50 protein-coding genes and 4 pseudogenes (2 of these 54 only partly in view) are annotated in these 55,931 nt (G+C 72.1%); 23 read left to right on the top strand and 31 right to left on the bottom strand.

All coding sequences use genetic code 11. The annotated features are described in order from the left end of the window. From ACIBVL_RS23580 to ACIBVL_RS23600, 5 genes and pseudogenes are all read right to left on the bottom strand, one after another. A protein-coding gene (locus ACIBVL_RS23580; protein WP_399099354.1) for an acyclic terpene utilization AtuA family protein crosses the window boundary here: on the bottom strand, positions 1-877 show its 5' portion. Its footprint begins 794 nt before the window's first position; only the first 877 of its 1,671 coding nucleotides appear in the window; its start codon is at positions 875-877; the stop codon falls past the left edge of the window. Next, the gene (locus ACIBVL_RS23585) at positions 874-1,668 is read right to left on the bottom strand and encodes a TIGR03084 family metal-binding protein (protein ID WP_399099356.1); all 795 of its coding nucleotides are present in this window, start codon (positions 1,666-1,668) and stop codon (positions 874-876) included. Before ACIBVL_RS23585 ends, ACIBVL_RS23580 begins: the two co-directional genes overlap by 4 nt. Before the next feature lie 156 nt (positions 1,669-1,824). Continuing rightward, positions 1,825-2,742, bottom strand: a complete 918-nt coding sequence (locus ACIBVL_RS23590; protein WP_399099358.1) for an EamA family transporter — start codon at positions 2,740-2,742, stop codon at positions 1,825-1,827. A 268-nt stretch (positions 2,743-3,010) separates the two neighbouring features. Next, a pseudogene (locus ACIBVL_RS23595) lies at positions 3,011-3,187 on the bottom strand (metallophosphoesterase); the annotation flags it as partial. Then, positions 3,184-6,054, bottom strand: a complete 2,871-nt coding sequence (locus ACIBVL_RS23600) for an FAD-binding and (Fe-S)-binding domain-containing protein (protein WP_399099360.1) — start codon at positions 6,052-6,054, stop codon at positions 3,184-3,186. The gene ACIBVL_RS23600 and the pseudogene ACIBVL_RS23595, both read right to left, overlap by 4 nt. A 91-nt stretch (positions 6,055-6,145) precedes the next feature. On the opposite strand from ACIBVL_RS23600, the gene serC reads away from it, so the two are divergent. After that, positions 6,146-7,264, top strand: a complete 1,119-nt coding sequence (gene serC / locus ACIBVL_RS23605; RefSeq protein ID WP_399099362.1) for a phosphoserine transaminase — start codon at positions 6,146-6,148, stop codon at positions 7,262-7,264. A 61-nt stretch (positions 7,265-7,325) separates the two neighbouring features. Here serC and ACIBVL_RS23610 read toward each other — a convergent pair whose 3' ends face one another. From ACIBVL_RS23610 to ACIBVL_RS23620, 3 genes are all read right to left on the bottom strand, one after another. Continuing rightward, the gene (locus ACIBVL_RS23610; protein WP_399099364.1) at positions 7,326-8,924 is read right to left on the bottom strand and encodes an alpha/beta hydrolase; all 1,599 of its coding nucleotides are present in this window, start codon (positions 8,922-8,924) and stop codon (positions 7,326-7,328) included. A gap of 171 nt (positions 8,925-9,095) precedes the next feature. Further along, positions 9,096-10,607: a cellulase family glycosylhydrolase gene (locus tag ACIBVL_RS23615; RefSeq protein ID WP_399099367.1), complete on the bottom strand. Its 1,512-nt coding sequence runs from the start codon at positions 10,605-10,607 to the stop codon at positions 9,096-9,098. Between the two features lie 129 nt (positions 10,608-10,736). Then, on the bottom strand, positions 10,737-11,738 hold the full coding sequence (locus ACIBVL_RS23620; RefSeq protein ID WP_399099369.1) for a WD40 repeat domain-containing protein: 1,002 nt from the start codon (positions 11,736-11,738) through the stop codon (positions 10,737-10,739). Between the two features lie 110 nt (positions 11,739-11,848). Here ACIBVL_RS23620 and ACIBVL_RS23625 point away from each other — a divergent pair, with 110 nt between their 5' ends. Then, positions 11,849-12,523 (top strand): GDSL-type esterase/lipase family protein, encoded by a 675-nt coding sequence (locus ACIBVL_RS23625; RefSeq protein WP_399099371.1) that lies wholly within the window; start codon positions 11,849-11,851, stop codon positions 12,521-12,523. A gap of 30 nt (positions 12,524-12,553) precedes the next feature. Here ACIBVL_RS23625 and ACIBVL_RS23630 read toward each other — a convergent pair. Continuing rightward, positions 12,554-12,795 (bottom strand): annotated as a pseudogene (locus ACIBVL_RS23630) (Uma2 family endonuclease); the annotation flags it as partial. A 152-nt stretch (positions 12,796-12,947) separates the two neighbouring features. On the opposite strand from ACIBVL_RS23630, the pseudogene ACIBVL_RS23635 reads away from it, so the two are divergent. Then, positions 12,948-13,097, top strand: a pseudogene (locus tag ACIBVL_RS23635) (aldo/keto reductase); the annotation flags it as partial. A 133-nt stretch (positions 13,098-13,230) separates the two neighbouring features. Here ACIBVL_RS23635 and ACIBVL_RS23640 read toward each other — a convergent pair. Both ACIBVL_RS23640 and ACIBVL_RS23645 read right to left on the bottom strand, forming a co-directional pair. Next, positions 13,231-14,223 (bottom strand): aldo/keto reductase, encoded by a 993-nt coding sequence (locus tag ACIBVL_RS23640; RefSeq protein ID WP_399099373.1) that lies wholly within the window; start codon positions 14,221-14,223, stop codon positions 13,231-13,233. 105 nt (positions 14,224-14,328) lie between these two features. Further along, positions 14,329-14,514 (bottom strand): helix-turn-helix domain-containing protein, encoded by a 186-nt coding sequence (locus ACIBVL_RS23645; RefSeq protein WP_399099375.1) that lies wholly within the window; start codon positions 14,512-14,514, stop codon positions 14,329-14,331. 37 nt (positions 14,515-14,551) lie between these two features. Here ACIBVL_RS23645 and ACIBVL_RS23650 point away from each other — a divergent pair. Further along, a pseudogene (locus ACIBVL_RS23650) lies at positions 14,552-15,073 on the top strand (aldo/keto reductase); the annotation flags it as partial. A gap of 154 nt (positions 15,074-15,227) precedes the next feature. Here the strand turns inward: ACIBVL_RS23650 and thpR are convergent. From thpR to ACIBVL_RS23665, 3 genes are read right to left on the bottom strand one after another with little or no spacing between them, the layout of a single operon-like run. Then, entirely contained in the window at positions 15,228-15,824 is a 597-nt protein-coding gene (gene thpR, locus ACIBVL_RS23655) for an RNA 2',3'-cyclic phosphodiesterase (protein ID WP_399099377.1), read from the bottom strand. 35 nt (positions 15,825-15,859) lie between these two features. Then, positions 15,860-17,218, bottom strand: a complete 1,359-nt coding sequence (locus ACIBVL_RS23660) for an MFS transporter (protein ID WP_399099380.1) — start codon at positions 17,216-17,218, stop codon at positions 15,860-15,862. Between the two features lie 33 nt (positions 17,219-17,251). Further along, on the bottom strand, positions 17,252-17,689 hold the full coding sequence (locus ACIBVL_RS23665; protein WP_055636008.1) for a MarR family winged helix-turn-helix transcriptional regulator: 438 nt from the start codon (positions 17,687-17,689) through the stop codon (positions 17,252-17,254). A 154-nt stretch (positions 17,690-17,843) separates the two neighbouring features. On the opposite strand from ACIBVL_RS23665, the gene ACIBVL_RS23670 reads away from it, so the two are divergent. Next, positions 17,844-18,026: a ribbon-helix-helix protein, CopG family gene (locus ACIBVL_RS23670; protein WP_399099382.1), complete on the top strand. Its 183-nt coding sequence runs from the start codon at positions 17,844-17,846 to the stop codon at positions 18,024-18,026. A gap of 10 nt (positions 18,027-18,036) precedes the next feature. On the opposite strand, the gene ACIBVL_RS23675 is transcribed toward ACIBVL_RS23670, so the two are convergent. After that, positions 18,037-19,488 (bottom strand): NCS2 family permease, encoded by a 1,452-nt coding sequence (locus tag ACIBVL_RS23675; RefSeq protein ID WP_399099384.1) that lies wholly within the window; start codon positions 19,486-19,488, stop codon positions 18,037-18,039. A gap of 117 nt (positions 19,489-19,605) precedes the next feature. Here ACIBVL_RS23675 and ACIBVL_RS23680 point away from each other — a divergent pair, with 117 nt between their 5' ends. Both ACIBVL_RS23680 and ACIBVL_RS23685 read left to right on the top strand, forming a co-directional pair. Then, positions 19,606-19,866: a DUF2530 domain-containing protein gene (locus ACIBVL_RS23680; RefSeq protein ID WP_399099386.1), complete on the top strand. Its 261-nt coding sequence runs from the start codon at positions 19,606-19,608 to the stop codon at positions 19,864-19,866. A gap of 118 nt (positions 19,867-19,984) precedes the next feature. Beyond that, positions 19,985-22,351 carry an HAD-IC family P-type ATPase gene (locus ACIBVL_RS23685; protein WP_399099388.1) on the top strand — a complete coding sequence of 789 codons (2,367 nt, stop codon included), beginning with the start codon at positions 19,985-19,987 and terminating at the stop codon, positions 22,349-22,351. Positions 22,352-22,362: 11 nt separating this feature from the next. Here the strand turns inward: ACIBVL_RS23685 and ACIBVL_RS23690 are convergent, their stop codons facing one another. The 3 genes from ACIBVL_RS23690 to ACIBVL_RS23700 form a co-directional block, all read right to left on the bottom strand. Next, on the bottom strand, positions 22,363-23,157 hold the full coding sequence (locus tag ACIBVL_RS23690; protein WP_399099390.1) for a hypothetical protein: 795 nt from the start codon (positions 23,155-23,157) through the stop codon (positions 22,363-22,365). Between the two features lie 135 nt (positions 23,158-23,292). After that, on the bottom strand, positions 23,293-24,105 hold the full coding sequence (locus ACIBVL_RS23695) for a hypothetical protein (RefSeq protein WP_399099392.1): 813 nt from the start codon (positions 24,103-24,105) through the stop codon (positions 23,293-23,295). Positions 24,106-24,139: 34 nt separating this feature from the next. Next, the gene (locus ACIBVL_RS23700; RefSeq protein ID WP_399099394.1) at positions 24,140-25,066 is read right to left on the bottom strand and encodes a hypothetical protein; all 927 of its coding nucleotides are present in this window, start codon (positions 25,064-25,066) and stop codon (positions 24,140-24,142) included. A 257-nt stretch (positions 25,067-25,323) separates the two neighbouring features. Here ACIBVL_RS23700 and ACIBVL_RS23705 point away from each other — a divergent pair, with 257 nt between their 5' ends. Continuing rightward, on the top strand, positions 25,324-25,680 hold the full coding sequence (locus ACIBVL_RS23705; protein WP_399099396.1) for a DUF6086 family protein: 357 nt from the start codon (positions 25,324-25,326) through the stop codon (positions 25,678-25,680). An 88-nt stretch (positions 25,681-25,768) separates the two neighbouring features. Here the strand turns inward: ACIBVL_RS23705 and ACIBVL_RS23710 are convergent, their stop codons facing one another. Together ACIBVL_RS23710 and ACIBVL_RS23715 are read right to left on the bottom strand one after the other, a co-directional pair. Continuing rightward, positions 25,769-28,897 carry a sacsin N-terminal ATP-binding-like domain-containing protein gene (locus ACIBVL_RS23710; protein WP_399099398.1) on the bottom strand — a complete coding sequence of 1,043 codons (3,129 nt, stop codon included), beginning with the start codon at positions 28,895-28,897 and terminating at the stop codon, positions 25,769-25,771. A gap of 72 nt (positions 28,898-28,969) precedes the next feature. Then, positions 28,970-29,935, bottom strand: coding sequence for a DUF3027 domain-containing protein (locus tag ACIBVL_RS23715; protein WP_399099400.1), 966 nt, complete (start codon positions 29,933-29,935; stop codon positions 28,970-28,972). Between the two features lie 310 nt (positions 29,936-30,245). Between ACIBVL_RS23715 and ACIBVL_RS23720 the strand changes: the two genes are divergently transcribed. From ACIBVL_RS23720 to ACIBVL_RS23735, 4 genes are all read left to right on the top strand, one after another. Further along, on the top strand, positions 30,246-31,670 hold the full coding sequence (locus ACIBVL_RS23720) for an MFS transporter (protein WP_399099402.1): 1,425 nt from the start codon (positions 30,246-30,248) through the stop codon (positions 31,668-31,670). Between the two features lie 62 nt (positions 31,671-31,732). Further along, on the top strand, positions 31,733-32,245 hold the full coding sequence (locus tag ACIBVL_RS23725; protein WP_399099404.1) for a DUF2771 domain-containing protein: 513 nt from the start codon (positions 31,733-31,735) through the stop codon (positions 32,243-32,245). A 23-nt stretch (positions 32,246-32,268) separates the two neighbouring features. Beyond that, on the top strand, positions 32,269-32,964 hold the full coding sequence (locus ACIBVL_RS23730) for a futalosine hydrolase (protein ID WP_399099406.1): 696 nt from the start codon (positions 32,269-32,271) through the stop codon (positions 32,962-32,964). Further along, a complete protein-coding gene (locus ACIBVL_RS23735; protein ID WP_399099408.1) occupies positions 32,954-33,805 on the top strand; it encodes a 1,4-dihydroxy-6-naphthoate synthase in 852 nt (283 codons plus the stop codon). Before ACIBVL_RS23730 ends, ACIBVL_RS23735 begins: the two co-directional genes overlap by 11 nt. Before the next feature lie 2 nt (positions 33,806-33,807). On the opposite strand, the gene ACIBVL_RS23740 is transcribed toward ACIBVL_RS23735, so the two are convergent. Continuing rightward, positions 33,808-34,191 (bottom strand): cold-shock protein, encoded by a 384-nt coding sequence (locus ACIBVL_RS23740; RefSeq protein WP_133911996.1) that lies wholly within the window; start codon positions 34,189-34,191, stop codon positions 33,808-33,810. A 191-nt stretch (positions 34,192-34,382) separates the two neighbouring features. Here ACIBVL_RS23740 and ACIBVL_RS23745 point away from each other — a divergent pair, with 191 nt between their 5' ends. After that, on the top strand, positions 34,383-34,634 hold the full coding sequence (locus tag ACIBVL_RS23745) for a hypothetical protein (protein WP_399099410.1): 252 nt from the start codon (positions 34,383-34,385) through the stop codon (positions 34,632-34,634). Here ACIBVL_RS23745 and ACIBVL_RS23750 read toward each other — a convergent pair. Further along, the gene (locus tag ACIBVL_RS23750; protein ID WP_399099412.1) at positions 34,610-35,251 is read right to left on the bottom strand and encodes an HAD family hydrolase; all 642 of its coding nucleotides are present in this window, start codon (positions 35,249-35,251) and stop codon (positions 34,610-34,612) included. The two genes, ACIBVL_RS23745 and ACIBVL_RS23750, sit on opposite strands and share 25 nt — an antisense overlap. Before the next feature lie 32 nt (positions 35,252-35,283). Then, positions 35,284-36,273 carry a hypothetical protein gene (locus ACIBVL_RS23755; RefSeq protein ID WP_399099414.1) on the bottom strand — a complete coding sequence of 330 codons (990 nt, stop codon included), beginning with the start codon at positions 36,271-36,273 and terminating at the stop codon, positions 35,284-35,286. Between the two features lie 127 nt (positions 36,274-36,400). Here ACIBVL_RS23755 and ACIBVL_RS23760 point away from each other — a divergent pair, with 127 nt between their 5' ends. Next, positions 36,401-38,953, top strand: coding sequence for a helicase-associated domain-containing protein (locus tag ACIBVL_RS23760; RefSeq protein ID WP_399099416.1), 2,553 nt, complete (start codon positions 36,401-36,403; stop codon positions 38,951-38,953). Positions 38,954-38,985: 32 nt separating this feature from the next. Here the strand turns inward: ACIBVL_RS23760 and ACIBVL_RS23765 are convergent, their stop codons facing one another. Beyond that, positions 38,986-39,540: a hypothetical protein gene (locus ACIBVL_RS23765; protein WP_399099420.1), complete on the bottom strand. Its 555-nt coding sequence runs from the start codon at positions 39,538-39,540 to the stop codon at positions 38,986-38,988. A 130-nt stretch (positions 39,541-39,670) separates the two neighbouring features. Between ACIBVL_RS23765 and ACIBVL_RS23770 the strand changes: the two genes are divergently transcribed. After that, positions 39,671-41,314 (top strand): DNA repair helicase XPB, encoded by a 1,644-nt coding sequence (locus ACIBVL_RS23770; protein ID WP_399099422.1) that lies wholly within the window; start codon positions 39,671-39,673, stop codon positions 41,312-41,314. A gap of 11 nt (positions 41,315-41,325) precedes the next feature. Here the strand turns inward: ACIBVL_RS23770 and ACIBVL_RS23775 are convergent, their stop codons facing one another. Beyond that, entirely contained in the window at positions 41,326-41,505 is a 180-nt protein-coding gene (locus ACIBVL_RS23775; protein WP_399099424.1) for a hypothetical protein, read from the bottom strand. Positions 41,506-41,835: 330 nt separating this feature from the next. Here ACIBVL_RS23775 and ACIBVL_RS23780 point away from each other — a divergent pair, with 330 nt between their 5' ends. After that, positions 41,836-43,821 (top strand): HelD family protein, encoded by a 1,986-nt coding sequence (locus ACIBVL_RS23780; protein ID WP_399099536.1) that lies wholly within the window; start codon positions 41,836-41,838, stop codon positions 43,819-43,821. 79 nt (positions 43,822-43,900) lie between these two features. On the opposite strand, the gene ACIBVL_RS23785 is transcribed toward ACIBVL_RS23780, so the two are convergent. Further along, a complete protein-coding gene (locus ACIBVL_RS23785; protein WP_399099426.1) occupies positions 43,901-44,593 on the bottom strand; it encodes a copper homeostasis protein CutC in 693 nt (230 codons plus the stop codon). Positions 44,594-44,682: 89 nt separating this feature from the next. Between ACIBVL_RS23785 and ACIBVL_RS23790 the strand changes: the two genes are divergently transcribed. Then, on the top strand, positions 44,683-45,330 hold the full coding sequence (locus ACIBVL_RS23790; RefSeq protein WP_399099428.1) for a hypothetical protein: 648 nt from the start codon (positions 44,683-44,685) through the stop codon (positions 45,328-45,330). After that, positions 45,327-45,815: a GNAT family N-acetyltransferase gene (locus ACIBVL_RS23795; RefSeq protein WP_399099430.1), complete on the top strand. Its 489-nt coding sequence runs from the start codon at positions 45,327-45,329 to the stop codon at positions 45,813-45,815. The genes ACIBVL_RS23790 and ACIBVL_RS23795 overlap by 4 nt, the downstream gene beginning before the upstream one ends. Positions 45,816-45,843: 28 nt before the next feature. Here the strand turns inward: ACIBVL_RS23795 and ACIBVL_RS23800 are convergent, their stop codons facing one another. Then, positions 45,844-46,131 carry a DUF4031 domain-containing protein gene (locus tag ACIBVL_RS23800; protein ID WP_399099432.1) on the bottom strand — a complete coding sequence of 96 codons (288 nt, stop codon included), beginning with the start codon at positions 46,129-46,131 and terminating at the stop codon, positions 45,844-45,846. A 7-nt stretch (positions 46,132-46,138) separates the two neighbouring features. Further along, positions 46,139-46,534: a hypothetical protein gene (locus ACIBVL_RS23805; protein WP_399099435.1), complete on the bottom strand. Its 396-nt coding sequence runs from the start codon at positions 46,532-46,534 to the stop codon at positions 46,139-46,141. Between the two features lie 54 nt (positions 46,535-46,588). On the opposite strand from ACIBVL_RS23805, the gene ACIBVL_RS23810 reads away from it, so the two are divergent. The 4 genes from ACIBVL_RS23810 (at position 46,589) to ACIBVL_RS23825 (ending at position 50,574) form a co-directional block, all read left to right on the top strand. Next, the gene (locus ACIBVL_RS23810; protein WP_399099437.1) at positions 46,589-47,482 is read left to right on the top strand and encodes a MurR/RpiR family transcriptional regulator; all 894 of its coding nucleotides are present in this window, start codon (positions 46,589-46,591) and stop codon (positions 47,480-47,482) included. A 39-nt stretch (positions 47,483-47,521) separates the two neighbouring features. Further along, positions 47,522-48,445: an N-acetylmuramic acid 6-phosphate etherase gene (gene murQ, locus ACIBVL_RS23815; protein ID WP_399099439.1), complete on the top strand. Its 924-nt coding sequence runs from the start codon at positions 47,522-47,524 to the stop codon at positions 48,443-48,445. Positions 48,446-48,461: 16 nt separating this feature from the next. Continuing rightward, complete coding sequence (locus tag ACIBVL_RS23820) at positions 48,462-49,856, top strand: PTS transporter subunit EIIC (RefSeq protein ID WP_399099441.1); 1,395 nt, start codon at positions 48,462-48,464, stop codon at positions 49,854-49,856. Between the two features lie 148 nt (positions 49,857-50,004). After that, positions 50,005-50,574, top strand: a complete 570-nt coding sequence (locus ACIBVL_RS23825; RefSeq protein WP_399099443.1) for a hypothetical protein — start codon at positions 50,005-50,007, stop codon at positions 50,572-50,574. A 72-nt stretch (positions 50,575-50,646) separates the two neighbouring features. Here the strand turns inward: ACIBVL_RS23825 and ACIBVL_RS23830 are convergent, their stop codons facing one another. From ACIBVL_RS23830 to ACIBVL_RS23840, 3 genes are all read right to left on the bottom strand, one after another. Further along, a complete protein-coding gene (locus ACIBVL_RS23830) occupies positions 50,647-52,194 on the bottom strand; it encodes a carboxylesterase/lipase family protein (protein ID WP_399099446.1) in 1,548 nt (515 codons plus the stop codon). Between the two features lie 119 nt (positions 52,195-52,313). Next, complete coding sequence (locus ACIBVL_RS23835) at positions 52,314-53,786, bottom strand: MFS transporter (protein WP_399099447.1); 1,473 nt, start codon at positions 53,784-53,786, stop codon at positions 52,314-52,316. 171 nt (positions 53,787-53,957) lie between these two features. Further along, entirely contained in the window at positions 53,958-55,085 is a 1,128-nt protein-coding gene (locus tag ACIBVL_RS23840) for an NADH:flavin oxidoreductase (RefSeq protein WP_399099449.1), read from the bottom strand. 290 nt (positions 55,086-55,375) lie between these two features. Between ACIBVL_RS23840 and ACIBVL_RS23845 the strand changes: the two genes are divergently transcribed. Continuing rightward, positions 55,376-55,931, top strand: the 5' portion of a protein-coding gene (locus tag ACIBVL_RS23845; RefSeq protein ID WP_399099451.1) for a methyltransferase domain-containing protein. It continues 137 nt past the right edge of the window; the window shows 556 of its 693 coding nt (coding positions 1-556); its start codon is at positions 55,376-55,378; its stop codon lies off the right edge, out of view.

The following is a 55,931-nucleotide window of genomic DNA, read 5'->3' on the forward strand; positions in this document are numbered from 1 at the left end:
TGCGGGTGCGGCCGACCTTGAGGGTGGGCGGCGGGGCCTCGCCGCGGACGCCGTCGATCCGGACCCGGTCGGGGCCGTCCTGGGTGAGCCGTACGGTGTCCAGCCGGGCGGTGACGTCGGGTCCCGCGTACCGGGCGGGGCCGGTTTCGTACAGGAGCTGGGCGGTGACCGTGCCGAGGTCGACGAAACCGCCGGTGCCGGGGTGTTTGGTGATGACGCTGGAGCCGTCCTCGTACACCTCGGCGAGCGGAAAGCCGGGGTGGCGGATGTCTCCGTCGGTGAAGAACGCGTAGTTGCCGCCGGTGGCCTGTGTCCCGCACTCCAGGACGTGCCCGGCGACGACGGCTCCGGCGAGCCGGTCGTACTCGTGCGGCTCCCAGCCGAAGTGGGCGGCGGCGGGCCCGGTGACCAGGGCCGCGTCCGTGACCCGCCCGGTGACGACGACGTCCGCGCCCTCGCGCAGGCACGCGGCGATGCCGAAGCCGCCGAGGTAGGCGTGGGCGGTCAGGCTGCCGGGGTGGCGGGGGGTGAGGTCGTCGCCCTCGACGTGTGCGACGCGTACGGGGATGCCGAGGCGGTCGGCCGACTTCCGTAAGGCGTCGGCGAGTCCGGCCGGGTTGAGGCCGCCGGCGTTGGTGACGATCCGGACGCCGCGGTCGTGGGCGAGGCCGAGGGACTCTTCCATCTGGCGCAGGAAGGTGCGGGCGTACCCGGCGGAGGGGTCTTTCAGCTGGTCCTTGCCCAGGATCAGCATGGTGAGTTCGGCGAGGTAGTCGCCGGTGAGGACGTCGAGTTCGCCGCCGGTGAGCATCTCGCGCACGGCGTCGTGGCGGTCGCCGTAGAAGCCGGAGGCGTTGCCGATGCGCAGCGGGGTCATCGGTCGGCGCCCTTCGGTGTGCGCCCGGCGCCGGGCGGGCCCGCGAAGGCCTGGGCGATGTCCAGCCAGCGGTCGGCGTCGTCTCCCTCCGCGGTCAGGGCGAGGTCGGCGCGGTGGGCGCGCTGGGTGACGAGGAGGCAGAAGTCGAGCGCGGGGCCGGTGACGCGGCCGTCGGCGTTCTCCGGACCGTAAATCCACGATTCACCGGAGGGGCTGGTGAGTTCGACGCGGAAGTCGTCGAACGGCGGGGTCAGTCCGTGCACGCCGAAGGCGAAGTCGCGGGTGCGGATGCCGAGGCGGACGATGTGGCGGAGGCGGTCGGTGGGGGTACGGGCCACGCCGAGCGCCTCGGCGATGTCCAGGCCGTGGGCCCAGGTCTCCATGAGGCGGGCGGTGGCCATGGAGGCGGTGGACATGGGCGGGCCGTACCAGGGGAAGCGGGCGCCGTCGGGTGCGGCGCGCAGGGCGTCGGCGAGGGCCGCGCGGCCGGACCGCCAGTCGGCGAGAAGCCGCTCCGGGGGCTTGCGTGCCCCTTCCTCCGCGCCGTTGTCCACGAAGTCCCCCGGTTCGGCCAGGGCCTTCTCGACCTCGTGGGAGAAGGCCCGCTGGTCGGTGACCGCGAGCAGGGAGGAGTGATCGGTCCAGGCGAGGTGCGCGATCTGGTGGGCGATGCTCCAGCCGGGGGCGGGGGTCGGGAGGGCCCACTGCTCCGGCCCCAACTCGGCGACGATCAGCTCGAGTTCGTCGCTTTCGGCACAGAGGTCGTCGATCACGGGCGTCGGGTCGGCCATGAGGTGGAGCATGGCAGCGCCCCAGGAAACAAGCAAGCATGCTTGCATGCATTCCCGGGGACGGCTCGCTCGGTGGACGGGGTCCGACGGGTGGGCACCGGCAGGCAGACCCCGGCGGGCGGAGCCCGGCAGGCAGCCCCCGGGCCGGCCAAGCCCCTACACCCCCGCCTTCCCCCGCCCCACCTGGGTCCGTACCGCGCCCATGCTCGCCGCGACGACCAGGCCGATGGCGAGTAGTTCCAGGGCGGAGAGGGACTGGTCCAGGACGAGGAAGCCCGCCGTGGCGGCGACGGCCGGTTCCAGGCTCATCAGGACGGCGAACGTGGAGGCCGGCAGACGGCGCAGAGCCAGCAGTTCCAGGGTGTACGGCAGCACGGACGACAGCAGGGCCACCGCCGCGCCCAGACCGAGCGTCACCGGGTCGGTCAGCCTCGCGCCCGACTCCGCGATCCCCAGCGGCAGAAACAGCAGCGCGCCGACCACCATCGCCAGCGCGAGACCGTCGGCCTGCGGGAAGCGCCGGCCCGTACGCGCGCTGAACACGATGTACGCCGACCACATCGCCCCCGCTCCCAGCGCGAACGCCACTCCGACCATGTCGAGATCCGCGAATCCCCCGCCGCCGAGCAGGAAGACCCCGGCGAGGGCCAAGCCCGCCCAGACCAGATTGACCGCCCGTCGCGAGGCGAGGACCGACAGCGCCAGGGGCCCCAGCACCTCCAGTGTCACCGCCGGCCCCAGCGGAATACGGGCGAGGGCCTGGTAGAAGAGCCCGTTCATCGCGGCCATGGTGACGCCGAAGACGATCACCGTCCCCCAGTCCGTCCGGGAATGACCTCGCAGTCGCGGCCGGCAGAGGACCAGCAGCACGACCGCCGCCACCAGCAGCCGCAACGCCACCACGCCCAGCGCACCGGCCCTCGGCATCAACGTCACCGCCAGCGCCCCGCCGAACTGCACGGAGATGCCTCCGGCGAGCACGAGACCGACCGGCCCGAGGGAGCCGAAGCGGCCGGGGGCGCCCTTCGGGGCGAGGGAGACGGGGGCCGTGGTGGCGGTTTGGGAGGTGGTCACGGGCGATCCCAGGGCTCGGCTCGACGATCGTTCATCACGATGAACTGCGAAGTCCACAGTAATGGACTCCGTCAGGTGTGTGAACTCATTACACCCCTGTCTCGCGTCCTGAGACGTCCGAGGCTCGGATGCCGGGCCGTAAAGGCCTTTCGCCGGCTGCCGCCACGCCCTAGCCGCAGCCGTCCCGGGGGCCGAAGGCCTCCCACGTCTGTGTGTCCGTCACCCGCGCGTGCGGGTAGACGTCGGCCCACTGGTCGATCCCCGGGAAGCCGCACTCCGCGACCAGCCGCTCGGCCTCGGCGGGCTGCGGTCCGGCCGCGACGTCCCCGGTCGGCACGATGGGGTCGGCCGCCGCGACCTCGGGCTCGGTGAGGACCGCCTCCAGGGCGGGCGGCACGCCGTGGATGTCGGCGAGGACCGCGGTCCGCCCAGATGGGTGCGTCACTCCCGCTCCCCCTCCCCCAGCCCCTCGGCCAGCACCTCCGCCAGATGCCGGCCCCGCACCCCCGCCAGCTGCTCCAGCTGCGTCCGGCAGGAGAACCCGTCCGCGAGAACGGCCGAACCCTCCGCGGCGCTCCGCACGGCCGGGAGCAGTCGCTCCTCCGCGCACGCCACCGACACCTCGAAGTGCCCTCGCGCGAAGCCGAAGTCGCCCGCGAGTCCGCAGCAGCCCCCGCTCAGCTCCCCGGTGAGCCCGGCGGCCTCGCGCAGCCGGCGGTCGGCCGCGTCGCCGAGCACCGCGTGCTGGTGGCAGTGCGTCTGGCCGACCACCGGACGGTCCACGCGCGGCGGTGTCCAGCCGGGGGCGTGGCGCTCCAGCACCTCGGCGAACGTCAGGACCCGGGCGGCGAGCCGGGCGGCGCGCGGATCGTCGGGCAGCAGCTCGGGCAGGTCCGCCCGGAGCGCGGCGGCACAGCTCGGCTCCAGGACGACGACCGGCGCCGCCGTCTCCAGCACCGGCTCCATCAGGTCGAGCGTGCGGCGCAGCACCACGCGCGCGTGGTCGAGCTGGCCGGTGGAGACGTACGTCAGCCCGCAGCAGACCCGGCCACGGCGGGCGGTCAGCAGCGCGGCCGCGTTCCTCGACCGCGCGTCTCCCACCGGCCGCCCCCGCATCCGCAGGGTCGGCGGCAGCGCCACCCGGAGCCCGGCCGCCTCCAGGACGCGTACGGCCGCCCGGCCGACGGAGGGCGAGAAGTGCTCGGTGAAGGTGTCGGGCCACAGCACGACCAGGTCGCCGTTCCCGCCGCTCGTCGGCCGCCCCCGCCACCACCGGCTGAACGTCTCCCCCGCCAGCCGGGGAATCTCCCGCTCCCGGGCGATCCCGCCGGCCCGTTTCGCCGCCCAGGCCAGTGGCCGCACACGCGCGAGGGCGTTGACGAGCCCCGTCGCGCGCGTGCGGGACGCCCAGCGCAGCCACCTGGGCAGCCGGCCCATCGTGTAGTGGGCGGCCGGGCGCCGCCGGCCGGCGTAGTGGTGGTGCAGGAACTCCGCCTTGTACGTGGCCATGTCGACCCCGACCGGGCAGTCGGACCGGCAGCCCTTGCAGGACAGGCACAGGTCCAGCGCCTCCCGCACCTCCTCCGACCGCCAGCCGTCGGTCACCACCTCACCGGCGAGCATCTCGTGCAGCAGACGGGCACGCCCGCGCGTGGAGTGCGCCTCCTCGCCCGTCGCGCGGAACGACGGGCACATCACGGCGGGCCCGGTCGCCGTCGTCGTACGGCACTTCGCGACCCCCACACAGCGGCGGACGGCCGCCGAGAAGTCGCCGCCGTCGGCCGGGTAGCCGAAGACGACCGGGACCGGCTCGCGCGGAAGCACCGAGAACCGCAGTCCGGCGTCCAGGGGCGCCGGGCGCACCAGCATCCCGGGGTTGAGCAGGTCGTCGGGGTCCCACACGCCCTTCGCCCGCTCGAACAGGGCGACCATCTCGGCGCCGTACATCCGGGGCAGCAGTTCAGCCCTGGCCTGCCCGTCGCCGTGCTCCCCGGAGAGGGAGCCGCCGTGGGAGACGACCAGGGACGCCAGGTCCTCCGAGAAGCGCCGGAAGCGGCCGATGCCCGGCGCGCTCAGCAGGTCGAAGTCGATACGGACGTGGATGCAGCCGTCGCCGAAGTGGCCGTACGGCGTCCCGCGCAGACCGTGCGAGGCGAGCAGCGCCCGGAAGTCCCGCAGGTAGGCGCCGAGCCGCGCGGGCGGTACCGCGCAGTCCTCCCAGCCGGGCCAGGCCTCCGAGCCGTCCGGCATGCGCGTCGCCGTGCCGCTGGCGTCCTCACGGATGCGCCACAGCGCCCGCTGCGCGGCCGGGTCGGTCACGATCAGGGTGTCCACGGTGTCCGAGGCCCCCCGCACGATCGTCTCCGCACGCGCGCGTGCCTGCGCCGCCGACTCCCCGCCCGTCTCCACGAACAGCCAGGCTCCGCCCCTGGGCAGCCCGGCCGTGGCCGGCACCAGGTCGGCGGCCATCCCCTCCACGGTCAGCGGCCCGTACGGCAACACACCGGCCGCTGCCTCGGCGGCGGCGCCCTCGTCGCCGTACCCGAGCACCGCGAGCGCACGCGCGCGTGGGGCCTCGACCAGCCCGACGACCGCCTCCGTCAGCACGCCCAGCGTGCCCTCGGAGCCGCAGAAGGAACGGGCGACGTCGGCGCCCTTCTCGGGCAGCAGAGCGTCCAGGGCATAGCCGGAGATACGGCGGGGCAGGTCGGGAAACCCGGTCCGCAGCCGTGCCCGCTCCCCCTCCGCCAGCGCCCGCAGCCCGTCCGGCGCCCCGGCCCATCCCTGTCCGAGCCGCAGCCGCCGCCCCCGCGCGGTGACGACCTCCAGCTCGCGCACACTGTCCGCGGTCGTCCCCCACGCCACCGAGTGCGAGCCGCACGAGTTGTTGCCGATCATCCCGCCGAGGGTGCAGCGGCTGTGTGTGGAGGGGTCGGGGCCGAACCGCAGCCCGTACGGGGCGGCGGCCTCCTGGAGCCGGTCCAGGACGAGGCCCGGCTGGACGACGGCGGTGCGTGCGCCGGGGTCGAGGGCCAGCAGCCGGTTCATGTGCCGGGTGAAGTCCAGCACCACGCCGGTGCCCGTCGCCTGCCCGGCGATGGAGGTGCCGCCGCCGCGCGCGACGACGGGTACGCCGTGCGCCCGGCACACTTCCAGGACCGCGGTCACGTCGTCGGCGTCCCGGGGCGCGACGACGCCCAGGGGGACGCGGCGGTAGTTGGACGCGTCCATGGTGACGAGCGCCCGGGAGGTGACGTCGAACCCGACCTCGCCTCTCACGACCTCGCGCAGCTCGGTCTCGAGATCTGTCATGGCTCCACCCAATCAGCACACCTGTCCAAACACCGTCTCAGCCGACGGACGAGGTTTCGCCCAGGTTTCCTCCACCCGATAGCCTCCCCCCGTGGCTGAGATCCAGATTCCCTCTGACATCAAGCCCGCGGACGGACGTTTCGGCGCGGGTCCCTCCAAGGTGCGGACGGAGGCGCTGGACGCGCTCGCCGCCACCGGTACCTCCCTCCTCGGCACCTCTCACCGCCAGGCCCCGGTCAAGAACCTGGTCGGCAAGGTGCGCGAGGGCATCTCCGAGCTGTTCTCCCTGCCCGAGGGCTACGAGGTGATTCTCGGCAACGGCGGCTCGACCGCGTTCTGGGACATCGCGACCCACGGCCTGATCGAGAACAAGTCGCAGCACCTCACGTTCGGTGAGTTCAGCTCGAAGTTCGCCAAGGCCGCCAAGCTCGCCCCCTGGCTGGCCGAGCCCACCGTCGTCTCCTCCGAACCCGGCACCCACCCCGAGCCGCAGGCCGAGGCGGGCGTCGACGTGTACGCCTTCACGCACAACGAGACGTCGACCGGTGTCGCCGCCCCGATCAAGCGCGTCCAGGGCGCCGACGAGGGTGCGCTGGTCCTGGTCGACGCCACCTCCGGCGCCGGCGGTCTCCCGGTCGACATCGCCGAGACGGACGTCTACTACTTCGCCCCGCAGAAGTCCTTCGCCTCCGACGGCGGCCTGTGGATCGGCGTGTTCTCCCCGGCCGCGATCGAGCGCGCCGAGCGGATCCACGCGTCCGGCCGCCACGTCCCGGAGTTCTTCTCGCTCCCCACGGCGATCGACAACTCCCGCAAGAACCAGACGTACAACACCCCGGCCCTGGCCACCCTGTTCCTGCTCGACCAGCAGCTGGAGTGGATCAACGGCCAGGGCGGCCTCGCCTGGTCCACGGCCCGTACCAAGGACTCCTCGACCCGCCTCTACGGCTGGGCGGAGGAGTCCAAGCACGCGACCCCGTTCGTCACCGACCCGGCCAAGCGCTCGCAGGTCATCGGCACGATCGACTTCTCGGACGAGATCGACGCCGCCGCCGTCGCGAAGGTCCTGCGCGCCAACGGCATCGTCGACACCGAGCCCTACCGCAAGCTCGGCCGCAACCAGCTGCGCGTCGCGATGTTCCCGGCGATCGACCCGGCCGACGTCGAGGCGCTCACCAAGTGCGTGGACTACGTGATCGAGAAGCTGTAGCCGCCTCCGTCACGACGTGAAGGGCGCCCGGCGAGCACCGGGCGCCCTTCTCGTTTCGCGCTCAGCCGCGGAAGCCGAGGATCCCGTGCAGGGTGTCGGCGCCCGCCGCGGTGGCCGGCTGTTCCGTGCTCAGGGCGGACATCGCCGTGCTCAGGGGCTCCGGGTCGGCGGTCTTCTGGCAGACGGCGTCGGCCACGCCGTGACCGCGCGGCACCGTGCCGTCGGTGAGGTACTTCGCCAGGTACTTGTCCAGGCAGGCGTTGCCGCTCAGCGTGATGCCGTGGTTGCCGCCGCCCTTCTCGACCACCAGGCTGGAGTGCTTCAGCAGGCGGTGGACGGTGACGCCGCCCTGGTAGGGGGTGGCCGCGTCGTTCGTCGCCTGGAACAGCAGCACCGGCGGCAGCTTGCTGTTGGCGACGTTCACCGGCTTCATCGACTTCGTGGGCCAGAACGCGCACGGCGCGTTGTACCAGGCGTTGTTCCAGGCCATGAACGGGGCCTTCTTGTACACGCCCCAGTTGTCCTTGCGCCACTGGTTCCAGTCGCGCGGCCAGGAGGCGTCACGGCACTGCACAGCGGTGTAGATGCTGTAGCCGTTGTCACCGGAGGCGTCGATGGCCGCGAAGTTCTCGTACGCCTGGACCAGCGGCTCGGCGTTCTTGTCGTTCACGTACGCCGCGAACGCCTGGGCGAGGTAGGGCCAGTAGCCGTTGTAGTACCCGCCGGGGATGAAGGTGTCCTCCAGCTCGGAGGCACCCACCTTGCCGTCGGCCGGCTTCTTGGCGAGCTCCGCCCGCATCGCGTACCACTTGGCCTCGATCTTGGCCGGATCGGTGCCGAGCTTGTACGTGTCGTTGTACTTGGCGATCCACGCCATCAGCGCCTTGTGGCGGGCGTCGAAGGCGTAGTCCTGCGAGATGTTGGCGTCGTACCAGACCCCGTCGGGGTCGACGATCGAGTCCAGCACCAGGCGGCGCACGCGGCTCGGGAAGAGCTTGGCGTAGACCTGGCCCAGGTAGGTGCCGTACGAGTAACCGAAGTAGTTGATCTTCTTGGCGCCGAGTGCCTTGCGGATCGAGTCCATGTCCTTCACGGCGTTGACCGTGTTGATGTGGGGCAGGACGTCCGCGTACTTCGTGCCGCAGGCTTTGGCGAAGGACTTGGCGCGCGAGAGGTTGGCCTTCTCGATCCCGGCCGTGCTGGGCACGGAGTCCGGGCGGACCGGGTTGAAGTAGCCCGGCTTGCAGTCCAGGGCGGGCTTGCTGGCGCCCACTCCGCGCGGGTCGAAGCCGATGACGTCGTACTGGGCCGCGACCTCCTTGGGCAGCGAGGACGCGACGAAACCGGCGAGGGTCAGACCGCTGCCGCCGGGGCCACCGGGGTTGACCAGCAGCGGGCCCTGGTACTTCCTCGCGGTGTGCGGGACGCGGGACAGGGCCAGGGTTATCTTCCGCCCCTGCGGCTTGGCGTAGTCGAGCGGCACCTTCACCGACGCGCACTGGAGCGTCGGGTAGTCGTCCGTGGCGCACTTCTTCCAGGTGACCTTCGCCGCCTGGGCGGCCTGCGCGGACTGCGACGTACTCGCCTCGGCCGGGACGGCCGTGAGTGTCCCGGCCAGTACGACGGTCGCGCCGCACAGCACGGCTGTGCTTCTTCTCATGAAGTTCCCTCAAGGCATGGGGGGTTGGGACAGGAGACCGAAAGGTTCACGATCCTGGCTGGATCCTTTCGAAGAAGCGCGACCGCACAAAGCGTTTCGACAGAAGATTTGAATTTCCTTTGATTCAGGGGCGCGAGGGCGCCCGGCGATCAGCACCGGGCACCCCGTCCCTCACGCCGCCGTACAGCTCGCGCTCGGCGCACCCCCGCCCCCGGGTGCGCCCCCGAAGCCGAAACTCGCCGAAGCACCGGAGGCGAGCGCGCCGTTGTGCGAGGCGCTGGCCGCCGTCACCGTCGCGCCGGTCTGGGTGTACGACGCGTTCCACATGCTCGTCACCTGCTGCGAGCCGCTCCAGGTCCAGGTGACCTTCCACGAACTGATCCCGGTCGTCCCGGTGTTGGTCACCTTCACCTCGGCGTTGAAGCCGCCGCCCCAGTCGCTGCTGACGGTGTAGACGGCGGAGCAGGTGGCCGTACTTCCGCCGCCACCTCCTCCTCCACCTCCGCCACCGCCACCGGTGCTCGGGAAGCCCGGTGCCTTGACGCTCGTCAGATAGCCGTCCTTCACCGTGTCGACCGTCTGCCAGTCGTCCTTCAGGATGCCGCCCGTGTCACCGGAGTTGGGGTTCCAGGACCAGAAGGTCCAGTGGAAGGAGTCGGCGCCGTACGTCGCTGTCGGGCGCAGGTAGCTCACCAGCGCGGCCAGCCACTTCTGGTCGACCGTCGGCTGCAGCGTCGTCCCGAACTCGCCCACCCACACGGGCGCGATGTTCTGCTTGAAGATGTAGCCCCAGTACTTGTCCCAGATCCCCGGCATGTTGGCGGGGAAGGCCGGGTCACTGAACCAGCTCTGCTGGGCCACGCTCGTGGCGTAGTCGTGGGCCGAGTACACCACCCTGTTGGGCACGTTGAGCTGCACCGGGTACTGCGCGACCCCCATCAGGTTGCCGCCCCACCAGCCGGAGACGCCGTTGAAGGTCTGCACGCCCTCGACGAAGACCAGGAGGTCCGGGTTGACGGAGAGGACCGCGTTTCCGGCCCGCTGTGCCGCCAGCCGCCAGTCCGTCGCGGTGTCGCCGCAGCCCCAACAGGCGGGGTCGTGCGGCTCGTTGTGCAGATCGATGCCCACGACGGTGTCCTGGCCCTGGTAACGGGCCGCCAGCGCCTTGAGGTTGGCGATCCACGTCGACTCCGGGACGGCCGAGGTGTACCAGAGCGCCGACTGCCCGCCCGCGTCCGGGCGGTGCCGGTCGAGGATGACCTTCAGGCCGTCCTGACCGGCGTACGAGACGATCTTGTCCAGCACCCCCAGTGAGCCGAGTCCCTGCAGGTCGGCGTTCTTGCCGCCGCTGAAGTCGATGCTGTCGGGTACGGTCGAGCTCTTGAAGATGTCGTCGCTGTACGGGATGCGGATGGTGTTGTAGCCCAGCGACCTCATCTGGTCGATCATGCTCTTGTAGTCGCGGGACCAGAGGCCGTGGACGACATGGTTGCCGGTCTCGAAGCCGAACCAGTTGATCCCGGCGACCCGGACCGGCTGCCCGGCCGCGTCGAGGATCTGGCGGCCGCTGGTGTGCCAGTAGCCGGCGCCGGGCTCCGCCGCGTCGGCCGTCTGCGCACCGGCCAGCGGCAGCAGGAGCGCCACGCCCAAGGCGCACAGCACTCTTCGCAGGCTGCGGAACATCGCTGCTTCCTCTCGGGTGGCGCGGCCCCGGAACCGATGGGAGCGCTCCCATACACCGCGCACCACCCAGAGAACTGGCCTTGCATGACCGCGTCAAGACACGCGGCAGCGGTGGAACGGTCCTCGCGCTCAGCCGCGGCGCAGCAGCCGGCGGAAGCCGAAGAGGGCGGCGGCGACGGCGGCGACGGCGAGGGCACCGAGCCCGACGTTGCCGGTGGCCGCCGAGGACCCGGACGCGTCGGAGGAGGAACCCTCGGAGCTCCCCTTCCCCGCAGGCGACTTGGACGAGGAACCCGCGGGCGCGTCCTCCGCCACCACGTCGCTCCCGGCCCCCTCACTGCCGTACATGAGCTTGCTGCCGTCCGGCGAGTAACTGAGGGACTCCCCCTGCCGCTGCAGGGGCACGTCGAGCCGCCCCTCGCGCTTGACGGCACCGTCGTTCCAGTCGTAGGAGATGCCGCCGAAGTAGCCGCGTACGGCGAGCCGGGTGCCGTCCGGGGAGAAGGCGGCGTCGGTGGCCCACAGGTCGACGGCGGCGACCGGCTTGAAGACGTTCTTGCCGGAGGTGGAGAGGGTCGCCGGACCCTCGTAGAGGTGCCCGCCGTCCTCGTTCTTGTCGATGATGTAGACACGCCCGGTCTTCGGGTGCACGACGAGCGACTCGGCGTCGCGGGCACCGTCCGAGTACGTCACGACGTACTGCGTGGCACGGACGGTCGCGTCCTCGAGCGTCTTGGGCTCGGGCAGGCGGTAGATCCAGACGTACGGCCAGTTCCCGCCGAGGTTGTCGCCGATGTCACCGACGTAGATCTGGTTGTCCGGCCCGATCGAGATGGCCTCGACGTCGCGGGGGGTTCCGATGCCGGTGAGGGTGAGCCGGGCGACCGTCCTGCCCGTCGCGCTGTCGACGGCGTAGAGGTAGGGGCCGTCGTCGCTGTCGTTGTGGGTCCAGTAGATGCCGGGGTGCCGGCGCGAGGCGGCGAGGCCGCTGGACTCGGTGATACGCGGATCCTCGATCGTGAACCCCTCGTCGCCCTTGCCGTCGGCGGCGGAGGCGGGCACGGCGAAAGCCCCCGCGAGGAGGGTGGCGGCGAGGAGGGTTCCCGCTCGGCTGGCGAAGGGTCGGCGCATGTCCCCAAGCCTGCCATCCCGCCCGGTCGTTCCGGCGCGCCCGGGGGTCGTGGCCGGTTTCACACGCCGTCGGCTCCTGTGATCGTTCCTCCATCCCGCATCATGAGCGGATGCTCAGGTTCATGCCCGTAGGCGATTCGATGACGATCGGCAGCTCGGGCGAACACACGTGGCGCCACCGTATGTGGCGCCATCTGTGCGCGACGTACGGCGGCCCGTTCACCCTGGTCGGCCCGCGCGAGACGCTCTACGACAAGGCGACGGACGCCCCGACCTCGTACGCGTACGCCGACCCCGACTTCCCCCGCGCCCACCTGGCCGGCTGGGGCGAGGGCTGGCTGCACATGGCCCCGCTGATCGGGGAGGCGGTACGCCGGTCCCGGGCGGACGTCCTGCTGGTCTCCCTGGGCCTGATCGACCTGGGCTTCTACACGAACGCGGAACAAACGGCGCAGAACGCGAGGGCGTTCGTGGCCGAGGCCCGCGCGGTCAACCCCCGGATACGCATGGTCTGGCTCCCGGTGATCCCGAACATCCGCGCCGCGAACGACGAGCCCTTCGCCACCCAGGTCACCCTCTTCAACGAGCTGCTGGCGAAGACCGCGGCCGACCTGGACAAGCCGGCCTCCCCGATCCTCCTCGCCTCGATCCCGGCCGCCTGGGACATCCACACCGACACCTACGACGGCACCCACCCCAACGGCAGCGGCGAACACCGGCTGGCGGCGGCCTTCGCGGAGGCGATGTGGCAGGGGTGGGGGCTGGGCGGGGAGTACGAGGGCTGAGGCCGTCCGGCATATGCGCGTCTCGGCGTGCCCTGCCTTGGGCTCGGTGTAAACGGTGCACCTGCGCAGGTAGGGGTCAACGATGAGGTACACGGGACTTCGGCGACCGCGTAGGCCGCCTTCTTGGGACCGTAGTCGTTGGGAGCCGTGCCCTTCGAGATGACCTCTCCGACGAACTCGATGTCCTCGTACCGCCAGCGGCCCTCTTCGCCCTTGATCGCACCGTCGCGGAACTTGGCCACGTCGGGGCAGAAGCCGTTCTGACCAGACGGGGACTACCGGTGTGAGCTGCGTGTCGACTACGGAACCGACGTCGACCTGACCACCACCCCCCCTCGGCCTCACCCTCAAGACCGACGAGTTCCCCCGCGACTGACCAGTTCCCCTTGCCTGGAGCGCACTCCAGGACGTTGGCTTGTGCTCCATGAAGTACACGCAGCTCGGACGTACCGGACTCAAGGTCAGCCGACTCGTCCTCGGCACCATGAACTTCGGCCCGCAGACCGACGAAGCCGACTCCCACGCGATCATGGACTCGGCGCTGGACGCGGGCATCAACTTCTTCGACACGGCCACTCAGCCGCTTTGACGCCGCCTTGCGGGGATGGCCGTACCCGCCCATAACCCGGTTCGTGGTGGCCGCCGATCCTCTCCAAGCACCGGCCGAGGCTGCGGCGGCCACCACGCGAACCCGCCCGCTTAAGAAGTCACCAGGCGAATGCTTCCGGGGACGGTCCAGGGCCCGGGAAGATCTCGTCGAGGCCGGCCAGGACTTCGTCCGACAGCTCCAGCTCGACCGCCCGCAGCGCGGACTCCAGTTGTTCGGCGGTGCGCGGGCCGACGATCGGGCCGGTCACGCCGGGGCGGGTCAGCAACCAGGCCAGGGCCGTCTCACCCGGCTCCACGCCGTGCTTCTCCAGCAGGTCCTCGTAGGCCTGGATCTGCGCGCGTGCGGTGGGGTTGGCGAGGGTGTCGGCGGCCCGTCCGGACGCCCGGCGCCCACCCTGGACCTCCTTCTTGATCACCCCGCCCAGCAGGCCGCCGTGCAGCGGCGACCAAGGGATGACCCCGAGCCCGTACTCCTGCGCGGCCGGGATGACCTCCATCTCGGCGCGGCGCTCGGCGAGGTTGTAGAGACACTGCTCACTGACCAGCCCGATCGTGCCGCCGCGCCGGGCCGCGATCTCGTTGGCCTGGGCGATCTTGTAACCGGGGAAGTTACTGGACCCGACATAGAGGATCTTGCCCTGTTGCACGAGAACGTCGATGGCCTGCCAGATCTCCTCGAAGGGAGTGTTCCGGTCGACGTGGTGGAATTGGTAGAGGTCGATGTAGTCGGTCTGCAGCCGCTTCAGACTGGCGTCGACCGCCCGCCGGATGTTCAGAGCGGAGAGCTTGTCGTGGTTGGGCCATGCGTCGCCGTCGGGGGCCATGTTCCCGTACACCTTGGTGGCGAGGACGACCTTGTCGCGCCGGTCGCCGCCCTTCGCGAACCAGTTCCCGATGATCGATTCCGTACGGCCCTTGTTCTCGCCCCACCCATAGACATTGGCCGTATCGAAGAAATTCAGTCCCGCGTCCAGCGCGGCATCCATGATGGCGTGGCTGTCGGCTTCGTTGGTCTGCGGTCCGAAGTTCATGGTCCCGAGGACCAGCCTGCTGACCTTGAGTCCCGTACGTCCGAGCTGCGTGTACTTCATGAGGCCCCAGCCAACGCCTTCGAGCTCGCTCAAGGCAAGGTTCGACTCGACTCTTGAGTCGTCTTCGCCCGTACCAAAGTTCACCCTAAGGCCGCTGGGCGACAATCAACCCGACGTGCCCGTCAGGGCTCGGTAGACGGTGGCCTGACCGACTCCCAACGCCTTGCCAATAGCGGCGTAGCTCTTGCCCTCCGCCTTGAGCGCTTCCGCCTGCTTCACCATCTTCGGGTCCATGGCTCTCGGACGCCCGCCGATCTTGCCCTGCGCCCTGGCAACGGTGAGTCCGGCCATGGTCCGGTCCCTGATGAGCGCCCGCTCGAACTCGGCCGCCGGGTCGTCCAACTTCCCCGGCTACAAGATCGCCCAGGCCAACGAGGTCGCCGCCCGGCGCGGGTCGTACGGTCTCGTCAGCGAGCAGTGCCTCTACAACCTCGCCGAGCGCCGCGCCGAGATGGAGGTCGTCCCGGCCGCGCAGGACTACGGTCTCGGCGTCATCCCCTGGTCGCCGCTGCACGGCGGTCTGCTGGGCGGGGTCATCAAGAAGGAGGCCGAGGGCGGTCGCCGCACCTCCGGACGGGCCGCCGACTCACTCGCCAACAGCTCGATCCGCTCGCAGGTCCAGGCGTACGAGGACCTCCTCGACAAGCACGGCGTCGAACCCGGCGAGGCAGCGCTGGCCTGGCTGCTCACCCGCCCCGGCGTGACCGGCCCGATCGTCGGCCCCCGCACCGCCGAACAGCTCGACTCCGCGGTCCGGGCGGTGGAGCTGGAGCTGAGCGAGGAGCTGCTGTCCGGCCTGGACGAGATCTTCCCGGGCCCGGGCCCGTCCCCGGAGGCCTTCGCCTGGTAACGCCCAGGACGGCACCCTCGAAGGGCGCGGGGCCGCACCGATGTGCGGCCCCGCGCTACCTGCCGAGCGCAGCCGCCAGGGCGACGACGACGAACATCAGCACGAGCGCACCGGCCATGATCCGGTTCCGGGTCTTCGGGTCCACGCATCGAGCCTAACCGGCCCCACCGAGAGCCCAGCGCCCGACCGGCTCGTAACGGGGCTGCTCCCCCGGCACCCCGGACTTCGGCAGCTTGCTGCGGACCAGCACCAGCTCCCCCACCGTCCAGGTACGGCCCTCGAAGGCGGCCAGTGCCTGGACGTACGGCCGTACGTCCAGGGCGTCGCGGCTGCGGGCCAGCGTCAGGTGGGCCTTGTAGCGGCGGTGCTCCCCCATGTCCAGGCCCGCCTTCCGCGCCGCCGCCTCCGCCCGGTCGGCGAGCAGCCGCAGGGCCGGCACGTCCCCGGCCGCCCCGGCCCACAGCGCCCGCCCGCGCCCGAACTGCCCCCCGCCCCGCACGGAGAGGGGGAAGGGGGCACTCCGGTGCGCGGCCCGCCGCAGCCGTGCCGACAGATCCGGTACGACGTCGTCGTCGACCTCGCCGTAGAAGGCGAGCGTGAAGTGCCAGTCAACGGCTTCGCCGCGGGGCCGACCCGGGCGGCCGGTCCAGCGCAGCCCGTCCGCGCCGGGCAGCCTGCGCAACTCGGCGACCACGGCGGCGAGTTCGTCGGCGACATCGTCGGGGGGCAGTACGGCGGCGAAGAGTCTCATGGGTCAAGCCTGGCACCGTCCGCCGGGGGACGGGATCAGGCCACCCTGGCCAGCTCGCGGTTCTCTCGCGGGACGAACCGCACCCTGGGGTGTCCGTGGTTCCAGCCGACCGACAGGCGCAGGCCACCGACGCGGGCCAGGACCAGGCCGATGGTGACGGCGGCCGCCGCGGCGATCGCGCCGCCCACCGCGAGGCCGGCGCGGACGCCGTACGCGTCCGTGATCCAGCCCGCTATCGGGGCGCCCACGGGGGAGCCGCCCATGAACACCATCATGTACAGGGCCATCACGCGGCCCCGCATGGCCGGGTCGGTGCCCATCTGGACGGTGGTGTTGGCGGTGACGTTGACCGTCATGCCGAACATGCCGATGGGGACCATGAGCAGGGCGAAGAGCCACAGCGAGGGGGCCGTGGCCGCCACCATCTCCAGTGCGCCGAACGCCACCGCCGCCGCGATCATCACCCGCATCCGGGCCGTGCCGCGCCGGGCCGCGAGCAGGGCGCCCGCCAGCGAGCCGACCGCCATCAGCGTGTTGAAGAGGCTGTAGGAGCCGGCGCCGGCGTGGAAGACGTCGTCGGCGAAGGCGGAGAGGTAGACGGGGAAGTTGAAGCCGAAGGTGCCGACGAACCCGACGAGGACGATGGTCCAGATCAGGTCGGGGCGGCCGGCGACGTAGTGCAGGCCCTCCCGCAGCTGGCCCTTGCCCCGCGGTGCGCGCTCGACGACGTGCAGGTCACGCGCCCGCATCAGCAGCAGGCCCGCCAGCGGCGCGACGAAGGACAGGCCGTTGAAGAGGAACGCCCAGCCGGTGCCCACGCCGGTGATCATCACACCGGCGACGGCGGGGCCGACGAGCCGGGCGGACTGGAAGTTCGCGGAGTTCAGGCTCACCGCGTTCTGCAGCTGGTCCGGGCCCACCATCTCGGAGACGAAGGACTGGCGGGCCGGGTTGTCGACGACCGTGGCGAGGCCGACGGCGAAGGCGGCGAGGTAGACGTGCCAGACCAGGACGTGGCCGGAGAGGGTGAGCAGCGCGAGCGCGACCCCGGTGAGGGCCATCGACGTCTGGGTGACGAGGAGCGTACGGCGCTTGGGCAGGCGGTCGACGAGGACGCCGCCGTAGAGGCCGAAGAGGAGCATCGGCAGGAACTGCAGGGCCGTCGTGACGCCGACGGCGGTGGCGGAGCCGGTGAGGCTGAGCACCAGCCAGTCCTGGGCGATGCGCTGCATCCAGGTGCCGATGTTGGAGACGACCTGGCCGGCGAAGAACAGGCGGTAGTTCCTGACCCTCAGCGAGCTGAACATCGAGGACCTGCGGGCGGGTGCGGGGGTGGGCGGGGTCTCGTGGGCGGTCGGTGCGGGTGCGGAGTCTGCTCCGGGTCCCGTACTCAAAGGGGTTCGCCTCCTCGGGGTCTGCGGTGCTGCTTACAGGTGTGCGAGCTTCTCCAGCACGGGGGCGGCTGCGCGCAGCTTCGCCCACTCGTCCTCGTCCAGGCCGTCGACCAGGGTGGCCAGGAAGGCGTTCCGCTTGCGGCGGCTCTCCTCGAGCATGGCCTCGGCCTGCTCGGTCTTCGTGACGACCTTCTGGCGCCGGTCCTCGGGGTGCGGCTCCAGCCGGACCAGACCCTTGGCCTCGAGCAGCGCCACGATGCGGGTCATCGAGGGCGGCTGGACGTGCTCCTTGCGGGCGAGTTCGCCGGGGGTGGCGCTGCCGCAGAGGGACAGGGTGCCGAGCACCGACATCTCGGTGGGGCTCAGCGACTCGTCGACCCGCTGGTGCTTGAGGCGGCGGGACAACCGCATCACGGCGGATCTCAACGCGTTCACGGCGGCAGCGTCGTCGCCATGGGTGAGGTCAGGCATGTTCTTTAACATAACTCATTACTCTCGCTAAAGACCACCCGAAAACGCCCACGTGCCCGTGAGACCCGCCACTGACGCCTGCTGTCACTCATCCGGGTGACACGACCACGGAACGCCACCCCGGACCCCGAACCGTGCCGCGACCCTCATAGGCATGGGGACCACTGTGCTCAGCCTGCGGATAGACCACGAACTGCTCGAACGGCTCCGGCAGCATGCCGCGAAACGCGGAATGAGCGTCCAGGACTATGTCGTCGGGACGCTCATTCGCGATGACTTCGACCAGCGCTTCCAGACCGCCGTCGAGGAGACCGAGAAGTTCTACGGGCTCACATGAGCTCGCCCGATCAGGTCAGACCGAGGGCCGGCATCAGGTAGTAGAAGGCGAAGACGGCGGAGACCACGTACAGGGGGACGGGGATGTCCCGGCCCCGGCCGGCCGCCAGTCGCAGCAGGACGAAGGTGATGAAGCCCATGCCGATGCCGTTGGTGATCGAGTAGGTGAACGGCATCATCACCATCGTGACGAAGGCCGGGATGGCGATCGTGTGGTCCGCCCAGTCGATGTCCTTGACCGAGTTCGCCAGGATCAGGAAGCCCACCGCGAGCAGGGCCGGGGTGGCGGCCTGGGACGGGACCATCGTGGCGACCGGCGTGAGGAACAGCGCGACCGCGAAGAGGCCGCCGGTGACGAGGTTCGCGAAGCCGGTGCGGGCACCCTCGCCGACACCGGCCGTGGACTCCACGAACGCGGTGGTGGCGGAGGAGGAGCCGGCGCCACCGGCGGCCACGGCGAGACCGTCGACGAAGAGGACCTTGTTGATGCCGGGCATCTGACCCTGCGCGTCGGTCAGCTCGGCCTCGTCCGAGACGCCCATGATCGTGCCCATCGCGTCGAAGAAGCACGACAGCAGCACGGTGAAGACGAAGAGGACGCCGGTCGGCACACCGACCTTGCCGAAGCCGCCGAAGAGGCTGACCTCGCCGATGAGCCCGAAGTCGGGGGTGGCCACGGGGTTGCCGGGCCACTCGGGGGTGGTCAGGCCCCAGGAGGGGACGGTCGCGACCGCGTTGACGACCAGCGCGAGGACGGTCATCGCGACGATCGAGATCAGGATCGCGCCGGGCACCTTGCGCACGATGAGGCCGAGCGTGAGCAGAACGCCCAGGACGAAGACCAGAACCGGCCAGCCGGTGAGGCGACCGTCGGCGCCCAGCTGGAGCGGGACGGTGGTGTGGGCGGCGTCCGGGATACGGCTGACGAAGCCGGAGTCGACCAGACCGATCAGCATGATGAACAGGCCGATACCGATCGAGATCGCCTTGCGCAGGCCGAAGGGGACCGCGTTCATGACGCGCTCGCGCAGACCGGTGGCCACGAGGAGCATGACCACGAGGCCGGCCAGGACGACCATGCCCATGGCGTCCGGCCAGGACATCCGGGGGGCGAGCTGGAGGGCGACGACCGAGTTCACGCCGAGACCGGCCGCGAGGGCGATCGGGACGTTGCCGACGACGCCCATGAGGAGCGTGGTGAGGGCCGCGGTGACACAGGTGGCGGTGACCAGCCGGCCGTTGTCGAGCTGGTGCCCGTACATGTCCTTCGCGCTGCCGAGGATGATCGGGTTCAGCACGATGATGTAGGCCATCGCGAAGAAGGTGGCGAAACCGCCGCGGATCTCCCGGGACAGGGTGCTGCCGCGCTCGGAGATCTTGAAGTGGCGGTCCAGTGCGCCGTGGGTGGGCCTGGCTCCCGGCTGTTCAGGGGCAGGGACCTTGGCGGGGGCCGAGGTGGACATCTTTTGGTGTTTCCTACGAAGAGAAGCGGTCAGCGACAAACGGTTTCAGTATGAACATATCAAGTCGGGAACGGCCATCTCCGCGCGTAGATGTGATCGGCTCGTAAGCTGTGCCTCATGGCGAAGTGGACACCGAAGCACGAGGCGCCGGAGCCCCTGGAGGGCCCCGTGGTCGCCACCATCACCGGCGGCACGATCCTCTGGTTCGTCCTCTTCCTCGTCCAGCTCCCCTTCTACGGCTGGTTCGACGACCACGGGCATCTGTGGTGGCTGTGGACCTGCCTGGCCGGAGGCGGGCTGGGGCTGATCGGCGTCTACTACGTCCGCAGGCGGGACGCGGCGATCAAGCGGGCGAGGGCCGGGCGGTCGGCCGAGTAGCCGTCCGGGGCCGGCCTACTCCCCCCGTCCTACTCCGCCCTGCCCTCCGTCCTCCCCAGGTCGGATCTTCGGCACCTTCGGGGGGTGAACCCCCAAATCCGCACGTACCGTCGATTCCATGACCCATATCGACGCACCCGCCACCGCGCTGACGGCGACCGGACTCACCGCCGCCGAAGTCGCGGATCGCGTCGCACGCGGTCAGGTGAACGACATCCCCGTGCGCAGCAGCCGTTCCGTCGGGGAGATCGTCCGGGCGAACGTCTTCACCCGGTTCAACGCGATCATCGGTGTCCTGTGGCTGATCGTGCTCGCCGTCGCCCCTTTCCAGGACGGCCTGTTCGGCTTCGTCATCCTCGCCAACACGGGGATCGGCATCATCCAGGAGTGGCGGGCCAAGCAGACCCTGGACTCCCTCGCCGTGATCGGGGAGGTCCGGCCGACCGTGCGCCGGGACGGGGAGACGGCCTCGGTGGCCACCTCCGACCTCGTCCTCGACGACCTGGTCGAGATCGGCCCCGGCGACAAGGTGGTCGTCGACGGGGTGTGCGTCGAGGCGGACGGGCTGGAGATCGACGAGTCGCTGCTGACGGGCGAGGCGGACCCGGTGGTGAAGCGGCCGGGAGACCAGGTGATGTCCGGCAGTTTCGTGGTCGCGGGCAGCGGCGCCTTCCGGGCGACCAGGGTGGGCCGTGAGGCCTACGCCGCCCAGCTCGCCGAAGAGGCCTCGCGGTTCACCCTCGTCCACTCCGAGCTGCGCTCCGGCATCTCCACGATCCTCAAGTACGTGACGTGGATGATGGTCCCGGCAGCGGTCGGCCTGATCGTCACCCAGCTGTTCGTGAAGGACAACGACCTCAGGGTGTCCATCGCCCGGACCATCGGCGGGATCGTCCCGATGGTCCCGGAGGGACTCGTCCTCCTCACCTCCGTCGCCTTCGCGATCGGCGTGATCCGGCTCGGCCGGAAACAGTGCCTGGTCCAGGAACTCCCCGCCATCGAGGGCCTCGCCCGCGTCGACACCGTCTGCCTGGACAAGACCGGCACCCTCACCGAGGGCGGCATGGACGTCACCGAGCTGCGCACCCTCGACGGCGCCGACGAGACGTACGTACGTCAGGTGCTCGGCGCGCTCGGAGAGTCCGACCCGCGGCCGAACACCTCCCTCCAGGCGATCATCGACACCTATCCGGACGCCGAGGAGTGGCGCTGCACCGAGTCGCTGCCCTTCTCCTCCGCACGCAAGTACAGCGGCGCCACCCTCAGCGAGGGGAACGGGGAGAGCGGGACCTGGCTGCTCGGGGCGCCGGACGTGTTGCTCGAGGACGGCGACCCCGCCCTGGACGAGACCGAGCGGCTCAACGAACAGGGCCTGCGGGTGCTGCTGCTGACCCGGACCGTCCGGAACCTGGACGACCCCGACGTCACCAAGGGGGCGCAGCCGGTCGCCCTCGTCGTACTCGAACAGCGGTTGCGGCCCGACGCCGGGGACACCCTGCGGTACTTCGCCGAGCAGAACGTGCGCGCCAAGGTCGTCTCCGGTGACAACGCGGTGTCCGTGGGGGCGGTGGCCGCCAAGCTGGGGCTGAACGGCCGTACGGTCGACGCGCGGCGGCTGCCCGACGACCGGGAGGCGATGGCCGCGGCCCTCGACGACGGCACGGTCTTCGGGCGGGTCACCCCGCGGCAGAAGCGGGACATGGTCGGGGCGCTGCAGTCGCGGGGCCACACCGTCGCGATGACCGGCGACGGCGTCAACGACGTGCTCGCGCTGAAGGACGCGGACATCGGGGTCGCGATGGGCTCGGGGTCCGAGGCCACCCGCGCCGTCGCCCAGATCGTGCTGCTGAACAACAGCTTCGCCACCCTGCCGTCGGTGGTGGCGGAGGGCCGACGGGTGATCGGCAACATCACCCGGGTGGCGACGCTGTTCCTGGTGAAGACGGTCTATTCGGTGTTGCTGGCCCTGCTGGTGGTGGGCTGGCAGGTCGAGTATCCGTTCCTGCCCCGCCATGTGACCCTGCTGTCCACGCTCACCATCGGCGTCCCGGCCTTCTTCCTCGCCCTCGCCCCCAACACCGAGCGGGCCCGGCCGCACTTCGTGCGGCGGGTGATGCGGTACTCGATCCCGGGCGGGGTGGTGGCGGGGGTGGCGACCTTCGTCACCTATCTGATCGCTCGCCATCGCTACGTGGGTGAGGGCGCGCTGGACGCGGAGACCAGCGCGGCGACGCTCACGCTGTTCCTGATCTCGATGTGGGTGCTGGCGATCGTCGCCCGGCCGTACACCTGGTGGCGGCTGCTGCTGGTGGCCTCGATGGGGGCGGCGTTCCTGCTGGTGCTGGCGGTGCCGTGGCTGCAGGACTTCTTCGCGCTGAAGCTGGTGGGGATGACGATGCCATGGATCGCGGTGGGCATCGCGGTGGTGGCGGCGGCCGCCCTGGAGGTGCTGTGGAAGTGGGTCGACCGCCGCTTTCCCGTGTAGCCGGGGGGTGCTTACTGCACGTCGACGAAGTCGCCCGCCGCGTTGACCGGCGAGGTCGTCGTGGTGCCCGCGAAGCTGTAGCGGAAGTAGCCGTCCGCCGACGCCGTGACCGTGGTCTTCAGGGTGCCGGTGGTGCTGGTCTTGATGGTCTTCAGGGTGGTGTAGGTGGTGGTGCCCGCCTTCCTGAACTGCAGCTTCACGTACTGGCTCGCGTAACCGGCGTACTTGTTGGTGTCCCAGTTGGCGCGGGCCAGCTTGCCCGTGACCGTGATGGTCCCGCCCTTCTTCACCGGCTCGGGGGTGGCGTCGGTGGTGAGGGTGGCCTTGCGCTGGACGTGGGTGGTGCCGAAGCCGGCCTGCCAGGTGAGACCGCCGCTGTCGTTGGCGGCGAGGGCGCCGATCTTCCAGGTGCCCGCCACACTGTTGGTCAGGTCGTCGTCCTCGGAGGTGTCCGGACGGAACTCGATCTTGGCCGTGCAGTTCAGGACGGTCGAGGAGGCAGCCGTGCAGGTACCGGGGTTGTCGCCGAGGATGATCTCGGCGTTCTCGTCGAGCGTGGTGCCGCGGTAGAGGACCGGGCCGCTCTCGAAGGAGCTCGAGGCCAGGTCCGCGGGCTTCGTCACGGTGTACGTCGCGGAGACCGTGACCGTCGTCGTGGTGCCGACCACGATGTTCTTGCCGCTGTTGACCTTGACGCTGGAGAAGGTGACGGCGGGCCCGGCCGGAGCGGCCTGCGCGGCCGGCACGGCGAGAGCGGTCAGAGCGACAGCGCCGGAGGCGGCGAGGACGAGGGCGCGTATGCGCATGTGCGTTCTCCATGAGGAGAGAAGGATCTCGGAGTCTGTTGACTCACTGAGTAGATCCCTGACGCACGGGCCGCGTTGTACGCGGAATGGTAAGGAGAGGGGAAGAGAACTTCCCCCCTCCCAACAGGCCTTTTCTTACTTCACGTCGATGAAGTCGCCGGCCGAGGTGACCGCGGAGGTCGTGGTGGTGCCGGCGAAGACGTAACGGAAGTAGCCGTCCTGCGACGCCTTGACCGTGGTCTTCAGCGCGCCGGTGGAGCTGGACTTGATGGTCTTCACCGTGGTGTAGGTGGAGCTGCCCTTCTTGCGGAACTGCAGCTTCACCGACTGGCTCGCGTAACCCGCGTTCGTGTTGGTGTCCCAGTTGGCGCGCGCCAGCTTGCCCGTGACCGTGATGGTCTTGCCCTTCTTCACGGGCTCGGGGGCGGCGTTGGCGGTGAGGGTGGCCTTGCGCTGGACCTTGGCGGTGCCGAGGTTGCTCTTGATGACCGGGTTGTCGTCGCTGATCGAGAAGGCGACGGCGCCGATCTTCCAGTTGCCCGCCTGGGCGTTGGTCAGGTCGGCGTACTCATCGCCGGTGTACTTCGGGCGGAGCTGGATCTTCGCCGTGCACTTGAGGACCTTGGCGGAGACCGACGTGCAGGTGCCGGGCTCGTCGCCGGCCAGGACGTCCTTGTCGGGGGTGCTCTCGCTGAGCGTGGTGCCGCGGTAGAGGACCGGGAGGGTCGCGGTGGTGTCCGGGTCCAGGTTGACCGAGCCGGTCACGGTGTACGTGGCGTTGACCGTGACCTTGGCCGTGGGGCCGACCACGACGGGCTTGCCGCTGTTGACCTTCACGCCGGAGAAGGTGTACGTGGTCGCGGCCGGAGCGGCCTGGGCGGCCGGCACGGCAAGGGCGGAGAGGGCGACCGCGCCGGAAGCGGCGAGGACGAGGGCGCGTATGCGCATGTGCGTTTTCCTCGGAGTTCGAAAGAGGTGGGTCTTACTTGACGTCGACGTAGTCACCCGCGGTGGTGACCGCCGGAGTCGTCGAGGTGCCCGCGAAGCTGTAGCGGAAGTAGCCGTCCGCCGACGCCTTGACCGTGGTCTTCAGCGTGCCGGTGGAGCTGGTCTTGATGGTCTTCAGGGTGGTGTAGGTGGAGCTGCCCTTCTTGCGGAACTGCAGCTTCACCGGCTGGCCCGTGTAGCCGTGGTACTTGTTGTCGTCCCAGTTGGCGCGCGACAGCTTGCCCGTGACGGTGATGGTCTTGCCCTTCTTCACCGGCTCGGGGGAGGCGTTGACGGTCAGCTTGGAGTAGCGCTGGAGCTTGGTGGTGGCGAGGCCGTCCTGCTCGGCGTAGCCGACCTTGGACCAGTCGATGTCCTCGAATTCGAGGCCCAGCTGGTCGTTGAAGTCGTAGACGTAGCCACCGGCCTTCCAGGTGGTGGCGTCGACGTTGTTCAGCTCCTCGGCCGGGTAGACGTCGATGGTGCCCTTGCAGGTGGCGGTGGTGGACGAGGTCACCGTGCAGGTCGGCCAGTCGTCGCCCCAGAGCCGGTTCACGGCGTCGGCGTAGGAGGCGCCGCGGTAGATGTCCACGTCCAGGAAGACGTCCGGGGCGGTGATGTCGAGGTCCGCGGAGTGCGTGACCTTGTACGTCACCGGGACGCTCACCCGGTTGGTGGTGCCCGCGACGATCGGCTTGCCGTTGTTGATCTTCACGCTGGAGAACGTGAGGTCCAGCGGGTACGGCTCGCCCGGGTCGGCGGTCGACCCGGTGAACGCGGTCTTGCCCGATGCGGCCCGCGCGACCTTCTGGATGTCCTCCTTGGTGAAGGAGGAGCCGCCGGCGGCCTGCGCGGCCGGCACGGCGAGAGCGGAAAGGGCCAGGGCGCCGGTGACGGCGGCCACGGTGGCATAAACGCGCATGCATTCCCCCGGAAGTGATCGTGGAGTCTGTTGGCTCGTCAGGTCAGATCCGCGACGGGTGTGAATGGTTGTACGAAGTTGTGGAAGTCGTGCGGACTTCTCGCGCGTTGCGCGAGGACCAGCCGTCCGCAGCGCGCCTATCGGCTTCCGTTTCACACGGTCGGGGTGGATTCGCGCTTCCGCGCAGCACTGCATGAGCGGTTTGAGCAGCTCAGGAGGCAATAGCCTGGCCTAGACCTCAGATTGGAGATCGTAGATTGAGTTACCCCTTCGAGTGCGGTGACAGGACGGTCTGGGACGCGGGTTACCACAGTGGACAGCTGTACGCCTCCCTCGTGCAGGGAGCAGCCGCGTTCCTTGACGTGCCGTCCGGTCTGACGCCAACCCCGTCGGGCGGCTGCGAGGTGGATCCATCGGCACTGCTGAGGTTCACTGATCGGCTGTACGACCTCTATGCGTCCACCAACAACGAGGTACTGCTCAGCCTTGCCCACGGTCCGCTGATCACCTCGCTCGTCCTGGTGGACCGGACAGGAGGCAGGATCGCCCTTCGACCGGAGCACGAGGTGACCTTGGGACAGGAAAAGTCCGCCTTCGCTCGCTCCATGGCGTAGCCGCGAGCCATCCGTAAGGCGGCCGCAGACCGTCCAACGCGGGAACCGACGTGGACAGTGGGGCCGTTCGGCAGCCCCACTGTCCACGTCAGTCGAACCAGCGGTCCCGCGCCAGCTCCCCCGTCCGTGAAGGATCCTCCAGCAGCGCCGCCACCTCGAACCGCCGGGGCCACTGTCCCGCCGCCCAGGCGAGGCCGGCCGCCACGCCCTCCAGGGTCGCGGCGTGCAGGACGCCGTCGTTCGTGAGGCGCCAGTCGATCTCCACGCCGTCGACGACGAGCTCCTCGTGCTCGACGTAGGTGTCCGGGGTGCGCGGGCCCAGCAGGATCCGTACCGGGTCGGGGACCTCGTGCTCGGTGCCCTCGGAGTCGACCTCCCCCGTCACCGACTCGCTCAGGCGCCGGACCTGGAACAGCTCGGCCAGTTCACCCGCCCGCGCGGGCCGTACGGGGAGCAGCGGGACGCCCTCCGTGAAGGGCAGCAGGTCGGGGGAGTCGACGACGACCGCGTCGGCCGCGTCCACGACCTCCACCCGCCCGTCGACGACCGCCCGCAGTTCGTCGGGGAGGGTCACCTGCTCCGGGTCCAGCTCGGCCAGCGCTCCGTAGAGAGCGTGCAGCTGGGCCGCTGCGACCGGGCGGTCGGGGTCCGCGAGGCGGTCGAGGAGTTCGGCCGCACCGCCGGGCTCGTCCAGCAGCGCCGCCACGGACGTCCGTACGCCCAGCGCCCGCAGGACCTGCTCGTCGTCGAAGCCCGTCGCGTCGGCCTCGTCGTACAGGCCGCGCAGCAGCGGGTCGCCGCCGGCCGCGAGCAGGCCCGCCGGGCGGCGGCCGTCGAGGACCGGGTGGCCGCGCAGCCACCAGGCCGTGTACGGGCGGACGACCTCGTGGGTGCCGTCCGGGAGCAGGATCCGTACCGGCTGGGTGAGGGCGTCGCGCAGGGGCGGCTGGGCGAGCAGGGCGAGGGCCTGCGGCCAGCGGTCGTCGTCGACGAGGTCGAGGTCGCGGACGGCGACGAGCTCGGTGGCGACCGGGGGGACGGGCGAGTCGGGGAAGCGGTCGAGGATGTCCTCGCACCACACGTCCACGGCGTCCAGCAGGCCCGCGTCGTCCGGTTCGGCGAAGTCGCCCTCGCGGGGCTCCAGTTCGTCCGGGTCGAGGACCACGTCCGTGGCGCGGACCAGCGCGAAGTTGGCGAGGACGCCGACGGCGGCGAGCGGCTGCTCGCCCCACCTCTCCGCCAACTCGGCATCCACCGAAGCCAGTTCGTCCTCGCGGATCACCGACGCGAACGCACTGCCGGGGAGGACGAGTTCGCCCGCCGGGACGAGTTCACCGTCCTCGTCGGGCAGGGCCAGGGCGCCGAGCCACGGTTCGTCGCCCGGCTCGAGGCCGGCGTCGCGGACGAGCGCGAGGACGGTGTCGGCCAGCTCCTCGGCGTCCGGGGTGCCCTGGTCGTCGTCCCAGGCGCCGCCGTCGTCGTCCAGGGACGCGGCGACCGCGGCCCGCACCTGCGGGGTGGTCAGGACCGCCCGGGGCGTGGCGGGCAGGGCGCCGAGCTTCTCCAGGAGGGGGTGGACCGCGTCCGGGTGGGCGACCTTGAGGCCGAGGCGGGCGAGGATCTCCGGCTCGACCCGGGCCGCGTCCGGGGTGGGGAGCAGGACCTGCCGGGGGCCGATGGTCGTGCGCCCGTCGGCGAGGGGCACGGGCAGCCCGGAGAGCCGGTCCGGGTCGACGCCCGCGAGGCTGTCGTAGAGCCGGTACCACCAGTCCGGGTCCTTCTCCAGCCCGGCCAGACGGTCGACGGCGTCGGCGAGCGGGATCCGGGCGACGCCGAGGGTGCGGAGTTCCACCCTGCGCTCCAGCCCGGCGGGAAGGAGGGTCGGGAGCACCTCGGCCAGCACCCGTACGGTGTCGGCGCCGGCGCCCTCGGCCACCTCCGCGTCGCGGGGGCGCAGGGCCTCGGGGAGGTCGTCCTCGTCCTTGACGGGCTCGACGGCGGGCGGCAGGAAGGCCGTACGGGGCAGCCGGTCCAGGACGGCCTGGCGCAGGGCTCCGTCCAGCTCGCCCTTGCCGAGCGGACCGGGCACGAGGTCGATGATGCCGGGGGTCACCGGCCGCCAGTCGGCGAGGAGTTCGGCGTACGCGTCGGCGGCGCGCCGCACCAGGTGGTCGGTCAGCGGCCCGGGGGCGGCGTGCCGGCGGGTGGTGTCCAGCGGGAAGGAGGCGATGAGCAGGGCGGGCACGCCGAGGGGCTCGTCGCTGGGGGTGGGGGCGTGCACGACGGGGTTGGTGCGGGGGCGTTCGGGGGCGCCGTGCTCGTCCACGGGCACGGCCCAGGTGACCGACCAGTGGGGCCGCAGCCGCTCCTCGACCGGGCGGTCGGCGAGGAGGTCGGGGGTGAGGGGGCCGTGGGCGGAGGCCGTACGCCAGCGGGTGGTCCCGTGGCGGGAGTCCGCCACCACGGTGAGGGTGCCGTCGGCGGAACGCAGCAGGGTGCGGGGAGCGTCGCCGCCGACCTCGATCACGACCTCTTCCAGGCCCGGCAGGGCGAGCAGGAGGGCGTCGTCGACGGCGGTGAGGAGACGCTCGGCGAGGTCGGCGGCGGCCGCGTCGCGCAGGGGCAGGATGACGGCGGTGTCGTACGGGTCCGGGGCGGTGCCCTCGGCGGCGAACGGCAGGCGCAGCAGGGGGACGTGTCCGTCGCGCCGCCGGATCTCGTCGCCGAGCCCGGGGCTGTGGCGGGCGGTCTCGGAGGCCAGTTCGCGGGCCTCCGGCAGCGACCAGCGGACGCCGCCGTGCCGGCCGACGACGGCGGGCTCGTCGGTGACGGCGAGGACGGCGGCGAAGCCGACGCCGAAGCGGCCCACCGCCCCCTGCGAGGTGTCCCGCTTGGCGGAGGCACGCAGGGTGGCGAGGGACTCGACACCGGCCGCGTCCAGCGGGGCGCCCGTGTTGGCGGCGACGAGGACGCCGTCGCGCAGCGTCAGGCGCAACCGCCCGGGCACCTTGGCCCTGGCCGCCGCGTCGGCCGCGTTCTGGGCGAGCTCCACGACGAGGCGGTCGCGGTAGCCGCCGAGGACGAGATCCTCCTCGGCGTTGGCGTCCTCACGGAAACGGGCGGGGCTGGTGGCCCAGGCGTCGAGTACGCCCCGCCTGAGGCGGGCGGTCCCGAAGGGGTCCGCACCTTCGGCCGCCGGCCGCACGAACTTGCTCACGTTGGCTCTCCTCATCGACGTGACCAAGAAGGTACCGCGACGATGCCAACCGGCTGTCCGGCGTCCGCGGCGCTACGAGTGGCCCAGCTCCGCGGCTTCCTCGTCGGAGGCGCCCGCCGGGACCGAGCCCGAGTCCGCCGCCGGGCGCAGCGGGAAGGGGTCGACCCTCGTCTCGTCGATCACCGGCGGGGCCGGCTGCGGGGGCTTCGGCATGACCGCCGCCTCCGAGTGGCCGCCGCAGCCGTACGCCAGCGACACCACCCGGCCGTCCGCCGGGGAGAACTCGTTGGCGCAGACGCCGAAGGCCTGGCCGAGGGAGCCGCCGATGTGCTGGAGGAAGCCGCAGCTGACGCAGGTCGCGGGGGCCGCCTGGGCCATGGGCGTCTTGGCGCCGAAGGCCTCCTCCCAGCGGTCGGCGGCGGTGTGCAGGCCGTAGCGGGAGAGGACCCGGGCGCGGCGCAGGCCCAGTTCCTCGGCGACCGCGGCGATCGTGCCCCGGCGGGGGGTCGTCGGGAGGGACGCCGGCGGGGCGGCGGTCACCTCCGCGTCCTCCGCCTCCACCAGCTCGGCCATGTCCTCGGAGAGGGGCGAGTTCGGCGTCGGCTCGGTCGCGTCGAAATAGCCCGGCTGCAGCCGGGGATCGTCCTCGCCGGTGTAGCCCGGCTCCAGGCGGAGGTCCTCCGCGTCGGTGGGGAGCAGATCGCCCGGGCCCATGTCGCCGGGGCGCAGCCGCTCGCTCCACGGGACCCACTCGGGGGCGAGGACCGCGTCGGGGCCGGGGAGGAGCACCACCTCGTCCAGGGTGACGATCTTCGCGCGGGACGCCCGGGCCACCGTCGCCGCCCAGCGCCAGCCCCGGTAGCCCAGTTCCTTGCACTCGAAGTAGTGCGTGACCACCCGGTCGCCCTCGGCGAGCAGGCCTACGTGCTCGCCGACCACACCGGGTGCGGCGGCCTCCTCGGCTGCGGCGCGGGCGAGGTCGACGGCCTCGGCGCACAGGCGGTCGGGGGTGCGGCTTCGCGTGGTCGCTGCGCTCACAGGTATCGCTTCTCTCCTACGCCGTCTCTCGGGTGCGGATGCCTCCGACGGCGGGGCGGACGGAGCGGACCCGGGGACCGCGTCGACGTCCGCGCCCTCGCGCTGGGGCGCACCTCTGCCATCCATTCTGCGGGATGGCTGAGATACGCACGCTACCTTCTTGTCGGCGCTCGGCCTACACCGACGTGATGGTTCGCCGCTCCGCGGGGCTGTTTCCCGCCCGCCCGTCGGCGGCCGTCGGCCGGAATCCACGCGGCCATACGCGCGGTAACCGCACTAGGGACGGCGTTTCCGGGGCACTATGGCTGTCGTGGCAGCCGCAAGGACGCCCCCAGGAGCCCCCGGGGTCGGTGGGGTCGAGGGCAGCGGTCGTGGTGGCGGTTCGGGCCGTAGGGGCGGTCCCGTCCGCGCGCTCGGCCGTGCCCTGCACTTCCCGTTCACCGGCACGGCCCGCGGAATCCGGAAGGCCACCCACGCGCACGGCGCGGGGGAGTCCGGCCTCGGCAAGCTGATCGAGCTGCACGCGGTGAACGGCGCCGGCGATGTCATGATCACCGTCGCCCTCGCCTCCACCGTCTTCTTCTCCGTGCCCACCGACGAGGCGCGCGGCCGGGTCGCGCTCTACCTCGCCATCACCATGGCGCCCTTCACCGTTCTCGCCCCCGTGATCGGGCCGCTCCTCGACCGCCTTCCGCACGGCCGCCGGGCCGCCATGGCGGGCGCGATGCTGGCCCGTGCCATGCTGGCGCTGATCATCTCCGGGGCGGTGGCCACCGGCAGCCTCGAGCTGTATCCGGCCGCCCTGGGCGTACTGGTCGCGTCGAAGGCGTACGGCGTGGTCAGAAGCGCCGTCGTCCCCCGTCTGCTGCCGCCCGGCTTCTCCCTCGTGAAGGCCAACTCGCGGGTCACCCTCGGCGGGCTCCTCGCCACCGGTGTGGCCGCTCCCGTCGCGGCCGGGCTGCACGCGCTCGGTGAGCGCTGGCCCCTGTACGGCGCCTTCGTCATCTTCATGGGGGGCATGTTCCTGTCCTTCTCGCTCCCGCCGAAGGTCGACTCGGCCAAGGGCGAGGACGTGGCGCTGCTCGCGGCGGACGAGCAGCATCTGCACGGGCCGCACCGGCAGCCCGTCAAGCGCCCCGGTCTCAGGACGGTCGGCATCGCCGTCACCCACGCCCTCGGCGCCAACGCCGCCCTGCGCTGGCTGTCGGGCTTCCTGACCTTCTTCCTCGCCTTCCTGCTGCGCGAGCACCCGCTGACCGGTTCCAGCGCGGCCGTGTCGCTGGGCGTGGTGGCCGTCGCGGCGGGCGCGGGCAACGCGCTCGGTACGGCGGTGGGGGCGTGGCTGCGGGCCCGGGCCCCGGAGATCATCATCGTGACGGTCCTCGCGGTCGTCCTGGGCGCGGCGATCACGGCCGCCGTCTTCTTCGGCGCGTTCCTGGTGGCGTGCCTGACGGCGACGACCGGCTTCTGTCTGGCGCTGGCCAAGCTGTCGCTGGACGCGCTGATCCAGCGGGACGTGCCCGAGCAGGTGCGGACGTCGGCGTTCGCGCGCTCGGAGACCATGCTGCAGATGGCCTGGGTGCTGGGCGGCGCGATCGGCATCGTGATGCCGCTCAACGGCACGGCGGGTCTGTGCCTGGCCGCCGCGGTGATCGCCCTCGGCTGGGTGACCACCGCCCGTGGCCTGCTGAGTTCGGCCCGCCACGGGGGCCCCACGAAGGCCCGCGTGGCGTAACACACAGCCACGCCGCCCCCCACGTGGAGAGACCGCCGGAGGTGCCCGATAGCCTTCGAGCCATGACCACGCTGCCCCGCGGCGAAGCCGCTGATGTACACCGCGCTGTGCGACGCCGCCGCGCCGTCGCCGCCGCCGGCGCCGTTTCCGCCGGACTGCTCGTCCTGTCGGCCTGTGACAAGCCGACGCCGCTGTCCACGATCACCGTCGGCCGCTCCTCGGTGAGCTCCGAGGCGTCCTGCGGCGGCGAGGGCGAGGCCGTGGAGGCCTCGGCAAAGACGAAGTGCCTGGCCGACAAGGACGTCAAGTCCATCAAGGTCGACCCGGACGAGACCGTCCGCTTCGGCGTCGACCCCGATGTCGCCGACAAGCGCTGGACGATCCTGATGAACGGCCAGCCGCTCACCGAGGACAGCAACAAGACCTACCGCACCATCCCCGGCAGCGTGTTCTTCAACGCCCAGTACGGCGCCCAGGGCAACACCACCCTGGTCACCATCCAGGCCGGCGACGGCAAGAAGGACAGCCAGACCGCGACCGGTCTGTGGTCGTTCAAGCTGGAGAAGGACGACTAGTCACGTCCCCCGCCCGCATCCTCGTGGCCACCGCGGTCCCAGCGGAACGGGACGCGGTGGCCCGGGCGTTCCCCGAGCCCGGCCGGGAGACGCGCCTGCCCGGCGCGGTCCTGCGTCGCACCGGCGAGGCGTACGACCTGCTCGCCGCCGGCGTGGGCCCCGCCCTCGCCGCCGCCTCCACCGCCTCCGCCCTCACCGCGGCCGCCCTCGGCGGCGCCCCCTACGCGCTGGTCGTCTCGGCCGGGATCGCCGGAGGTTTCGCGCCCGGGGCCCCCGTCGGCTCCCTCGTCCTCGCCGACGAGATCACCGCCGCCGACCTGGGCGCGGAGACCGCGGACGGCTTCCTGCCGGTCACCGAGCTGGGCTTCGGCACCGTCACCCACCGTCCGCCCGCCTCCCTCGTACGGGAGGCCGCGACCGCGACCGGCGCCCGCACCGGCACGGTCCTGACCGTCTCCACGGTCACCGGCACCGCCGCCCGGGCCGCCGCCCTGCGCCGGCGCCACCCCCGCGCCCTCGCCGAGGCCATGGAGGGCTTCGGGGTCGCCGAGGCGGCCGCCGCGCACGGCGCGGCCGTCCTGGAGATCCGCGCGGTCTCCAACCCCGTGGGCCCCCGCGACCGCGCGGCCTGGCGCATCGGCGACGCGCTGACCGCTCTGACGACGGCCTTCGGGAAGCTCGCACCCGTCCTGGAGAGTTGGACCCCACATGACCAGTGACCAGCCGTTGCGGATCGCCTACTCCCCCTGCCCGAACGACACCTTCGTCTTCGACGCCCTCGCCCACGGCCGCGTCCCGGGCGCACCGGCGCTCGACGTGACGTTCGCGGACATCGACCTCACCAACGGCATGGCCGAGCGCGGCGAGTTCGACGTGCTGAAGGTGTCGTACGCCGTACTGCCCTACGTCCTCGGCGAGTACGCGCTGCTGCCGTGCGGGGGTGCGCTGGGCCGGGGCTGCGGACCGCTGGTGCTGACGAGGGAGGCGGGGACCGACCTCACCGGCCGCACGGTCGCCGTACCGTCGGAGAGGTCGACGGCGTACCTGCTGTTCCGGCTCTGGGCGGCGGACACGGTCCCCGGCGGAGTGGGGGAGATCGTGGTCATGCCGTTCCACGAGATCATGCCGGCGGTGCGGGACGGCAAGGTCGACGCGGGTCTGGTCATCCACGAGGCGCGCTTCACGTACCAGAACTACGGCCTGCACCGGCTCGCGGACATGGGCGAACACTGGGAGGCCACCACGGGCCTGCCCATCCCCCTCGGCGCGATCATCGCCAGGCGCGCGCTGGGCACGCGGACGCTGACCCGCCTGGCCGACTCGATCCGCACCTCCGTACGCGCCGCCTGGGACGAGCCCGAGGTCTCCCGCCCGTACGTCATGGAACACGCCCAGGAGATGGACCCGGCCGTCGCCGACCAGCACATCGGCCTCTACGTCAACGAGTTCACGGCAGACCTGGGCGAGGACGGCTACGCCGCCGTACGCGGACTGCTGACACGCGCGGCGGCCGAGGGGCTGGTGCCGCCCCTCGGCCCGGATGCGCTGGAATTCCCCTGAGGTCAGACGTCCAACTGGTCGGCGACGGCCCGCAGCAGGCCGGCGATCTTCTTGCCGGAGGCCTTGTCGGGGTAGCGGCCCTTCTCGAGCATCGGGGTGATGTTCTCGAGGAGGGTCGTCAGGTCCTGCACGATGGAGGCCAGTTCGTCGGGCTTCTTGCGCTGGGCGGCCGCGACCGAGGGCGTCGGGTCGAGGAGGACTACGGAGAGTGCCTGGTCGCCGCGCTGTCCGGCGACGACGCCGAACTCCACTCGCTGGCCCGGCTTCAGTGTCTCGACTCCGGCGGGGAGGACCGAGGAATGGACGAAGACGTCACCGCCGTCGTCGCGGGAGAGAAAGCCGAAGCCCTTCTCGCTGTTGAACCACTTGACCTTGCCGGTAGGCACGTCTGTCCTCGTCCTCGTACTCGTCGGAAACTTGCTTCGGAAACTTGCTTCTGAAAAAACGGCTGTGGAACGGCTCTTGATAGCACTGGGGCGGGTCGACCATGACCCGCCGGTACCAAGGCTAATGGTCTTCGGGCGGGTGACAAGACGTCCCCCGGTTGTTCCTTCGCGCTGGGAACTACCCTGGTCCGGTGCGTGACAAAACCCAAACGAATTCCGCCGCTCCCGGTGACCGACTGATCCGTACCGGCGCCATCGTGTTCTTCGTCGGCGCCGTGGCCACCCTCGTCACGGTCGCCCCGCTGTTCCTCGGCACGACGCCTTTTCCGACGTACATGTTCGGATTGAGCATGCTGATGGGCGTCGGCTTCCTCATCGCGGGCGCGGGCGTGCTGCGAGCGGTGGCGGCGGGCCGCCGTCAGGCGCGCGGCGCGGCCAGGTAGCCGGCGAGCCAGCCGGGGAACGCGGTCAGGTCGTCGAGTACGACATCCGCGCCCGCCGTCCGCAGTTCCTCGGCGCCGCAGGGCCCGGTCGGCACGGTCACGGAAAGGGCCCGCGCGGTCCGGGCGCCGCGTACGTCGCCCACGTGGTCGCCGACGTAGACGCTCGCGCCGTGCTCGCGCAGGGCTTCGGCCTTCTGCTCGGCCCACAGGTTGCCGATGACGGCGTCGGCGTTCATGCCGAGGTGTTCGAGGTGCAGCTTGGCGTTGGGCTCCCACTTCGCGGTGACGACGATCGCCCGTCCGCCGGCCGCCCGGACCGCCGCGACGGCGTCGTGGGCACCGGGCATCGCGAGCGTGCCGGTGACGGCGTACGCCGGGTAGATCTCGCGGTAGAGGTCGGCCATGGCCGCGATCTCCCCGGCCGGGAACCAGTGGGCCATCTCCTCCTCCAGCGGCGGCCCCAGGCGCGACACCACCAGGTCGGCGTCGACGTACGCCCCGGTACGGGCGGCCAGTTCCACCCAGCAGGCGCGGATACCGGGCCGGGAGTCGATGAGGGTCATGTCGAGATCGAAGCCGACGGTGAGGGCGGGGGCAGGGGCTGGGGTGGCGGTCATGGGGCACATTCTGCCCAGCCCGCGCCCGCGCCCTACTTCTGTCCCTGCCGCCGCTGCGACCGCCAGAGCAGGAACAGCGCCGACGCCACGGCCGCTCCACGGACCACCCAGGGCCAGGTCTCGGCGAGCGCGTCGTTCATGTGCCCCTCGGCGATGGGGGCGCCCCAGCGGCCCTCGGACCGGCCCCACAGCCACACCAGCCCGGCCGCCACCGCACCCCCCGGCAGCCACATGACCGCCAGCTTCGTCTCCGTCTCGGTCAGCCGGCGCGAGGCGTAGGCGATGCCCCAGCCCACGACCAGCACGAGCAGATTCCCCAGGACCGCACCGGCGACGAGGGCACCGGCTGCGAGCAGCAGGAGGGGGTTGCTCCAGCCGCCGGGACGGAGCGGGGGCAGGAGACGACGGCGACCGGCGGCGGCCTCCGCCTCGGCGGCCGGCGCTTCCTCCACCGCCGGCTCCGTCCCTTCCCCGGGCTCCCGCTCCTCCTCCCGCTTCGGCGGCCTCAGCATCTCCGGGATCTCGACCCCGCCGACGAAGCCGGGCACCTCGTCGCCGACCCCGAAGGCATCCGGCTCACGCCGCCACCACTCGGGCACCTCCACACCGTCGGCGAGCTCCTGCGCCCCGGCCCGTTGGGGTGGGAACGGCACACCCGGGGACGACGGCGAGGGGGCGGCGGGCTCGCTGGGACGGGGCCGGGGCACCCGCCTCCGCAGTCCCTTCGGCGGCGGCTCCTCGCCGTCCCGCTGTACGGGCACGGAGGGCGTCGGTGCCTGTGGCGCACCGCCGCCTCCGTCGGCCGCGGCGGCGACGACGTCGTCCGGACTGCCGAGGCGGTCGATGATCCGGCGGACGGCGGCGGGAGAGTCGACGGGAGCCTTGGCCCGGCGCCGGTCGATCTCGTTGCGCAGCTCGGACACGAGCCGCATCCGTGTGGCCGACGACAACTGCCGTTGCTGGGCGATGTCACCGACGCGGCTCAGATACTCGTAGACGACCTGGTCGCTCTCGATCCCCACGAAGGGCACGTTATCGCGCACCGTGCGGAGAACGGCCCGTCCGGGCATCGAGGACGAGGCCGTTCAGGGCCGGAGCGGGCGTCCGGGGGCGCGGACCCCCGGGCGGAGACCCGCTACCGTGGGTCAGATGAGCACCGACGCCCAGTCGGCCCCCCGGTCCCTCGCGGAAGCGCTGCGCGCCAGGGACGACGCCTCCCTGGCCGCCCTCCTGCGCAGCCGCCCCGACCTCATCACCCCCGTCCCCACCGATCTCACCCAGCTCGCCACCCGCGCCGGCACCCGCGCCTCCGTCGTCCGCGCCCTGGAGCGCCTCGACCGGTTCGCGCTGCAGACGGCGGAGGCGCTGGCGGTGGCCGGGGACCCGTCGTCGTACGACGAACTGCTCGGTCTGATGGCCGGGGACACGCGCGACCCGGCCGTGTCGGCCGCGCTCCCCGCCGCCCTGGCGACCCTGCGCGAGCAGGCCCTCGTCTGGGGCGCCGACGACCGCGTCCGCCTCGTCCGCACCGCCCGCGAACTGCTCGCGCCGTCCCCGCAGCACCCGTCCCCGACGGGGCTCGGGCCGAGCGTGCGGGAGGCGACCGCGGGAATGTCGCCGGGCCGGATCCAGGAGATCGTGGCGACGGCCGGGCTGCCGTCGACCCATGACTCGGTCTCGGCCGTGGAGGCGCTGACCTCGCTCTTCACTCACCGCAGAAGGATGAGGGCCCTGCTGGCCAAGGCCCCGGCCGAGTCCCTGGAGGTGCTGGAGCGGCTGGTGTGGGGACCGCCGTACGGCCAGGTCACCCATGACCCGGCCCCCCGGCTGCGCTGGCTGCTGGACCGGGGGCTGCTGCTGCCGACGGCGCCCGGCACGGTCGTCCTGCCCCGCGAGGTCGCCCTGCATCTGCGGGCGGGCCGTGCGCACCGGGAGCCCGAGCCGGTGCCGCCCGCCGTGGAGCCGGCCGCCACCCACCGTCCACAGGTTGTGGACAGCACGGCGGCCGGACAGGCGTACACCGCGCTGGCCACGGTGGAGGAACTGCTGAAGGACTGGGACGAGGGCGGTCCGGCGGTGCTGCGGGCCGGCGGGCTGAGCGTGCGGGACCTGAAGCGGACCGCCGTCGCCCTCGACGTACCGGAGCCGGTCGCGGCGTTCTGGGTGGAACTGGCGTACGCGGCCGGGCTGATCGCCTCCGACGGCGAGGCCGACGAGCGGTACGCGGCGACCCCGGCGTACGACGAGTGGCTGGAGCGTCCGGCGGCCGAGCGGTGGGTGCGGCTCGCGGAGGCGTGGCTGGCGGCGACCCGGACGCCCGGGGTGGTCGGCGGGCGGGACGCGAAGGAGCGGGCGCTGTCGGCACTCGGCCCGGGGCTCGACCGCTCGGCCGCGCCGGAGGTACGGCACCGGGTGCTGGCGCTGCTGGCCGCGCTGCCGGAGGGAGCCGCGCCGGACGCGGAGGCGGTACGGGCCCGGCTGCGCTGGGAGCGGCCCCCACGCGGCACCCAAGCCGGTCAGGCCCCTCGGGATGACGACGATCTGCGGTCCCGGCTGGCCCGCTGGACGCTGACGGAGGCCGAACTGCTGGGTGTGACCGGGCGGGGCGCGCTGTCGGCTCAGGGGCGGGCGCTGATCGGCGCGCCGGGCGCCGGCAGGAGCCCCCGGACGGAACCGGAGGGTCCCGGCGACAAGCTGCCGGTCCACCACCACCGTACGGCCCCCCACCTCGCCCCCCTCTCCCCGCCCGAGCAGGCCGTCGCCTCGGCGGCGGCCGTCCGGATCCTGGCCCCCCTGCTCCCCGAGCCCCTGGACCATGTCCTGCTCCAGGCGGACCTGACCGCGGTGGCCCCCGGCCCGCTGAAGCGGCCGCTCGCCGAGGTGCTGGGCGTGCTCGCCGACGTGGAGTCCAAGGGCGGGGCGACCGTCTACCGCTTCACCCCCGCCTCCGTACGCCGTGCCCTGGACGCCGGCCGCAGCGCCCTGGACCTGCACGCCTTCCTCGCGGAGCACTCCCGTACGCCGGTGCCGCAGCCGCTCACCTACCTCATCGACGACGTGGCGCGCAGGCACGGCCAACTACGGGTGGGCGCGGCCTCGGCGTACGTCCGCTGCGACGACGACACCGTCCTGAACGAGATCCTCGCCGACAAGCGGGCCGCCGCCCTGCGTCTGCGCCGGCTCGCGCCGACGGTGCTGGCGGCTCAGGCCGACCCGGGGACGCTGCTCGACGGCCTGCGCGCGATGGGCTACGCGCCCGCCGCCGAGTCCGCCGAGGGCGATGTCCTGATCACCCGCGCCCACGCCCACCGCACCCCGCCCCGCACGGCCCCCGAGCCGGTACCGGACGGCCCGCCGGTTCCCGACCCGACGCTCCTGACGGCCGCGATCCGGGCGATCCGGGCCGGCGACCTGGCCTCCACGGCCCCCCGCAAGCCGACGGACACGGGCGCCCCACTCGCCCCCGGCGAACTCCCCCGCACCAGCGCCGCCGAGACCCTCGCCACCATGCAGGCCGCCGTCCTCACCGGCGAGGCCCTGTGGATCGGCTATGTCAACGCGGAGGGCGCCGCCAGCCAGCGCGTCATCGCGCCGGTGCGGGTCGAGGGCGGTTTCGTGACGGCGTACGACCACACGGCGGACGAGGTACGCACCTACCCGCTGCACCGGATCACGGGCGTGGCGGAGCTGGCGGACGACTAGTGCCGCGGCACTAGCCGGACGGGACGTTCGCCCTAACAGTCCCCGACGGGCGCGCCCGTGGGGAGGCCGAAGTGGGCGCGGGCCTCGGACTCCAGCGCGGCCGGGTCCGCGGAGCCGTCGAGCCGGTTTTCGGCGAAGACGCCGAAGTGGTCCTCCTCCCAGGAGGCGTAGCCGGCGCCGTCCGGTGGCTCCTCCTGGGAGACGACGTGGTAGCCGCCGCCGTTCTCGTCGTCCCGCTCCAGCCGCACCACCTGCGGATGGTGCGCGCCGCCGCACTCCTGCAGGACGCCGTCGCGCACCCCGTACCGAACGCAGAAGGTGTCGACGCCCGCCCGCACCCGGCCGTCGTCCTCCCGCAGCTCCAGTGCCTCCGCCTCGCAGAACCACCTCGCCCCGAGAGCGGGCTCGCTCTCGCCGTACCCGTCCCCCTCGGCCTGGGCCACGAGCCGGGCCTCGATCGCGGGCCGTACGTCGGCCCACAACTCGGCGTCCACACCGGTACCGGCCGAGCCGCGCGCCCACGCCCCGGTCGCCACCAGCACCACCACGGCCCCGACGCCGGGCCCCCAGACGCGTACGGAAGTCACGCGAGCTCCTCACCGAGCCGCGCGCGCTGCGCGGCTTCCCCCGGACAAGACCGCCGAGACGGACTCGGGGTTGCACGCGGGATGGGGCACACTGGACGTTTGGCCGTTGCGGAAAGGATGTGCGTACCACGTGAACGGACCGCTGATCGTCCAGTCGGACAAGACCCTGCTCCTCGAAGTCGACCACGAGCAGGCCGACGACTGCCGTCGGGCCATCGCGCCGTTCGCCGAGCTGGAGAGGGCGCCCGAGCACATCCACACCTACCGGGTGACCCCGCTGGGACTGTGGAACGCGCGGGCGGCCGGACACGACGCCGAGCAGGTCGTGGACGCGCTGGTGCAGTACAGCCGCTACCCCGTGCCGCACGCGCTGCTCGTCGACATCGCGGAGACGATGGACCGGTACGGCCGGCTGACGCTCAGCAAGCACCCGGCGCACGGACTGGTGCTGACCACCACCGACCGCCCCGTCCTGGAGGAGATCCTGCGCTCCAAGCGGATCGCCCCGCTGGTCGGCGCCCGGATCGACCCGGACACCGTCGTGGTGCATCCCTCGGAGCGCGGGCAGATCAAACAGACCCTGCTGAAGCTGGGCTGGCCGGCCGAGGACCTCGCCGGGTACGTCGACGGCGAGGCGCATCCCATCGAGCTGGCCGAGGACGGCTGGGCGCTGCGGCCGTACCAGAAGCAGGCGGTGGAGAACTTCTGGCACGGCGGGTCGGGTGTGGTCGTGCTGCCCTGCGGGGCCGGGAAGACGCTGGTCGGCGCGGGGTCGATGGCCCAGGCGAAGTCCACCACCCTCATCCTCGTCACGAACACCGTCTCGGCGCGGCAGTGGAAGCACGAGCTGGTGAAGCGGACCTCGCTGACCGAGGACGAGATCGGTGAGTACAGCGGGACGCGCAAGGAGATCCGCCCGGTCACCATCGCCACCTACCAGGTGCTGACGACCAAGCGGAAGGGGATCTACCCCCACCTGGAGCTGTTCGACTCCCGGGACTGGGGGCTGATCGTCTACGACGAGGTGCATCTGCTGCCGGCGCCGGTCTTCAAGTTCACCGCCGACCTCCAGGCGCGCCGCCGCCTCGGTCTGACGGCGACCCTGGTCCGCGAGGACGGCCGCGAGTCGGACGTGTTCTCCCTGATCGGCCCGAAGCGGTTCGACGCCCCGTGGAAGGAGATCGAGGCGCAGGGCTACATCGCGCCCGCGGACTGCGTCGAGGTACGGGTGAACCTCACCGACACCGAGCGGCTGGCGTACGCGACCGCCGAGACGGAGGAGAAGTACCGCTTCTGTGCGACGACCGCGACGAAGCGGAAGGTGACGGAGGCGATCGTGCGGCGCTTCGCGGGGCAGCAGATCCTCGTCATCGGCCAGTACATCGACCAGCTCGACGAACTGGGCGAGCACCTGAACGCGCCCGTGATCAAGGGCGAGACCTCCAACGCCCAGCGCGAGAAACTCTTCGACGCCTTCCGGGAGGGCGAGATCAGCGTGCTGGTCGTGTCGAAGGTCGCGAACTTCTCGATCGACCTGCCCGAGGCGACGGTCGCCATCCAGGTGTCGGGCACCTTCGGCTCCCGCCAGGAGGAGGCGCAGCGGCTCGGCCGGGTGCTCCGCCCCAAGGCGGACGGCCACCAGGCGCACTTCTACTCGGTCGTCGCCCGGGACACGATCGACCAGGACTTCGCCGCGCACCGCCAGCGGTTCCTGGCGGAGCAGGGGTACGCCTACCGGATCATGGACGCGGACGAACTGCTCGCGGAGAGCTGAGCGCTCGGTGGCTACTTGCGGCGGACGCCGGCCTCTTCGCCGTACTCGCCAAGGATGATCACGTCGAAGGCGGCGCCCGCGTAGACCTTGATGGCGCGCAGGGTGTCGCCCAGGCGGTGGCGGTGTATGTCGGACACCGGGGTCGCGCCGGACGGGCGACCGGGGGCTGGGGTGAGGGTCGCTGTACTCATGTCTCCATGATGGGATCTCCGGCATAAAGGGGGCATCGGTCGTAGGTCCCCACCTTGTGTACTACTTGGGTACTCCCCGGAAGGGGCGGTCCTCCCCCCGCGGGAGGAAAACCATTCGCGTCGTCCTCCTCCACTCCCCTAAAATCTCCGCTCTTGCCCGCCTCCCCTCACGGAGTGCCGCCGTCCGGACGGAAACCGGCCGGCTTCTCGTCACCCCCTTTCAGCCGGTCCGGAGGCATCGTCTTGTCCACGTCCGCCCACGACACTCCCGTCGACCCCCTCGGCCGCGAGCGCGCACACCTCAGGTCCTCCCGGGCGGCCCTGCGCGCCATGCGGGAGGACGCCGAGGCACTCGACATCAGTGACGTCACCGCGAACTGGGTGAACGCCCAGATCCTGGAGCGCCAGATCGGCGAGCGCATCAAGGCGCTCGCCGACCTCAGCGACACCCCGCTGTTCTTCGGCCGGCTGGACTACCTGCACGCTCCCGGCGCCGAGCAGGCGGAGGGCGCCGAGGGCGAGCGCTTCTACATCGGGCGGCGGCATGTGCACGACGGCGACGGCGACCCCATGGTCATCGACTGGCGGGCGCCCGTTGCGCAGCCGTTCTACCGGGCGTCGAAGAAGGACCCGATGGACGTCGGGCTCAGGCGCCGCTTCGGGTACACCGGCGGCGACCTCACCGCGTACGAGGACGAGCACCTCTCCGACCCGCGGGAGACCGCCCGCACCAGCAAGCTGCTCCAGCAGGAGATCGAGCGGCCGCGTGTCGGTCCGATGCGGGACATCGTCGCCACCATCCAGCCCGAGCAGGACGAGATCGTCAGGTCGGGGCTGGGCGGGACGGTGTGCGTGCAGGGAGGCCCGGGGACCGGGAAGACCGCCGTGGGCCTGCACCGCGTGGCGTACCTCCTGTACGCCCACCGGGAACGGCTCGCCCGCACCGGCACGCTGGTCATCGGCCCGAACAAGAACTTCCTCCACTACATCGAGCAGGTCCTCCCGGCGCTCGGTGAGCTGACGGTCCGCCAGGCCACCGTCGACGACCTCGTCGCCCAGGTGGAGGTGCGGGGCACGGACGAGGCGGCCGCCGCGGTCGTCAAGGGCGACGCGAGGATGGCGCAGGTGCTGCGGCGGGCCCTCTACTCACATGTGCGGATGCCCACCGAGCCGGTCGTCGTCGTGCGCGGCTCGCGCCGCTGGCGCGTCCCGGCGTACGAACTCGAGGAGCTGGTACGTGGGTTGCTCGACCGGGACATCCGCTACGGCGCCGCCCGCGACGCCCTGCCGCAGCGGATCGCGCACGCCGTGCTGGTGCAGATGGAGCGGTCCGGCGAGGCTCCGGACGACCGGGTGCAGGACGCGGTGGCCCGCAGCAGCGCGGTGAAGGCGGCCGTGAAGGAGGTCTGGCCGCCCGTCGACCCGGCGAAACTCGTGCTGCGCCTGCTCACCGACGCGGACTTCCTCGCCGTACACGCGGAGGGGATCCTCGACGAGGACGAGCAGAAGACGATCCTGTGGGCGAAGCCCGTCCGGAGCGTGAAGTCGGCCAAGTGGTCGGCGGCGGACGCGGTGCTGATCGACGAGGCGACCGACCTCGTCGAGCGCACGCACTCGCTCGGGCACGTGGTTCTCGACGAGGCGCAGGACCTCTCCCCCATGCAGTACCGGGCGGTCGGCCGCCGCTGCACCACCGGCTCCGCGACCGTCCTCGGCGACCTGGCGCAGGGCACCACGCCGTGGGCGACGCGGAGTTGGGACGAGGCCCTGGCCCATCTGGGCAAGACGGACGGAGTCGTCGAGGAACTGACGGCCGGTTTCCGCGTCCCCACGGACGTCATCACCTACGCCTCCCGCCTCCTTCCGTACATCGCCCCCGGTCTCACGCCGGTCGCCTCGGTCCGTGAGAACCCCGGATTCTTCGACCTCCGCCCGGTCACCAGTGCCGCCGAAGTCGTCGCCGCCTGTGAGGAGCTGCTCCGCAACGAGGGCTCGACGGGCCTGATCGCGGCCGATGCCCGCGTCCCCGCACTGGCCGGGGCACTGACGGCGGCGGGCATCGGCTATCTGGCCCCCGGCGAGGAGACGACCGCCGAGACCCGTCTCACCCTGGTCCCGGCCTCCCTCGCCAAGGGTCTGGAGTACGACTACGTCGTCCTGGACGAGCCGCAGGCGATCGTCGACGGCGAACCCGACGAACGCACGGGCCTGCGGCGCTTGTACGTGACGCTGACCCGAGCGGTGTCGGGGCTGATCGTGACGCATGCGGCTCCGCTGCCGACTCAGCTGACCCCGGGCGTTGACGGCGGCTCATGAGGCGTCTCCTCGTGCCGGTCGCCGGCCGGCGGTGTGTGGGGGCGGGCGCGCGGGTCCCCGCGCCCCCGGGTGGGGTGGCTCATCCCTCGTCCAGGGCTCGGCGCCACTCCCCCACCGCCCCCGCCGACACCGGCTCGCCCCAGCCCCCCGGCCGGGCCGCCCCTCCGATGTGAAAGGCGTTCACCCCGCCGGCCAGCAGCCCCGGTACGTGATCGAGCCGCAGCCCTCCCCCGACGAGGAGCCGCTGTGCGTAGCCCGGCTCCCCACCCCGCCCGGCCTCGGCGAGGAGCGTGGCGAGCCCGTCGTCGACCCCGGCGGCGGATCCGGCGCTGAGGTAGGTGTCGAGGCCGGGCAGGTCGGCGAGCTGCTTGCGCAGGGCGTCCCGGTCGGCGGAGTGGTCGATGGCCCGGTGGAAGGTCCAGCGGCAGCCGTCCAGCTCGGCGACGACCCGCTCCACGGCCGCCAGGTCGACACCGCCGTCCGCGTCCAGGAACCCGAGCACGAACTCCCCCGCCCCCGCCTCCCGCAGCTCACGGGCGGTTGCCACGAGCCGGTCGACGGCTCCGGCCGCGAAGCCGTCCGTCAGCCGCAGCATCACCCGCAGCGGCAGGTCGACGGCGGCGCGGACGGCGTTGAAGGCCGCCACCGGCGGGGTCAGGCCGTCGGCCGCCATCTCGGTGACCAGTTCGAGGCGGTCCGCCCCTCCGGCCCGCGCGGCGATCGCGTCCTCGGCGTCGAGGGCGATCACCTCCAGCAGTGCACGCTCGCTCATGGGACCCCAATTCCTCGACGACCACGCGTGGTCTAGTCCAGTTGTCTAGTCCAATTCCACCATACGTCCGCACGCGCGAGAATGAGGCCATGGCCGACCTCGACGCCCTGCGCACCCGCTTCACCCACGCCCTGGAGGCAGCCCGGGCCCCCGGCGGCCACGGCCCCGACCCCGTCCCCTACGCCGACAACCTCCTCACCCGTTGGCAGGAACCCCAGCGCCGCTACCACACGCTCGCCCACCTCACCGCGGTCCTCGACCACATCGACGTCCTGGAGGAGTACGCGGACGACCCGGCCGCCGTACGCCTCGCCGCCTGGTTCCACGACGCCGTCTACCTCCCCGACCGCTCCGAGAACGAGGAGCGCTCCGCCCGGCTCGCCGAACGCGCCCTGCCCGAGGCGGGCGTCCCGGACGCGAGGACCGCCGAGGTCGCCCGCCTGGTCCGGCTCACCGTCACCCACGACCCCGCCGACGACGACCGCGACGGCCAGGTCCTGTGCGACGCCGACCTCGCGATCCTCGCCGCGCCGCCCTCCGCGTACGCCGCCTACACCGCCGCCGTCCGCGCGGAGTACCACTTCGTCCCCACCGACGCCTTCCGCACCGGCCGCGCCGCGATCCTGCGCCAACTCCTCGAACTGCCACGGCTGTTCAGGACCCCGTACGGGGCGGCGAAGTGGGAGCCGACCGCTCGCCACAACCTGCGGTCCGAGCTGGAGCTCCTGACCTCGTGACCCGCGTACCGGGCCCCCGCCTCACCCTCGAAGGCGCCTCCCTCACCGCCCTCGCCGACCTGTGGTCGGGCGGCGACGGCGGGTTCGACTGGCTCGGGGGCGGGCCCTACGACGGCACCCGGGACGCCGCCGGGATGATCTTCAGGGCGCACGAGAACGGCGTGCTGCGGCCCGACTTCGGGCTCTACGTCCTCGTCCGGCGGGCGGACGGCCGGGCGATCGGCAGCATGGGCTTCCACGCCGCCCCCGACGAGGACGGCCGTACGGAGATCGGCTACGACCTCGTCCCGGCCGCCCGGGGCCACGGCTACGCCACCGAGGCGTTGCGCACACTGGCCGGCTGGGCGCTGGCCCGGGACGACGTACGACGCCTGTTCGCCACCGTGCACCACGACAACGCCCCCTCCCGGGCCGTCCTCGAAAGGGCAGGGTTCGTCCGGGTCTGGGAGGACGAGGGCGAGTACGCCTACGAACTGCTCGGCTGAGACCGGCCCGGGCCGGCCCGGGCCGGTCTCACCGGGTGACGCCGCCGTCCTGGTGACCGCTCCCCTTGCGTCGGCGCAGTCCCGCGCCGTGCAGCAGCCGCACCACCTCACGGCTGCTGACCTCGACCGCGCCGGCGGCCACCACCTCGGCGTACCGATGTGACGGGATGTCGTAGTGATCCCGCTCGAAGGCCCGCCGGGGCACCCCCAGCCTCTCGGCGAACCCGTGCAGTTCGTCGTACGAGACATCGCTGACGAGGTGCGACCACATCCGGCCGTGGCCGGGCCAGGTCGGGGGGTCGATGTAGATCGTCACGACGGCCTCACTCGGACGGCGTCCCGCCCGTCGCCGAGCCCAGTGTCCCCACCGGCGCCACCTTCACGCCCGCCTGGTGGCACACCCAGTGCGGATCGGGGCCCAGTTCGGGCTCCACGTCGAGGGCGTGCGGATCGCCGGAGCCGCAGACCGGGCACAACGGCCAGCGGCCGTACCGTTCGAGGAGCGCGTCCTGCACGTCCTGCGCGACCAGCCCCGGCAGGTACTCCACGCCCTCCGGCCACTGCTCCACCCACCAGCGCCGCTGCACGACGGAGTCCTCGACCATCGACACCACGTCCGCCGCCGCCACCTCGCCCGCGGCCAGATCGGCGAGCACCAGGGCACGCGCGGCGTGCAACGCCTGCTCCAGGGGGCTGATGGGGTTGCCGGAGTGGTCCATGCACCTATTGTGCGCATGCTTGACCGGCACTCGGCCCGAAAATATCTTTCCTGTGTGTCCCAGGACGTGAAGGAAAGTTTCAGCCCGACGCCTGCCGCCCTCGCCGCCAAGGTCCGCGCGCTCACTCCCGCCATGACCCGCTCCATGCAGCGCGTCGCCGAAGCCGTCGCGAACGACCCCGCGGGCTGCGCCGCCCTCACCGTCACCGGCCTCGCCGAACTCACCGGCACCAGCGAGGCGACGGTCGTCCGCACCGCGCGCGTCCTCGGCTACCCCGGCTACCGCGACCTGCGCCTCGCCCTCGCCGGGCTCGCCGCCCAGCAGCAGTCCGGCCGCGCGCCCGCCCTCACCACCGACATCGCCGTCGACGACTCCCTCGCGGACGTCGTCGCCAAACTCGCCCACAACGAGCAGCAGACCCTCGCCGACACCGCCGCGGGGCTCGACACCACGGCGCTCGAGGCGGCGGTCACCGCGGCGGCGGCCGCGCGGCGCATCGACGTGTACGGCGTCGGGGCGTCGGGGCTCGTCGCCCAGGACCTCACCCAGAAGCTCCTGCGGATCGGCCTCATGGCGCATGCCCACAGCGACACGCATCTCGCGGTGACGAACGCCGTGCAGCTCGCCTCCGGCGATCTCGCCGTCGCCATCACGCACTCCGGGTCGACCGGGGACGTCATCGAACCGCTGCGGGTGGCGTTCGAGCGGGGGGCGACCACTGTCGCGATCACGGGGCGGCCGGAGAGTGCGGTGACCCAGTACGCCGATCACGTGCTGACCACGTCCACCGCACGGGAGAGCGAACTGCGGCCCGCCGCGATGTCCTCCCGGACGGGGCAGTTGCTCGTGGTGGACTGCCTGTTCGTGGGGGTGGCTCAGCGAACGTACGACGCGGCCGGCCCCGCGTTGGCCGCGTCCTACGAGGCGTTGGCGCATCGGCACCGTTAGGTGGTCGCACTGGACCCGCATTGGAAAGAGCCACTCCCGATGACCTCCCGTGACATCCTCGCCCAACTGGAATCACTGACCACGGAAGCCTTCCGGCCCGAGCTCGCCGAGATCGACCGGCTTCCCACCCTGGACCTCGCCCGGCTGATGAACGGTGAGGACGCCGGTGTACCGGCCGCCGTGGGCACGCAGTTGCCCCGGATCGCCGCCGCCGTCGACGCCATCGCGGAACGCATGGGCCGCGGCGGCCGGCTGGTCTATGCCGGGGCCGGGACCGCCGGGCGGCTCGGGGTGCTCGACGCCTCCGAGTGTCCGCCGACCTTCAACACCGCCCCCGGGCAGGTCGTCGGGGTCCTCGCCGGTGGACCGGCGGCGATGGTCGCGTCCGTCGAGGGCGCCGAGGACTCCCGGGAACTGGCCGTCGCCGACCTGGAGGCCCTCGCCCTCACCCCCGACGACTCGGTGGTCGGAGTCTCCGCCTCCGGCCGCACCCCGTACGCGATCGGTGCGGTGGAGTACGCCCGCACCCGGGGCGCGCTCACCGTCGGGCTGGCCTGCAACGCCGGGAGCGCGCTGGCGGCCGCCGCCGAGCACGGCATCGAGGTCGTGGTCGGCCCGGAACTGCTCACCGGGTCGACCCGGCTGAAGGCGGGCACCGCGCAGAAGCTGGTGCTCAACATGGTGTCGACGATCACGATGATCCGGCTGGGCAAGACGTACGGGAATCTGATGGTCGACGTCCGCGCCTCGAACGAGAAGCTGCGTGCCCGGTCGCGGCGGATCGTCGCCCTGGCCACGGGAGCCGAGGACCAGGAGATCGAGGCGGCCCTCACGGCCACCGGCGGCGAGGTCAAGCACGCGATCCTGGTGCTGCTGGCCGGGGTGGACGGGGCGGCGGCCGCCCGCCTTCTGGAGGAGTCCGGCGGTCATCTGCGTGCCGCGCTGGCCGCAGCGGCCGGCTGAGCCGCACGCTCGGTGGGTGGACACCTCGAAGGACAGCGCCAAGGACCTCGCCGCCGCGATCCTCCCCCTGGTCGGCGGCCCCGCGAACATCACCTCCGTCGCCCACTGCATGACCCGGCTGCGGCTGGGCCTGGCCGATCCGTCCCTGGCGGACGAGCCGGCGCTGCGGGCGCTGACCGGCGTGCTGGGGGTCGTCGCGGACGACGGCACGTACCAGGTGGTGCTGGGGCCGGGCGTGGTGGCCAGGGTGACGGAGGACTTCGAGAGGCTGACGGCCGCGCGGCGACTCGCCGTGCGGGGAGCGCGGTTGCGGGAGGAACAGCGGCGCCGCAACGCCACCCCCCTCAAGACCGCCCTGCGCCGCCTGGCCGCCGTCTTCGTCCCGCTCGTCCCCGCACTCGTCGGCTGCGGGATCCTCGCGGGCGTCAACGGGCTGCTGGTCAACGCCGGATGGCTGCCGGGCCTGACCCCCGCGCTCGCCGCCCTCGCCTCCGCCTTCATGGCGCTGATCACCGTCTTCGTCGGCTACCACACGGCGAAGGAGTTCGGCGGTACCCCGATCCTGGGCGGTGCGGTCGCGGCGATCGTCGTCCATCCCGGGGTCGCGAAGGTGACGGCGTTCGGGGTGCACCTCTCCCCCGGCCAGGGCGGGGTGCTGGGCGCGCTGGCCGCGGCCCTGCTGGCGACCCGCGTCGAGCGGTGGTGCCGGGGCCGGGTCCCGGACGCCCTGGACGTCCTCCTCACCCCGGCCCTGACGGTCCTCGTCGCCGGTCTGGGCACGCTGTACGGGATCATGTTCGCGGCCGGCGCGGTGTCCTCGGCGATCGGCACCGCGGCGAACTGGCTGCTGGCGACGACGGGCGCCTTCGCGGGCCTCGTCCTGGGCGGCCTCTTCCTCCCCCTGGTGATGGTCGGCCTCCACCAGGCCCTCATCCCCATCCACACCACCCTCATCGAGCAGCAGGGCTACACGGTCCTGCTGCCGGTCCTGGCGATGGCGGGCGCGGGCCAGGTGGGCGCGGCGGTCGCGGTCTACGTCCGTCTGCGCACCGACACCTCCCTCCGTACGACGATCAGATCGGCGCTCCCGGCGGGTCTGCTGGGCGTCGGTGAACCCCTCATCTACGGCGTCTCCCTGCCGTTGGGCCGCCCCTTCCTGACCGCGTGCGCGGGCGGCGCGGCCGGCGGGGCCTTCGTCGGCTTCTTCGCCATGCTCGGCGACCAGGTGGGCGCGACGGCCATCGGCCCGTCCGGCTGGGCCCTGTTCCCCCTGCTGGCGGGCAACAGGGGGCTGGGCGTGACGGCGGCGATCTACGCGGGCGGCCTGCTCACCGGGTACGCGGTCGGCTTCGCGGCGACCTACACTTTCGGCTTCACCCGGCGGACGTCCCCGGCGTCACCGACCGCGTGACCGCCGGGGCCCGCTTCCGGCCCACTTGCGCCCCCGGTGGCCCGCCGTCCACTTCCGTCTCTTCCGGAGGCAGCTCTTACCGCGCTCCCTGTGCTCCCGACCGGCCGGGACCAGTCCGCCCGCGGCGCCCGCCCCTACCCTGGATGCCATGAACCACGCCCAGCTCACCGCTCTCGGTCGTGCCCTCCGGCTGCTCGGGGAGCACGGGGAGGCCCTGACCGCCGATACGCCCGACGCGCGACTGCACGAGGTCAAGGCCGATGTGCGGCGTGCCCTGGAGCTGCTGGACGAGGGCGTCACCAGCGCCGCGCCCACCACCCGGTGCGCCGAGCATCCGAACGGCCCCGTCGACGAGGCCGCCCCGGATCTGTGCCTGCTGTGCGAGACCCGCCGCCGGGCGGCGCTCCGCGCCGAGTTCAACGGCCCGGCCCCGCAGGCCGCGCCCTCCTCCCCCGCCCCCTCCCGCTACGGCACCCGTGGCGACCGCCCACAGCCCCAGCAGCGCTGGCTGCCGGAGCTGTGGAACGGCCAGGAGTGGCAGCTGTGCGGCACGCCGAGGCGGGACCGGCGCGAGGCCGAGCTGTACCTCGCCGCCCTGCGCCGCGGATCCCGGCCCGCCATGGCCTACCGGCTGGTGCACGAGTTCACCGACTACGAGGTGCTGCGCGTCTGGGGCACGCCCGTGAAGGTCGACATCGAGCCCCTCGGCAACCTCTGACCCGCCCCCCTCAACCGAGGCGTCGGGCCGGCCGGGAGGTGCGTGCCGGGCGTCGCCGGGCACGCGGGACTTTCACCGCACGCCCTGGCCCTGCAACAGGGGCAACGGCGGGAAGTCCTGCCCCTCCCACAGACGGCGGGAGATCTCCTCCGGATACGGGACCGTCCTCTGCTCCACGTCCAGCACCCGCACCGGCCTCGACTCCGTGTCGTACGCGGGCCAGCCCGGGTCGCCCGTCCGCGCGAACGACGTCCAGGACGTACGGAAGGCATGCGACAGGGAGCGGGCCTCGTCCGTCACCTCCACCCCCGCGAACAGCAGGTTCCCCAGGTCCGCCTGGTAGGTGCCGAACAGCAGGGGGATGTCCAGACCGTGGCAGGCGCCCAGGCTGCCGCCCATCCCCGGGGCCGGCCAGGTCAGTTCGTAGACATGGGCCCGTCCTCCGCCCGCCACCTGTGCCTCGGCCAGGTGGAGCGAGGGTATGTGGAACAGCCAGTCGGACTGCACCCGTTCGTACAGCTCGCCCGGGCCCGCGTCCGGGTAGGCCTCCCGGTAGGCGCGCTCGCCCGCCTCTCCGCCGCCCGGGGCGAACAGCCGCAGCGCGGCCGAGGCCTGTTCCTCCGTCACCTTGCCCAGCAGCCCGCCCAGGGCCAGGAAGAGCCGGAACTCCTGGGCGTTGTGCCCCACGATCAGGTCGATGTCGCGGGCGGCGCCCGCCGACAGGGCCGCCCAAGGGGTCGTCGGCAGGACCTCCCCGTCGACCACCGGGGAGAAAGGGGTGACCGTGGGCGCCACCTGGCCCCAGCGGTCCACGCGCTGCGCCATCTTCGCGCTGAGCGCCGCCCCCGCCTCGGGCAGCTTCCGCGGATCCACCGTCGCCAGATCGGCGGCCGTCGGGCGCAGACCCGCCTCCGCGGCGATCTCCGTCGCGAGATCACGGGCCAGCTCGTCGGAGAAGAACGTACCGGGCACGCTCTGCGCGATCGCCCGCCCGAACAGGCCCCGCGCGGCCGGCATCGCCAGCAGCGCCGCCACCGAACCCGCGCCCGCCGACTCCCCGAAGACCGTGACCTTCCCGGGGTCGCCGCCGAACTCCGCGATGTTGTCCCGCACCCACTCCAGCGCCGCCACCTGGTCGAGCAGCCCCCGGTTCGCGGGCGCGCCCTCGATCCGCGCGAACCCCTCTATCCCCACACGGTAGTTGAAGGTGACGATGACCAGATCACCGGCGCGGGCGAGGTGCTGGGCGTCGTACCCCGGGCTGCCGGAGTGGCCGAGCTTGTAGGCGCCGCCGTATATCCACACCATCACCGGGCGGTGGCCGGAGGCGTCCGCCTGCGGGGTCCAGACGTTCACCGTCAGCCAGTCGTCGCCGGTCGGGGCGTCCAGGACACCCGCACGCCCCTGGAAGCCGGCCTCCTGCGGGGGTGGCGGGCCGAAGGCGTCCGCGTCCCGGATCCCGTCCCACGGGCGGGGCGGGCGCGGGGCCTGGAAGCGTGCCTCGCCCACCGGTGGCGCGGCGAACGGGATGCCCCGAAAGACCGTCAGATCGTCCTCCCGGCGGCCGCGTACGGCTCCGGCGGTGGTGCGTACGACGAGGTCGGTGTCGGCTGTGGTCATCAATCACTCCTGGAATGACGGGTGTTCGTGGAACGGGCGGCGGCGACGGAAAGTGCCGAGGGCGGCCGCCTCCCACTCGTGTGGGTGACAGCCGCCTCGTACCGGTCGGTCGTCGTTTCTCAGGCCTTGACCGGGGTGGCCTCCCCGGCCCCTTCCACTACCGCCGGCTCGGCCCCGGCGTTGCGCTTCGGGATGAAGGAGGCGAGGAGGAAGGCGACCAGGGCCGCTCCGGCGCCGATGGCCATGACGACCTTGAAGCCGTTCTCCGCGGGGAGGGCGTAGCCGCCGAACTCGGTGGTCATCTGGGCGAGGATCACACCGGCGATGGCGCTGGCGAAGGAGGTGCCCAGCGACCGCATCAGGGTGTTGAGGCTGTTCGCGGCGCCCGTCTGGGAGGGGTCGACCGCGCCCATGATCAGGGCGGGCATGGCGCCGTAGGTGAAGCCGACGCCGGCGCCGATGATGCAGGACACCAGGACGATGTGCCACAGCTCGCTCATCAGCACGATGTTCAGCGCGTAGCCGGAGGCCACGATCAGCGCGCCGATCATGAGGGTGACCTTGGGGCCCTTGGCCTTGGTGATTCCCGCGGACACGGCCGACATGAGCATCATCACCAGGCCCTGCGGGGCCAGCACCAGGCCGACGGTCAGCATCGACTTGCCCAGGCCGTAGCCGGTCTGCTCGGGAAGCTGCAGCAGCTGGGGCAGGACCAGGGACATCGCGAACATCGAGAAGCCGAGGGCGACCGAGGCGAGGTTGGTGAAGAGCACCTGGGTCTTCGCGGTGGTCCGCAGGTCGACCAGCGGCTGCTTCGCCTTCAGCTCCCACCGGCCCCAGGCCGCCAGGATCACGACGGCGGCGGCACCCAGGCCCAGCGTGGTACCGGAGGTCCAGCCCCAGTCGGCGCCCTTGGACACGGCCAGCAGCAGCGCGACCAGACCGGCCGACAGGCCGAGCGAGCCGACGAGGTCGAAGCGCCCGCCGGTGCGGTTGTGCGACTCGGGGACGAGCGTCACGACGAGGAGGAGGGAGACGACGCCGAGGGCGGCGGAGGTCCAGAAGAGGACGTGCCAGTCCCAGTTGTCCGCGATGAACGCGGCGGCGGGCAGACCGAGGGCACCGCCGACGCCGAGGGAGGCGCTCATCACCGCCGTCGAACCGGCGAGCTTCTCGGCGGGAACCGTGTCCCGCAGGATGCTGATGCCCAGCGGCACCACGGCCGCCGCCAGACCCTGCAGGGCACGGCCGACGATCATCGGGACGAGGGAGTCGGCGAGGGCGCAGACCAGCGAGCCGGATATCAGCATCAGGATGCTGACCATCAGCATCCGCCGTTTGCCGACCATGTCACCGAGCCGGCCGACGACCGGGGTGGCGACGGCGGCCGCGAGCAGCGTGGCGGTGACCGCCCAGGCCGTGTCGGAGGCGGGCGCGTCCAGCAGCTTCGGCAGCTCGGGGACGATCGGGATGACCAGGGTCTGCATCAGCGAGACGACGATCCCGGCCAGGGCCAGCACCGCCACCACGGCGTTCGACCTGGGCGGGGCGGATGTCCCCGCCGCGGCGGGTCGGGCAAGGGCGTCGGACATGACGGGCCTCCGTCGGATGCGCAGGAAGGTGAACTGCTTGACTCAAGCAAGCTTATGCAGATTGATTGAGTTAAGCAAGCGAAATCTTCCGCGGGCCCCTCGCGGCCCATGCCGGACACGGGCGTCCGGGAGACGAGGGGTCCCGTCTCCCGGACTGAACGATCGAGTTGCTCAGCTGAGGGTCTGCAGCGCGGCGGCGTCGTACGGCTTCAGCTCGTCGGTGCGGCCTGCCAGCACCTTGGCGGCCCACTCCGGGTCCTGGAGCAGCGCCCGCCCCACGGCCACCAGGTCGAACTCGTCGCGCTCCAGGCGGTCGAGGATGTCGTCGATGCCCTTGACCGGGGAGCCCTCGCCCGCGAATCCCCGGATGAAGTCGCCGTCGAGGCCGACCGAGCCGACGGTGATGGTGGTCTTGCCGGTGAGCTTCTTGGTCCAGCCCGCGAGGTTGAGGTCGGAGTCGTCGAACTCCGGCACCCAGTAGCGGCGGGTGGAGGCGTGGAAGGCGTCGACGCCGGCCGCGGCGAGCGGGGTGAGGATGGCCTCCAGCTCCTCCGGGGTCTCGGCGAGCCGGGCGTCGTAGGCCTCCTGCTTCCACTGCGAGTAGCGGAAGATGACCGGGAACTCGGCCGAGACGGTCTCGCGGACGGCCGCGACGATCTCGGCGGCGAACTTCGTCCGGGCCACCGGGTCGCCGCCGTAGGCGTCGGTCCGGCGGTTGGTGCCGGACCACAGGAACTGGTCCAGCAGGTATCCGTGGGCGCCGTGGATCTCGACGCCGTCGAAGCCGATGCGCTCGGCGGCGGCCGCCGCCTCGGCGAAGGCACCGATGACGTCGTCCAGGTCGCGCTGGGTCATCGCCCTGCCGGTGCCCTCGGTGCCGTCGATCCGCAGTCCGGAGGGGCCGACGGCCGGGGCGTCCGCGTACGGCGGCTCACCCTGGTTGCGCACCATCCCGATGTGCCACAACTGCGGCACGATCGTCCCGCCCGCCGCGTGCACGGCCTCGGCGACCTTGGCCCACCCGGCGAGCTGCTCCTCGCCGTGGAACCGGGGGACGCGGTCGCTCTGCCCGGCCGACTCGTGCCCGACGTACGTCCCCTCGGTGACGATCAGCCCGACGCGGGCGGCCGCGCGCCGCGCGTAGTACGACACGACGTCCTCACCGGGGATGCCGCCCGGGGAGAACGTCCGGGTCATCGGCGCCATCGCGATCCGGTTCGGGACGGTCAGACCGTTGATGGTGACCGGCCGGGAGAGGATCTCGGCGGCGCGGGAGGGGGTGGGCTCGGTGACGCTCACGTGGGGGGCTCCTCGTGAAGGTGGTGACGGGGACCGACTGGTATGTGCACATGCATCGAGTGCTCCTCCACGACAACTCCCCCGCCTCCGACAGCATTCCTGCCGCCACCCACCGCCACCTGTGATCCATAACACCCACGGGCGTTGTCAATGAGGGCCGTTAGCGTTCAACGCATGACTGATGCGATGTGCGTGGCGGCATGGGGACGGGCGGTTCGGCGGAGGATCCGCGCCTGCCGCGGACGCGGCGAAGTGGCCGTACACACCCCCGCCGCCCAGGAGCCGACCGCATGACGGAGCGCGCACTGGTCTGCGCGACCGACCTGGAACGGTCCTCCGTGGTCGCCAACAACACGATGAACCGCGAACGCGGCCTCACCGGGGTGAACAGCTACGCCCGCGAGCTGGGCGTGGATCCACTGGCCTGGCTGCTGGAACGCCGTCCCGACGTTCCCTCCTGGCTGGACCTGTGCAGCGGGGAGGGCCGCGCCCTGCGGGAAGCCGCCCCGGCCCTCCCCGCCGACGCGGTCCTCACCGGCGTGGACCTGGTGGGCCCCCTGGTCCCACTCCCCACCCCGCCCACCATGGAAGAGATCACCGCCTCGGTCTCGACGTGGACGCCGACCCGGCCGTACGACCTGATCACCTGTGTCCACGGCCTGCACTACGTGGGCGACCAGCTGGGCCTGCTCACCCGGGCCGCCTCCTGGCTGACCGAGGACGGTCTCCTTCTCGCCCACTTCGGCCCGGACTCGATCCGCTGGGCGGACGGCGGGGCGGCGGGGCGGGCGGCGCTCGCCGCACTGCGCGCGGCGGGGTTCGCGTACGACTCGCGCCGCCACCTGC

Origin of the sequence: Streptomyces sp. NPDC049687 (assembly GCF_044465285.1) — a bacterium.
GTDB lineage: Bacteria > Actinomycetota > Actinomycetes > Streptomycetales > Streptomycetaceae > Streptomyces.

Coding starts and splice junctions, on each gene's coding strand:
- ACIBVL_RS23585 (WP_399099356.1), bottom strand. CDS start 1,668: ATGGCCGACCCGACGCCCGTGATCGACGACCTCTGTGCCGAAAGCGAC.
- ACIBVL_RS23600 (WP_399099360.1), bottom strand. CDS start 6,054: ATGACAGATCTCGAGACCGAGCTGCGCGAGGTCGTGAGAGGCGAGGTC.
- ACIBVL_RS23610 (WP_399099364.1), bottom strand. CDS start 8,924: ATGAGAAGAAGCACAGCCGTGCTGTGCGGCGCGACCGTCGTACTGGCC.
- ACIBVL_RS23615 (WP_399099367.1), bottom strand. CDS start 10,607: ATGTTCCGCAGCCTGCGAAGAGTGCTGTGCGCCTTGGGCGTGGCGCTC.
- ACIBVL_RS23620 (WP_399099369.1), bottom strand. CDS start 11,738: ATGCGCCGACCCTTCGCCAGCCGAGCGGGAACCCTCCTCGCCGCCACC.
- ACIBVL_RS23625 (WP_399099371.1), top strand. CDS start 11,849: ATGCTCAGGTTCATGCCCGTAGGCGATTCGATGACGATCGGCAGCTCG.
- ACIBVL_RS23640 (WP_399099373.1), bottom strand. CDS start 14,223: ATGAAGTACACGCAGCTCGGACGTACGGGACTCAAGGTCAGCAGGCTG.
- ACIBVL_RS23645 (WP_399099375.1), bottom strand. CDS start 14,514: ATGGCCGGACTCACCGTTGCCAGGGCGCAGGGCAAGATCGGCGGGCGT.
- thpR (WP_399099377.1), bottom strand. CDS start 15,824: ATGAGACTCTTCGCCGCCGTACTGCCCCCCGACGATGTCGCCGACGAA.
- ACIBVL_RS23665 (WP_055636008.1), bottom strand. CDS start 17,689: ATGCCTGACCTCACCCATGGCGACGACGCTGCCGCCGTGAACGCGTTG.
- ACIBVL_RS23670 (WP_399099382.1), top strand. CDS start 17,844: ATGGGGACCACTGTGCTCAGCCTGCGGATAGACCACGAACTGCTCGAA.
- ACIBVL_RS23675 (WP_399099384.1), bottom strand. CDS start 19,488: ATGTCCACCTCGGCCCCCGCCAAGGTCCCTGCCCCTGAACAGCCGGGA.
- ACIBVL_RS23680 (WP_399099386.1), top strand. CDS start 19,606: ATGGCGAAGTGGACACCGAAGCACGAGGCGCCGGAGCCCCTGGAGGGC.
- ACIBVL_RS23685 (WP_399099388.1), top strand. CDS start 19,985: ATGACCCATATCGACGCACCCGCCACCGCGCTGACGGCGACCGGACTC.
- ACIBVL_RS23690 (WP_399099390.1), bottom strand. CDS start 23,157: ATGCGCATACGCGCCCTCGTCCTCGCCGCCTCCGGCGCTGTCGCTCTG.
- ACIBVL_RS23695 (WP_399099392.1), bottom strand. CDS start 24,105: ATGCGCATACGCGCCCTCGTCCTCGCCGCTTCCGGCGCGGTCGCCCTC.
- ACIBVL_RS23700 (WP_399099394.1), bottom strand. CDS start 25,066: ATGCGCGTTTATGCCACCGTGGCCGCCGTCACCGGCGCCCTGGCCCTT.
- ACIBVL_RS23725 (WP_399099404.1), top strand. CDS start 31,733: ATGACCACGCTGCCCCGCGGCGAAGCCGCTGATGTACACCGCGCTGTG.
- ACIBVL_RS23735 (WP_399099408.1), top strand. CDS start 32,954: ATGACCAGTGACCAGCCGTTGCGGATCGCCTACTCCCCCTGCCCGAAC.
- ACIBVL_RS23750 (WP_399099412.1), bottom strand. CDS start 35,251: ATGACCGCCACCCCAGCCCCTGCCCCCGCCCTCACCGTCGGCTTCGAT.
- ACIBVL_RS23760 (WP_399099416.1), top strand. CDS start 36,401: ATGAGCACCGACGCCCAGTCGGCCCCCCGGTCCCTCGCGGAAGCGCTG.
- ACIBVL_RS23775 (WP_399099424.1), bottom strand. CDS start 41,505: ATGAGTACAGCGACCCTCACCCCAGCCCCCGGTCGCCCGTCCGGCGCG.
- ACIBVL_RS23780 (WP_399099536.1), top strand. CDS start 41,836: ATGCGGGAGGACGCCGAGGCACTCGACATCAGTGACGTCACCGCGAAC.
- ACIBVL_RS23785 (WP_399099426.1), bottom strand. CDS start 44,593: ATGAGCGAGCGTGCACTGCTGGAGGTGATCGCCCTCGACGCCGAGGAC.
- ACIBVL_RS23790 (WP_399099428.1), top strand. CDS start 44,683: ATGGCCGACCTCGACGCCCTGCGCACCCGCTTCACCCACGCCCTGGAG.
- ACIBVL_RS23805 (WP_399099435.1), bottom strand. CDS start 46,534: ATGGACCACTCCGGCAACCCCATCAGCCCCCTGGAGCAGGCGTTGCAC.
- murQ (WP_399099439.1), top strand. CDS start 47,522: ATGACCTCCCGTGACATCCTCGCCCAACTGGAATCACTGACCACGGAA.
- ACIBVL_RS23825 (WP_399099443.1), top strand. CDS start 50,005: ATGAACCACGCCCAGCTCACCGCTCTCGGTCGTGCCCTCCGGCTGCTC.
- ACIBVL_RS23830 (WP_399099446.1), bottom strand. CDS start 52,194: ATGACCACAGCCGACACCGACCTCGTCGTACGCACCACCGCCGGAGCC.
- ACIBVL_RS23835 (WP_399099447.1), bottom strand. CDS start 53,786: ATGTCCGACGCCCTTGCCCGACCCGCCGCGGCGGGGACATCCGCCCCG.